The sequence below is a fragment of the Methylobacterium cerastii genome (assembly GCF_022179125.1).
Lineage (GTDB): Bacteria > Pseudomonadota > Alphaproteobacteria > Rhizobiales > Beijerinckiaceae > Methylobacterium > Methylobacterium cerastii.
On the sequence record NZ_BPQG01000042.1, the window covers coordinates 1 to 40,661 of the forward strand.

The 40,661-nt window shown below is 64.8% G+C and carries 37 protein-coding genes and 1 pseudogene; 24 read left to right on the forward strand and 14 right to left on the reverse strand.

The features are described 5' to 3' along the window. A pseudogene (locus MFF13_RS13740) lies at nt 1-350 on the forward strand (hypothetical protein); the annotation flags it as partial. Between the two features lie 392 nt (nt 351-742). Here MFF13_RS13740 and MFF13_RS13745 read toward each other — a convergent pair. Next, nucleotides 743-2,182 carry an aminotransferase-like domain-containing protein gene (locus MFF13_RS13745; protein WP_238272355.1) on the reverse strand — a complete coding sequence of 480 codons (1,440 nt, stop codon included), beginning with the start codon at nt 2,180-2,182 and terminating at the stop codon, nt 743-745. 361 nt (nt 2,183-2,543) lie between these two features. Between MFF13_RS13745 and MFF13_RS13750 the strand changes: the two genes are divergently transcribed. The 9 genes from MFF13_RS13750 to MFF13_RS13790 all read left to right on the forward strand — a co-directional run bounded on the left by MFF13_RS13750 (nt 2,544) and on the right by MFF13_RS13790 (nt 10,801). Further along, entirely contained in the window at nt 2,544-3,026 is a 483-nt protein-coding gene (locus MFF13_RS13750) for an MSMEG_0572/Sll0783 family nitrogen starvation response protein (RefSeq protein ID WP_056167628.1), read from the forward strand. An 82-nt stretch (nt 3,027-3,108) separates the two neighbouring features. Continuing rightward, nucleotides 3,109-4,185 carry a Nit6803 family nitrilase gene (locus MFF13_RS13755; protein ID WP_238272356.1) on the forward strand — a complete coding sequence of 359 codons (1,077 nt, stop codon included), beginning with the start codon at nt 3,109-3,111 and terminating at the stop codon, nt 4,183-4,185. Next, complete coding sequence (locus MFF13_RS13760) at nt 4,139-5,242, forward strand: MSMEG_0568 family radical SAM protein (RefSeq protein WP_238272380.1); 1,104 nt, start codon at nt 4,139-4,141, stop codon at nt 5,240-5,242. Before MFF13_RS13755 ends, MFF13_RS13760 begins: the two co-directional genes overlap by 47 nt. After that, a complete protein-coding gene (locus tag MFF13_RS13765) occupies nt 5,239-5,784 on the forward strand; it encodes an MSMEG_0567/Sll0786 family nitrogen starvation N-acetyltransferase (RefSeq protein ID WP_238272357.1) in 546 nt (181 codons plus the stop codon). Before MFF13_RS13760 ends, MFF13_RS13765 begins: the two co-directional genes overlap by 4 nt. After that, nucleotides 5,784-6,779, forward strand: a complete 996-nt coding sequence (locus tag MFF13_RS13770; RefSeq protein WP_238272358.1) for a sll0787 family AIR synthase-like protein — start codon at nt 5,784-5,786, stop codon at nt 6,777-6,779. Before MFF13_RS13765 ends, MFF13_RS13770 begins: the two co-directional genes overlap by 1 nt. Beyond that, the gene (locus MFF13_RS13775; protein ID WP_238272359.1) at nt 6,776-7,951 is read left to right on the forward strand and encodes an MSMEG_0565 family glycosyltransferase; all 1,176 of its coding nucleotides are present in this window, start codon (nt 6,776-6,778) and stop codon (nt 7,949-7,951) included. The genes MFF13_RS13770 and MFF13_RS13775 overlap by 4 nt, the downstream gene beginning before the upstream one ends. Continuing rightward, nucleotides 7,944-8,225, forward strand: a complete 282-nt coding sequence (locus tag MFF13_RS13780) for an MSMEG_0570 family nitrogen starvation response protein (RefSeq protein ID WP_238272360.1) — start codon at nt 7,944-7,946, stop codon at nt 8,223-8,225. Before MFF13_RS13775 ends, MFF13_RS13780 begins: the two co-directional genes overlap by 8 nt. A gap of 37 nt (nt 8,226-8,262) precedes the next feature. After that, the gene (locus MFF13_RS13785) at nt 8,263-9,531 is read left to right on the forward strand and encodes an MSMEG_0569 family flavin-dependent oxidoreductase (RefSeq protein ID WP_238272361.1); all 1,269 of its coding nucleotides are present in this window, start codon (nt 8,263-8,265) and stop codon (nt 9,529-9,531) included. Between the two features lie 337 nt (nt 9,532-9,868). Continuing rightward, complete coding sequence (locus tag MFF13_RS13790; protein WP_373322536.1) at nt 9,869-10,801, forward strand: transporter; 933 nt, start codon at nt 9,869-9,871, stop codon at nt 10,799-10,801. A 752-nt stretch (nt 10,802-11,553) separates the two neighbouring features. On the opposite strand, the gene MFF13_RS13795 is transcribed toward MFF13_RS13790, so the two are convergent. The 5 genes from MFF13_RS13795 to MFF13_RS13815 all read right to left on the reverse strand — a co-directional run bounded on the left by MFF13_RS13795 (nt 11,554) and on the right by MFF13_RS13815 (nt 14,668). Further along, nucleotides 11,554-12,210, reverse strand: coding sequence for an ankyrin repeat domain-containing protein (locus MFF13_RS13795; RefSeq protein ID WP_147829727.1), 657 nt, complete (start codon nt 12,208-12,210; stop codon nt 11,554-11,556). A gap of 507 nt (nt 12,211-12,717) precedes the next feature. Next, nucleotides 12,718-13,461, reverse strand: coding sequence for a Crp/Fnr family transcriptional regulator (locus tag MFF13_RS13800; protein ID WP_147829729.1), 744 nt, complete (start codon nt 13,459-13,461; stop codon nt 12,718-12,720). Nucleotides 13,462-13,621: 160 nt separating this feature from the next. Then, nucleotides 13,622-14,116, reverse strand: coding sequence for a response regulator (locus MFF13_RS13805; RefSeq protein ID WP_147829731.1), 495 nt, complete (start codon nt 14,114-14,116; stop codon nt 13,622-13,624). Nucleotides 14,117-14,178: 62 nt separating this feature from the next. Continuing rightward, the gene (locus MFF13_RS13810) at nt 14,179-14,421 is read right to left on the reverse strand and encodes a hypothetical protein (RefSeq protein ID WP_147829733.1); all 243 of its coding nucleotides are present in this window, start codon (nt 14,419-14,421) and stop codon (nt 14,179-14,181) included. 46 nt (nt 14,422-14,467) lie between these two features. After that, entirely contained in the window at nt 14,468-14,668 is a 201-nt protein-coding gene (locus MFF13_RS13815) for a hypothetical protein (protein ID WP_147829735.1), read from the reverse strand. Nucleotides 14,669-15,371: 703 nt separating this feature from the next. On the opposite strand from MFF13_RS13815, the gene MFF13_RS13820 reads away from it, so the two are divergent. From MFF13_RS13820 to MFF13_RS13830, 3 genes are all read left to right on the forward strand, one after another. Next, entirely contained in the window at nt 15,372-16,265 is an 894-nt protein-coding gene (locus MFF13_RS13820; protein WP_147829736.1) for a cobalamin B12-binding domain-containing protein, read from the forward strand. Between the two features lie 102 nt (nt 16,266-16,367). Next, the gene (locus MFF13_RS13825) at nt 16,368-16,778 is read left to right on the forward strand and encodes a BLUF domain-containing protein (protein WP_147829738.1); all 411 of its coding nucleotides are present in this window, start codon (nt 16,368-16,370) and stop codon (nt 16,776-16,778) included. Nucleotides 16,779-16,910: 132 nt separating this feature from the next. Beyond that, complete coding sequence (locus MFF13_RS13830; RefSeq protein ID WP_147829740.1) at nt 16,911-17,381, forward strand: BLUF domain-containing protein; 471 nt, start codon at nt 16,911-16,913, stop codon at nt 17,379-17,381. Between the two features lie 354 nt (nt 17,382-17,735). On the opposite strand, the gene MFF13_RS13835 is transcribed toward MFF13_RS13830, so the two are convergent. Further along, nucleotides 17,736-19,100: an amidohydrolase family protein gene (locus MFF13_RS13835; RefSeq protein ID WP_238272364.1), complete on the reverse strand. Its 1,365-nt coding sequence runs from the start codon at nt 19,098-19,100 to the stop codon at nt 17,736-17,738. A 181-nt stretch (nt 19,101-19,281) separates the two neighbouring features. Here MFF13_RS13835 and MFF13_RS13840 point away from each other — a divergent pair, with 181 nt between their 5' ends. The 3 genes from MFF13_RS13840 to MFF13_RS13850 all read left to right on the forward strand — a co-directional run bounded on the left by MFF13_RS13840 (nt 19,282) and on the right by MFF13_RS13850 (nt 22,989). Further along, nucleotides 19,282-20,241, forward strand: a complete 960-nt coding sequence (locus MFF13_RS13840) for a TAXI family TRAP transporter solute-binding subunit (RefSeq protein WP_283205822.1) — start codon at nt 19,282-19,284, stop codon at nt 20,239-20,241. A gap of 431 nt (nt 20,242-20,672) precedes the next feature. Beyond that, nucleotides 20,673-21,785 carry an NHL repeat-containing protein gene (locus tag MFF13_RS13845; protein ID WP_238272382.1) on the forward strand — a complete coding sequence of 371 codons (1,113 nt, stop codon included), beginning with the start codon at nt 20,673-20,675 and terminating at the stop codon, nt 21,783-21,785. 13 nt (nt 21,786-21,798) lie between these two features. Beyond that, nucleotides 21,799-22,989 (forward strand): amidohydrolase family protein, encoded by a 1,191-nt coding sequence (locus MFF13_RS13850; protein WP_283205823.1) that lies wholly within the window; start codon nt 21,799-21,801, stop codon nt 22,987-22,989. Nucleotides 22,990-23,125: 136 nt separating this feature from the next. Here the strand turns inward: MFF13_RS13850 and MFF13_RS13855 are convergent, their stop codons facing one another. Together MFF13_RS13855 and MFF13_RS13860 are read right to left on the reverse strand one after the other, a co-directional pair. Further along, on the reverse strand, nt 23,126-23,854 hold the full coding sequence (locus MFF13_RS13855) for an SDR family NAD(P)-dependent oxidoreductase (RefSeq protein WP_238272366.1): 729 nt from the start codon (nt 23,852-23,854) through the stop codon (nt 23,126-23,128). Further along, on the reverse strand, nt 23,851-24,486 hold the full coding sequence (locus tag MFF13_RS13860; protein ID WP_238272367.1) for a DUF938 domain-containing protein: 636 nt from the start codon (nt 24,484-24,486) through the stop codon (nt 23,851-23,853). The genes MFF13_RS13855 and MFF13_RS13860 overlap by 4 nt, the downstream gene beginning before the upstream one ends. Before the next feature lie 744 nt (nt 24,487-25,230). Here MFF13_RS13860 and MFF13_RS13865 point away from each other — a divergent pair. Further along, nucleotides 25,231-26,067, forward strand: coding sequence for a YfdX family protein (locus tag MFF13_RS13865; protein ID WP_238272368.1), 837 nt, complete (start codon nt 25,231-25,233; stop codon nt 26,065-26,067). 326 nt (nt 26,068-26,393) lie between these two features. On the opposite strand, the gene MFF13_RS13870 is transcribed toward MFF13_RS13865, so the two are convergent. After that, nucleotides 26,394-26,957: a Ros/MucR family transcriptional regulator gene (locus tag MFF13_RS13870; RefSeq protein WP_238272369.1), complete on the reverse strand. Its 564-nt coding sequence runs from the start codon at nt 26,955-26,957 to the stop codon at nt 26,394-26,396. Between the two features lie 440 nt (nt 26,958-27,397). Between MFF13_RS13870 and MFF13_RS13875 the strand changes: the two genes are divergently transcribed. Beyond that, a complete protein-coding gene (locus MFF13_RS13875) occupies nt 27,398-27,793 on the forward strand; it encodes a Ros/MucR family transcriptional regulator (protein ID WP_283205824.1) in 396 nt (131 codons plus the stop codon). Nucleotides 27,794-27,863: 70 nt separating this feature from the next. On the opposite strand, the gene MFF13_RS13880 is transcribed toward MFF13_RS13875, so the two are convergent. Continuing rightward, the gene (locus tag MFF13_RS13880) at nt 27,864-28,904 is read right to left on the reverse strand and encodes a methyl-accepting chemotaxis protein (protein WP_238272370.1); all 1,041 of its coding nucleotides are present in this window, start codon (nt 28,902-28,904) and stop codon (nt 27,864-27,866) included. Nucleotides 28,905-29,573: 669 nt separating this feature from the next. On the opposite strand from MFF13_RS13880, the gene MFF13_RS13885 reads away from it, so the two are divergent. The 3 genes from MFF13_RS13885 (at nt 29,574) to MFF13_RS13895 (ending at nt 34,291) form a co-directional block, all read left to right on the forward strand. Continuing rightward, nucleotides 29,574-31,049, forward strand: a complete 1,476-nt coding sequence (locus MFF13_RS13885; protein ID WP_238272371.1) for a protein adenylyltransferase SelO — start codon at nt 29,574-29,576, stop codon at nt 31,047-31,049. A gap of 564 nt (nt 31,050-31,613) precedes the next feature. Continuing rightward, the gene (locus MFF13_RS13890) at nt 31,614-33,242 is read left to right on the forward strand and encodes an inorganic phosphate transporter (RefSeq protein WP_238272372.1); all 1,629 of its coding nucleotides are present in this window, start codon (nt 31,614-31,616) and stop codon (nt 33,240-33,242) included. A gap of 5 nt (nt 33,243-33,247) precedes the next feature. Beyond that, on the forward strand, nt 33,248-34,291 hold the full coding sequence (locus MFF13_RS13895; protein ID WP_238272373.1) for a transporter: 1,044 nt from the start codon (nt 33,248-33,250) through the stop codon (nt 34,289-34,291). Between the two features lie 21 nt (nt 34,292-34,312). Here MFF13_RS13895 and MFF13_RS13900 read toward each other — a convergent pair whose 3' ends face one another. Beyond that, on the reverse strand, nt 34,313-35,803 hold the full coding sequence (locus MFF13_RS13900; RefSeq protein ID WP_238272374.1) for a carbohydrate porin: 1,491 nt from the start codon (nt 35,801-35,803) through the stop codon (nt 34,313-34,315). Nucleotides 35,804-36,184: 381 nt separating this feature from the next. Here MFF13_RS13900 and MFF13_RS13905 point away from each other — a divergent pair, with 381 nt between their 5' ends. Together MFF13_RS13905 and MFF13_RS13910 are read left to right on the forward strand one after the other, a co-directional pair. Further along, nucleotides 36,185-36,433, forward strand: coding sequence for a hypothetical protein (locus MFF13_RS13905; RefSeq protein ID WP_238272375.1), 249 nt, complete (start codon nt 36,185-36,187; stop codon nt 36,431-36,433). A gap of 213 nt (nt 36,434-36,646) precedes the next feature. Beyond that, nucleotides 36,647-36,901 carry a hypothetical protein gene (locus tag MFF13_RS13910; protein ID WP_238272376.1) on the forward strand — a complete coding sequence of 85 codons (255 nt, stop codon included), beginning with the start codon at nt 36,647-36,649 and terminating at the stop codon, nt 36,899-36,901. A 170-nt stretch (nt 36,902-37,071) separates the two neighbouring features. Here the strand turns inward: MFF13_RS13910 and MFF13_RS13915 are convergent, their stop codons facing one another. Continuing rightward, a complete protein-coding gene (locus MFF13_RS13915) occupies nt 37,072-38,616 on the reverse strand; it encodes a CYTH and CHAD domain-containing protein (protein WP_238272377.1) in 1,545 nt (514 codons plus the stop codon). Between the two features lie 193 nt (nt 38,617-38,809). Here MFF13_RS13915 and MFF13_RS13920 point away from each other — a divergent pair, with 193 nt between their 5' ends. Next, a complete protein-coding gene (locus MFF13_RS13920) occupies nt 38,810-39,868 on the forward strand; it encodes an alpha/beta hydrolase family protein (RefSeq protein WP_238272378.1) in 1,059 nt (352 codons plus the stop codon). Between the two features lie 203 nt (nt 39,869-40,071). Here MFF13_RS13920 and MFF13_RS13925 read toward each other — a convergent pair whose 3' ends face one another. Further along, nucleotides 40,072-40,578: a CYTH domain-containing protein gene (locus tag MFF13_RS13925; protein WP_238272379.1), complete on the reverse strand. Its 507-nt coding sequence runs from the start codon at nt 40,576-40,578 to the stop codon at nt 40,072-40,074. Nucleotides 40,579-40,661 lie beyond the last annotated feature (83 nt).

Sequence of the window (40,661 nt, forward strand, 5' to 3'; positions counted from 1 at the left end):
GTTTTGTCACCGCCCTACACATTGTGCTGCGGCGCAAGCCTGGCGTCACGGATGCCCCATACGCTTATCTTGTCCTCGGCTACGGCAACGATGTGTATCAGGTCGTGCTACCCGCTCCCTCCGAGGATGCGACCCTATTCGAAAAACCGTTCTCTATGACCGTATTTCCGACGCCGGGAGGGCCCGATCCCGCCACCTATGGAATGGCGCCTCCGAAAATGCTCGACATGACGGGAGATACCGTCGTGAGGGGTGAAAAGACCGAAGTCAGTTTTGGCTACGATTCAATGGTGCAGGGGCCCGTATTTACCGCGTCGGCTCAGGCTGATGATGGAGGCGATAGCTCCTAGTAGTAAAAATCTGACGCTTGGTACCCGCTCCGAACGTCTGAGTTGGGTGGAATGCTGTCTGTCCGCTTACTAGCGACAAATCGACAAACTGGTCATCCAGCTTTGACGTTCTGCGTTGGAAATAAGGAGGGCCGGTAGACTCCAGCGAAGCCAAGGCTTCTTTGGTGAGGCGCGACCGAGGAAGGATCGGACTATGTCGTCAGTTGCGATCCAAATTTGATCGATGCAACAAGACTCATATCGACTCCCGCCTCCAGGGCTACCGCTTCCCGCCGCCTCGAAGCGATGGAAGTGTCCGATGATTGAAGTGCGGACCTCATGTCTGACGACGCCGGTTGCATGCGAGTGGCGGATGTGGCCCATGCGGCCCGCCGGCGTGGCGGTCGAGCCGCTCAGATGTAGGACGACGCAAGCGCCGGCGAACCTTCTAGCGCGTGGGCGAGCACTTCCAGGCCCTGGGTGATCTGCTGCCGAGTAGAAGGGCCGCCTAGGCAGAGGCGTACGGCTTCGGGTGGTATTCCGGCGACGCAGAACGGGTCGCTGGCAACGACGCCGAGCCCAGCGGAACGTCCCTGGCTTGCAAAGGCTGAGCGGGTCCATCCCTCCGGTAGGGTGATCCAGACATGGAAGCCGTGCGGATCCGCAGTGTAGGTCCCGGCGGGAAGCAGCGCGACCGCGATCCGCTGGCGCGCAGCGGATTCCTCGCGCACGAACTGGACGACGGCATCCGCCGTGCCGTCCATGATCCAGCGCGTCGCAAGCGAGGTCGAGATCGGCGAGGCCATCACGGTTGCTGCCCTGAGGGCTCCGGCCAGCGGAAGAGCCGACCGGGCGCTCGGAGCCACCAGGAAGGCGAGGCGCAGGCCGGCGCCGAGGCACTTGGCGAGGCCGGCCACATAGTAGGTGATCTCGGGGGCGAGCTCGGCGAAGCTCGGGGGCGGTGCCGGGCAGATGCGGGCGTAGGCGTCATCCTCGATGATGGTAACGGCATACCGGCGCGCCACCGCGATGATGGCCTGCCGCCGCGTCCGGGACAGGGTCGTGGTGGTCGGGTTCTGCAGGAGCGGGTTCAGATAGATCGCCTTCGGCGCGACCTTGGTGCAGACGGCTGCGAACCCGTCGGGGTCGACGCCGTGCTGGTCCATGGGCAGGTCGACGAGGCGCAATCCCAGATGTGCCGCCAGCGACCGGATGCCCGGGTAGGTGATCCGCTCGGCGCAGATGGCGTCACCGGGGCGGGCGATTTGGCCCAACACGCTGAACAGGGCGCTATGGGCGCCGGGGCAGATGAGCAAGCGCTCCCGCGGAGCGTCGATACCCCGACCTTTCAGCCAGCGCAGGGCTGCTTCCTTGTCCTCGTCCGTCCCGCCGAAGCCCTGATAGCGCAGCAGGTTGGACAGGTCGCTGGACAACTCGGCGAACGAGGCCTGCATCCGCGCCTGCAAAGCCGGCGCGTCGGGCTCGGGAGGCAGGTTCATCGTAAAGTCGACCGGCCCGATCCGTGAGCCGTCCTTCGAAGGCGTGGCCCGGCCCGGGCGCACGGGATCGATCACGAAGGTGCCCTGGCCGACGCGTCCTTCGATCAGGCCGCGCTTGTGGGCCTCAACATAGCCGCGCGAGACGGTCGTGAAGTTCAGGTCGAGGACCTCGGCCAGGGCACGCTGGGTCGGGAGCCGCGTGCCGACCGTCAGGCGTCCGGTCCGGATGTCGTCCGCCAAGGCCTCGGCGATGGCGAGGTAGTGGGGCTTTCCCCAGCGCTTCAGGTCGGGCGTCCACATCCCACCCACGATATCCGAGGGCACCGGTCGCCCGCCTCGCGTTGCTGAAGTCATCCGTTCTCCAAACACACCATCAAGATGCGATCAATGTCTTATTGTATGGGTAGCAAGCCCCATACCGTATCGAAGCTTCTGACATGGACATCCCACAATACATACAATACCATCAATCCGTGCAGGCAAACTAGGCATACCGTGATCCCTAGCTAAGCACATGCCGCCCTGAGCAACAGCTCTGTAAGAAGCACTCGGATACGACTTAGACGGCATATTGAATGCACAATTGATCGCATTCAACCTGCGCGCATTGATGGATTTGTTGATGGGCCTCCATTGGCACGTCGCTTGCCATTGGGGGGATGTGGCCACCCGAGGCTTCGGCCGACGCGGTCCAACCCATCACGGAGTGAGATCCATGCCCGCAGTGAATCGCGAACCCCACAAGAAGGGCGACTTCCTGGTCGATTATGAGGAGAAGGTCTTCGAGGACGTGAAGGCCGAGCCGGGCCAGAAGGCACTAGTCACCTTCCACACGGTCGCCTTCGAGGGCTCCATCGGCCTCGTGAACCTGCTCCAGGCCACCCGCCTGCAACGCAAGGGCTTCGAGACCTCGATCCTACTCTACGGTCCCGGCATCACCCTCGGTGTCCAGCGCGGCTTCCCGCGGCTCGGCGACGAGGCCTTCCCGGGCCACCTCAACTTCAACAACCAGCTTGAGAAGTTCATGGCCGAGGGCGGCAAGGTCTACGCTTGCCGCTTCTCGACCCAGGCCCTCTACGGCCACGGCGAGGCCGCCTTCATCGAGGGCATCCGCATGATCAACCCCCTCGACGTCCTCGACTGCATGCTCCTGCACAAGCGCGACAACGCGGTGATCATCGACACCTGGACCGTCTGAACGGGCCCTCGGCCCATCGACCGGGACGTCGCATCCGGCGGCCGCGCGCGACGCGGCCGCCGTCACCGCGGGAGGATTATCCATGTCAGAGAACCGGATCGTGCGGGCCGCCGCCGTCCAGATCGCGCCCGATCTCGACCGGCCGGAGGGCACCCTGGAACGGGTTCTGAACGCCATCGACGAGGCGGCTGCCAAGGGCGCGCGGTTCATGGTCTTCCCCGAGACCTTCGTGCCGTACTACCCGTACTTCTCTTTCGTGCTGCCGCCGGCCTTGCAGGGCGCGGAGCACCTTCGCCTCTACGAGCGCGCCGTGGCGGTGCCGGGCCCCGTCACCCAAGCGGTCTCGGCCGCCGCGCGCCGGCACGGCGTCGTCATCGTGCTCGGCGTCAACGAGCGCGACCACGGCTCGCTCTACAACGCGCAGCTCATCTTCGACGCCGACGGCACCCTGAAGCTCAAGCGCCGCAAGATCACCCCGACCTACCATGAGCGCATGATCTGGGGTCAAGGCGACGGCGCCGGCCTCACCGTGGTCGACACGGCGGTCGGCCGCGTCGGGGCGCTGGCCTGCTGGGAGCACTACAACCCGCTCGCCCGCTACGCGCTGATGGCCCGGCACGAAGAGATCCACGCGGCCCAATTCCCGGGCTCGCTGGTCGGTCAGATCTTCGCCGACCAGATGGAGGTGACGATCCGTCACCACGCCCTGGAGGCGGCCTGCTTCGTCGTCAACGCCACGGGCTGGCTCACCGACGAGCAGGTGGCCCAGGTCTGCCCGGATGAGCGCCTGCGCGGCGCCTGCCGCGGCGGCAACTGCACCGCCATCGTCTCGCCCGAGGGCAAGCACCTCGCCGACCCGCTCGGCACCGGCGAGGGTATCCTCGTCGCCGACATGGACCTCGCGCTGGTGACCAAGCGCAAGCGGATGATGGACTCGGTCGGACACTACGCCCGTCCGGAACTTCTCAGCCTTCTCCACGACGACCGCCCGGCCTCGTTCGTGCACCAGCCGATCCGTTCGCAACAGCAATCCCGGAGCCTCGACCATGAGCAGTTCCCCGCTTCCGACGAGCCTTCCCACGCTTCCGCCGGTCATGGCGGGCCTGGTCGGGATGCCGACGGAACGCCTGATCAACGCGTTGCAGTCCTACGGCGTTAGGCTCGCAGACAGCCGCGCCGGTGCCCCGAGCCGGCGCGGCGGCGCCGGTCCCTCCGACCACAAGGCGATGACCATCGCGGGCCGCACCGTGATGGTGCCGGTCCACACCGAGACGGCCTTCGACTCGCCCTTCCTGGTACGCCGCCCGGACCTCGACGGGGTCTCGGTGATCGAGCACGACGGCGTGGTGATCGGCCGGGTGACCTTCCCGGGCAAACCGCGCTTCTACGCGCTCTCGACCTTCGACGGTGTCCCCTACTCGAAGATCGCCGTGCTGCATGGGCGCGACGTCCTCGCCACCACCGTGCTGCAGACCTGCATCCGCTTCGCCAGCCGCACGAAGACCTGCCAGTTCTGCTCCATCGGCCAGTCCCTCGCCGCCGGCCGCACCGTAGCCCGTAAGACCCCGGAGCAGCTTGCTGAGGTCGCCCGCGCCGCCGTCCTGCTGGACGGCGTCAAGCACATGGTGATGACCACGGGCACCCCGAACGCCACCGACCGCGGCGCCGCCATCCTCTGCGAGAGCGCCTTCGCGGTGAAGGCGGCGGTCGACCTTCCGATCCAGGCCCAGTGCGAGCCGCCGGACGACGACCGCTGGTTCGAACGCATGAAGGCGTCGGGCGTCGACGCGCTCGGCATGCACTTGGAAGCAGTAACGTCTGAGGTCCGTGACCGGATCATGCCCGGCAAGGCGAGCGTGCCGCTGGAGCGCTACTACGACGCCTTCGCGGCGGCCGTGCCGGTCTTCGGGCGGGGCCAAGTCTCGACCTACATCCTCGCCGGTCTCGGCGATGCGCCGGAGGCGATCCTCGCCATGGCCGAGCGCATGATCGAGATGGGCGTTTACCCCTTCGTCGTGCCCTTCGTGCCGATCTCCGGCACGCCGCTTGAAAGCCACCCGGCACCGTCGCCGGACTTCATGCACGCGATCCTGCAGCCCCTGTCCGAGATGCTGGGTCGGGCGAGCCTGCGCTCCACCGACATCAAGGCCGGCTGCGGTCGCTGTGGCGCCTGTTCGGCCCTCTCCACCTACGAGCGCACGGGGGTGGCGGCATGATCCTCGAACCCGTCGCTCCCTATCGCCCGAGCCATTTCCGGGTGAAGTTCGCCACCTCTTCCTGGGAGCGGCGCGCCTGCGCCGCCCTGCGCCGACAGGTGTTCTGCACGGAGCAAAGCATCTTCACGGATGACGACCGTGATGCCATCGACGGGCACGCGATCCCTATCTGCGCCCTCTCCACTCTCGTCGGGGACGCCGATGCCGTCGTCGGCACCGTGCGCATCCATGAGGTGGCGGAACGTCCTGGTGAGTGGTGGGGCTCGCGACTGGCCGTTGCCAAAGCCTTCCGCGGCACGGCGGCGCTCGGAGCCGGGCTGATTCAGGTCGCGGTCTCTTCGGCCCATGCACGAGGATGCACGCGCTTCCTGGCGCACGTGCAGGACCGGAACGTGCCACTATTTGAGGCCCTGCACTGGGCGAGCCTCGATGCGGTGGAACTCCATGGTCGCCTCCACCACCTGATGCAGGCCGATCTCGCCTCCTACCCGCCGATGCACGACCCCGAGCACGGGCTCGTCACGTTCCGCAGGGCGGCGTGATGACCGCGGCCGTCGACCTCCAGGCCCTGGCCGGGCAGATCCGGGATGCACGGGGCGTCTCGCACAAGCGCGACATCGATGCCGTCGTCACGCGCCTCGGACTGGGCGCACGGCATGATGCGGTGCCGGTCGGAGACGATTGCGCCGCCATCCCCGATGGGGATGGACACCTGCTCTTCGCCATCGAGGGCTTCATCGAGAGCTTCGTCACCGCCGACCCGTACTTCGCCGGCTATTGCGGGATCATGGTGAACCTCAGCGACGTGGCGGCCATGGGCGGGCGCCCGCTCGCGGTCGTCGACGCCCTGTGGAGCCGGGACGCCGCGGCGGCGGACCCGATCCTGGCCGGCCTGTCGGACGCGGCCGCCCTCTACGGCGTGCCTGTCGTCGGCGGCCACACGAACACGCGTTCGGAGACCGGGAACCTGGCAGTCGCCGTGCTCGGCCGCGCCGGTGCCCGCCTGCTCACGAGCTTCGATGCGGCACCGGGCGACGACCTCGTCGCCGTCATCGACCTGCGCGGGCGTTTCCGCGATCCGCATCCCTACTGGGACGCCTCAACCGGGTCGCCGGGCGACCGCCTGCGCGCCGACCTCGCCCTGCTGCCGGGGCTCGCCGAGGACGGTCTCTGCCGCGCCGCCAAGGACATCAGCATGGCGGGCGTCGTCGGCACGGCGCTGATGCTGCTCGAATGCTCGAAGGTCGGCGCCGTCATCGACCTCGCCGCGATCCCGCGGCCCGACAACGTTCCCATGGCGCGCTGGCTCACCGCCTTCCCAAGCTACGGCTACCTCCTCAGCATCCGCCCCGCCGACACCCCGGCCGTGCTCGACCGTTTCGCCGCGCGGGGCATCACGGCCGCGATCATCGGAACCGTCGATGCGAGCCGGGTCGCGCGCATCCGCGATGCCGGAGGCGAGGAGGCCGTGGTCTGGGATTTCGTCGCCAGCCCGCTCATCGGCTGCGGCCGGGATGAAGCGGAGGCCTCGGCATGACCGGTCTGCGCATCGCCCTGCTTACCCACTCCACCAACCCGCGGGGCGGCGTCGCCCATTGCCTCGCCCTGGCCGAAGCTCTGTGCGCCCTCGGGCACGAGGCGGTGGTCCACGCGCCTGACCCGTCCGGCCGTGGTTTCTTCCGGGCTGCCGCTTGCCCCACGGTTTCCGTCTCCGCCCGCACGGTTGCCGGTGACACGGTCGAGCTCGTGCAGACGCGCATCAACGACTACCTCGTTCATTTCGGGTCGCCGGCGGCCTGTGGCTTTGATGTCTTCCACGCCCATGACGGCATCGGCGGCAACGCGCTCGCCACCCTGAAGCAACGGCGTCTGATTCCGGGTTTCGTTCGGACGGTCCACCACTTGGATACATTCGCCGACCCGCAGCTTGCCGATTGGCAGGATCGCTCGATCCAGGAGGCTCGGCGCATCCTCTGCGTCAGTCAGGGCTGGACCGACCAGGTCCGTTCGGACTTCGGTGCGATGCCTGAGGTCGTCGGCAACGGCGTCGACATGGCGGCCTATCAACCCGCGCCTGACCTGCAGGATGCCGCCGTAAGGCAGCGCTGGGGGTTGGGCGACGGTCCCATCGTCCTCGCCATCGGCGGCTTCGAGGCACGCAAGAACACCCTTGGCATCATCGAGGCGTTCGCGCGCTTGCGTGAGCGCCGCCCCGGGACCCAGCTCGTCATCGCCGGGGGAGCCTCGCTCCTCGACCACGCCTCCTACCGCGCGCGATGCCATGCGGCCCTGACCGTCCACGGCCTCGCGGCTGGGGCGAACGGTCCCGTGATCGAGACCGGTCCGGTTCCACAGGCCGATATGCCGGCCCTCTACCGTATCGCCGACATGCTGGCGTTTCCTTCGCTGAAGGAAGGGTTCGGCCTGTGCGTGCTGGAGGCGATGGCCTGCGGCACCCCGGTCATCGTTTCGCACCGACCGCCCTTCACCGAATACCTCGCGGAGGGCGACGCACTGTTCGTCGATCCGGCCGCCCCCGACGACATCGCCCGAGCCATGGCAATCGCACTCGTGCCGGAGACGCACGACCGCCTGAGGCTCGCGGGCTTCGCACGGGCCGCCGCCCATTCCTGGCGGGCCTGCGCCGAGCGCCACCTCGATGCCTACGCGGGCTGCGCCCGCATCCGACAGGAGCCGACCCATGCCTGAGATGCACTTCCACGTCCGCTGGCCCGACGGTCGGCGCGAGGCCTGCTACTCGCCCTCCCTCGTCGTGAAGGACTTCCTCGTGCCGGGCGAGAGCTACGCCGTAGACGAGTTTGTCAAGAAGACCCGCACCGCCCTCAACATCGCGAGCGAGCGCGTACGCGAGAAGTACGGCTTCGCCTGCTCGTCCGCCCTGGACCAACTCGCCCGGATCGAGGCCGCCGCGAAGCTCCAACCTTCCGATGGTCGGGTCACCGTCGAGACCTTCGAGCCCTGAACCGCCACCCTTTCTGCGAACTCGCGGAGTGAGAGCCATGACGTCCACCCCCCGTCACGTTCCCGTTGCCGTCGTCGGCGGCGGCCAGGCCGGCCTCTCGGTCAGCTACCACCTCAAGCAGCGCGGAATCGAGCACCTCGTCTTCGAGAAGAACACGGCGGCCCACACCTGGTCGACGCAGCGCTGGGACACGTTCTGCCTCGTCACCCCGAACTGGCAGTGCGACCTGCCAGGCCATCCCTACGATGGGCCGGAGCCGGACGGATTCATGCGAAAGGACGAGATCGTCGCGTATCTCAAGGCCTTCGTCGCCAAGGTGAACCCGCCGATCCGCGAGGGCGTCTCAGTTACCCGTGTCGAGCGGCGGGAGGACGGGATCTTCTCGGTCCAGACCTCGGAGGGCGACTACACCGCCGACGAGATCGTGGTGGCTTCGGGCGGCTACCACACGCCGATCATCCCGCGCATGGCCGAGAAGCTGCCGGGCCCCGTCACGCAGATCCACTCGAACCAGTACCGCAACGCAGCCCAATTGCCCGAGGGCGAAGTCCTGGTCGTCGGCTCCGGACAGTCCGGCGCGCAGATCGCCGAGGATCTGCATCTGGCCGGTCGCAAGGTGCACCTCGCGGTCGGCGACGCACCCCGCTGCGCCCGGTTCTACCGCGGCCGCGACGTCGTCACCTGGCTTGCCGACATGGGCTACTACGAGATGACCGTCGACAACCATCCGCTGCGAGACGGCGTCCGCGACAACACCAACCACTACGTCACCGGCCGTGACGGCGGCCGCGACATCGACCTGCGCCGCTTCGCCACCGAGGGCATGAAGCTCTACGGTCTGATGGAGGACTACCGGGACGGCAGCCTGCGCTTCCGCGACGACCTCAAGCGCTCGCTCGATGGCGCCGACAGGACCTACAACGGCATCAACGCGGCTATCGACAAGTACATTGCCGAGAAGGGCATCGAGGCCCCGGAGCAGGAACACTACGCGCCGGTCTGGGAGCCGGGCGAGCCGGTCACAAGCCTCGCCCTCGACGGCTCCGGCATCACATCGGTTGTGTGGTGCATCGGCTTCTCGCCGGACTTCCGCTGGCTCGACGCCTCCGTGTTCAACGGTTCGGGCAGCCCGAAGCACAGGCGCGGCGTCACGAACGAGGAGGGGATCTACTTCATCGGGCTGCCGTGGCTGAACACCTGGGGGTCCGGGCGTTTCGGCGCGGTCGGCCGCGATGCCGAACATGTCGTCCAGGCGATCCAGCAGCGCCTCGGCACCGAGCGGTTCGCCCTGAAGTTCGCAGTGTGAGGCTGTACTATACGGTAACCTGGATGGCACTGGGGGGCATCTTCGGTGCAACCGCTCACGTCTCGTTCCCTCGAAGCCCAAGGGATCAATCGGACGATGTAGTGCCTGTGCCATCCATGCAACAAGACATCATTCCAAGCATCGGCAAAGCAAAATCTCGTAGACTCTAAATACTGATCACGTAAAATATAATCATTGTTGGATTTGCATACAAATTGAGTGCAGATCCAATCAATCAAAGTCAAGATCTAATGAGATTATCGATACGCCGCCAACGCCGATGCTTCTCGGCGGACGGGTGCGGCTGCCCGATGCAGATCCGAGAAGGGGATTGATGATGTTGAAGAAATTCGCGGCCGCGGCAGGGGCGTTCGCCGCAATCACCCTCAGCGCGACCGCTTCGTTCGCGCAGTCCACCACCATCCCGGGCGAGCAGGTTGGTCTCGCAGTCGGCGCCCCGCTCCCCGAGGGCATCTACGCCATCGATACCTTCATCTACCGCCGGAACGACACCCGGTTCTCGACCGATACCGCGATCAACGTGCCGGTCCTGGTCTGGTCGACAGGCTTCAAGTTGTTCGGCGCCAACGTCGAGCCATTGCTCGCACAGCCTACGGTGTTCGGCTTCCCCAATAATCCGGCTGGCGTGCCGAACCGAGACTTCTCGGTCAATGTAGGAACCCTTGTTGGATCGATCTTCGCATGGGACCTTGGAAATAACTTTGGCGTCAGCTACCTGGCGGCGGTTCACCTGAACGATCTCGATGGCGGTCGTGGCCTGACGCAATTTTCATCGAACACCTACCGCCAAGGCTTCGCGGCAAGCTACACGGGCGATGGCTGGAACCTCACGGCCAACCTGACCCATAACTTCTACGACTCGCCCGGTCGGTTCGAGGGGCCGGTCGGTCGTGCCGTCGGTCCCCTATACCTTGCCGACGCCCTCCTGCTCGACCTCACGGCTACCAAGAAGTTCGGCAAGTTCGAAGTCGGCGCGGTCGCCTACGGGGTGACGGACCTGCCTCTCGGCGGTCGCGACTTCGCGCGGGCCACCGCGCAGGGCTACACCCGGGCCGGGCGCTTCGCGGTCGGCGGCCTGGTCGGCTATGATTTCGGGCCCTTCACGGCGCAATTGATGGTCGCCCGCGACGTCGCGGTCCGGACCCGCGGCACCGAATCCACCGACGGCTTCATCCGTCTTATTGCCCCGCTATACAGTGCGCCGAAGGCTGCCGAACCGATGCCCGTCAGTCTCGTCCGCAAGTATTGATTCCGGCATTCGCGCCCCCAATCATTCCTACCTGAGGTAGGGGGGACGTGACCGTAATCGAAGTGAAAATCCTTCCCAAGGACCCCGCTTCGATAGGGGCCGGGTGGCCCAGTCTCAACAGCTTCCGCCACCCGGTCCCGCCCTTCACACCGGAGAAGATCGATGAGCTTGCATATGCGGTTGGCGGGTGCCGGCCCGCCCCTCTACGGCGTATCCAGCTGCGCCTCGGGGATGCCCATCTCTGCCCCACCGGCCTTTCGGAAAACTGGCTCTGGAAGGAGTGGGGGCATCGCCATTGAAATTTGATCGCCCAGGCCCGAGGCAGCGCGGCTGCCGGGTTCGGTTCCCTGGACCGCCAGCCCATCTATAGCTTACAGTTGCAGTATTATCGGTCCCACCAGGCGGTCCTACGAGAATTATCCCTACCCACCCCATTTTTCGTTCACCCCTGAAGCGAAGTTGCCGTAAGGCCGACGAATGGCTGCTTAAGGGAAGCGCCGGCGGCGGTCCGGGCGGCTGGGTTGGGTCGGGACCCGTCCGTCCGCTCTACGACTGGGATGGGTGGATTTCCGCCGGTCCGCTTTCGGGCAGCAACGCAAGAAAGCGGACGCTATCGCCGCGCCCGCTTCCGACCCTTTGCAAAAGCCCGGAACGTCCGCTAGCCGGCACCTTGATGATGAGCCTTCGCGACCGGGTTGGGTAAAAGGCGGTCTGGCGGCTTGTTCGAATAGAGTGGCGATTAGGGACCGCGTTCACCGCTTGCCTAGGAGTGCGCGGACGCCATCCAATGCGTGAGCTTCGGTCGGGTTTCGAGGAGGTGCGGGAGGTGTAGCTACAAGCGTCCTCACTGACCTGCCGTGATCGTCTTTTCGATCCGGATCGGCTCCGCGACCGAGCAGGAACAGGACTAGGGACCAATCTCCGAAGGCGGCCGACATCGAGGCGGGCGTGCTGCCAAGTGACATGGGGTGATCGACGTGAGCCCCCTCCTTGAGGATGCGGTCCATCCACGCAGTATCCTGTCGAAGGATCGCGTTCGCGTAGGAGTTGGTGAACCCTTCTTCTCGGGTCAGCATCGGGCGAGCCTGTTCGTGGGCATAGAAGGCACCTGCAAGGGTCGCGAGGATTGCCATGACCCCTACAAAAGCTCCCCAGATTGCAGTGTGGGTTACCGCAAGTAACGTAGAATTGGATTTGCGACCAGCCCACGCTTTCAGAACCGCCAACACCGGTAGAAGAATGGGATAGCTGACGACTGCACAAAGGACCGCGAGCCAAAGAGCGATTTCTCCTGGGGTGGCCTGACCAGGAACATTCAGGAGCACCGGGAGGATCAGGAGGATGCAGAGCACCCACAGCGACCAAAGCACGACGGCTGCAAAGACTGCGATCAGGCGTCGCATCAACATGGTGTTAGCGCATCCTTCCAAACTTCCGCGTCGAGAAAGGTGCGGGATCAGCCGGAATTAAGTAGAAGGCGATCTTTCGTATCATATGCGGCAGACAAAAATTATCTGTGATTAGAATTATAATCGATTGTGTTTATACTGCAAGATAGTAAAATTATTGTGATATTTTCCGGCCTGCTTTAACGCGAAGTTGGGAGTTTTTTTGCACGTCCGCTTCTGTTCGTGTAAAGTATCAGAGCTGACATAGCGGCCGCACGTGCTCACCTCCTGTAACAGTCCGTCTCGTGGCTTCACCTTAACCCTGGAAATATCAAGGCCACAGTCGCTCGCGCGTCCAGCCTCCTTGGTTCTGTTGCCGATAGCGCAAACGCGTGTCCCTGCATGTTATCCGCCAGCCTTTCCTGGTCGTCAGGATGGACTGCGGCGGCGGCGAGCGCCTGGCTGATCTCACAATCTGCAAATCCGGGGTCTCCGGTTCTAAGCCGCCGCGTTCGAGGTCCCGTTCAATCAGTGCTGGCGCAAAGGCGCATCGTCGACGCCTCCCGGTGAGCGGTGAAGGTACTTCGGGTCGAACTGCGCGAATGCCTGCAGCGCCTCGACGTCCGGGAAGGAGTAGTACCTCCCCTCCCGTCTGACGAGGCCCGTTCCCCTGAGCTTCTGGAGCGTTCGGTTGACGTGCACGCTCGACATCCCCGTCGCGTCACCCAGGTCCGATTGTCTGAGCGGAAGCTCGTAGCCGTCCCGACCCGCAAGTCCGACCGCCTGGAGTCGCCAAAGGAATTCGCAGAGGAGATGGGCGACCTGCCTCTCGGCCGTGTGACGGCCCATGTTCACGAGCCATTCGCGCTGGATCGCCTCGTCCACCAAGCTGGCCCAACGCAGGGCGCGGTTCAGGGTCGGGTGGTTGCCCGTGAGGTCGTCAAGGACCTGGCGTGGAATGGAGACCACCTCACAGGCGTCGATGGTGCCGATGCTGTGGTCCACGGCACCCAGGATCGCGACGTTGAGGTCGCAGATGTCCCCCGGGATGACATAGGCAACGATGGACCGGGTGCCCGCCGCGAGAACTTTGTAGCGGCACGCGAAGCCGCTCCTGATCATCTGCACGTGATCCGAAAGGTCTCCTTCCCAGGCCAGGTCCGTGCGGGGTCGAACCCGGCGCCCGCGGCAACTCGCAGACCTCAGCGCCGACCTGTCGGACTCGGAAAGCGTAAACCTGCCCTCAAGCTTCTGGATGAGTGGACTGAGCATGTGCCCTCCGTGGGCGTGCTCAATATCCAGCACGAGGGATCAGTACCCGATATTCGACATCGGTGCGTGAATACCGGGCCAAGCTCGGTGGACCGTCTGGTCCGGGCCTTCCCAACCCGGCGGGCCTGCACCGTCGGCACGTGGGCGGTACCCGTCGGCTTCAGGCGACGATCCCATCGGCGGAATAGGGGACCGTTCCAACACTGGTCATGAGGCTCACGAGCGGGTCGTGGGTCTGCGCGCAGGCCGATGCCCATTCCCTGACCGATGCCAGTCCGGACTCCACCTCGCGGACGATGTCCGAAAACATGTACGGTTTCCCGAGCAGGCGTGTGCCCGGCGGCAGGTCGTACCGATGGTGCCGTCCGATTGCCGAGGTCACGATGATGCCGATGGACGGCCAACCGTGGTGAACCAGGTGGGCGAGGGCGACTCCACCGCCGACGATGCTGCGTCCGGTGATCAGCATGCCTACCGGTGCCGGACCTTCGAGGACAGCCAGCGCTTCCGCGGCCGTGCAGACCTCCGTCGTCGCGTAGCCGGCATGCTTCAGGGTTTCGGCGATGGCCCACCGAACGATGCGGTCGGTTTCCGCGATGAGGATGGTGACAGGTCCGCTACAGGACCCCACCACCGCTTCCTCCGGTCCCGACATCGCGGTCGTCGCGATGAGACCCTCCGGTGAACATCGACAAGGCGATGCAATCGCCTTCGGCGTCACTCCCAATCCCCGCTGTCAAGGGTGCACGCGCCGTTGGTCGCCCCGGCGATGGCCGACATGGCGGCATCGAGGGAGGCGTGTCCCCGTTTCACGTTCTTGAGCAGGCCCCACGCTTCGGGCAAGATCCGGAAATCATCACCGGTTCCTGTCTCGCCAATGCTTCCGAGGTTCCGTCCAAGACGGTCCTTCAACGTCCAAGCCTTACCCGTTGGGCCCGTAGGTGTGAGAACGACATCCATCAGGTTGATCCTCGATGACTCGGCAAGCCGCTACCGTATCAAGCCGTCAGGCAGCGATCCTCGCAGCGATGACGCTCGTCTCGTCGAGCGCAGCCCGGATGATCTCGGCCTGCACGAGTATCTTGTCGGCATCCAACTTGGCGGCAGGGTCCGTCGCCCACCACAGGCCGTTATCGATGCCGCGAAGCATTCCCGTCAGGCGTTGGTTTTGAAGCGTCAAGGCTTCGATGGCGTTTCGGCTGTTCACGGCGTTTCCTGCTGAGTTCCAGCAAGTGATACACGTTAATTTCAGAATATGCGAGAAATATCGCCCGACGCATATTTTCTAGAAAATTTTAATGGGCACAGATATTAAGCTGTCGGTATTGCAATTACAAAATATATTAAACTATATAGCAAATAACACAGCTGGCGCTCAATTTAAAGACGCACATCGTGCAGACTACGACCTTATCTCATAGATCGGAGTGGAACTCGATCACAGTAAAACAAATATCAGGGTCGCCTCTCAAGCGGTCTTGTCGTCGTCAAGGAAGCCAAAAATCGATAACACATGTCGACCATATTTTTGTGAATTCTGTGTTTGGCCATCTTTCACAACGTGGGCATCGAGGCTCCACTCCGCACCCGCGGAATGATCCGGCAGGCACCTCAAACCAGGATTGAGTACGTGCCATCGGCGACCACGGGCAGCATGATTGGCTGACAGCCTGATCGTAGCTTGTCGCGCTAATTGGCCACGGCATGATGCAGCGATGGCCGATTGAGCCACCCGTCGGAATGTCTCCGCGAAGAGTCACAACGCCCAACGTCCTTGGCTTGCCGGGCGCGCGGTAGGAAGGTCGTCTTCTTTACAACGCGCACATTTGCAGCTCTTTTGCGCCTCGTACTCGCCGGACAACGGTCAGGAACAAACGGGGATCTGAACCCCCGACCATGGGGATGAGGTAATGCTGGATCTGGGATCACCCCACCGAGAGTGGGCCGGTCTGATCACGGCGGGAATCGCTGAAGCGGCGTATGTCCGAGAGGACTATGCACGACGACGGTCTGCCGAAGAGGCACGACAGCGGACGCTGGCACTCGGCCGCATCGTTCAGACGGACATCATCCCCCGGCTGATGTTGCTCGATCGCGGCGAGAGGCAGGTCCGGTCGGACATCCTGCCGAAGCTCGATACGGAAGCGGTCGCCGGCTTCACGGACCTGATCCTCGGGCACGACGTCAGAGCACTCATGGATGCCTTTTCCGAATTGATGAGGAAGGGCTATTGCGTCGACGACCTGTTCCTCGATCTTCTGGCACCGTCTGCGGCCTTGCTCGGTCGCATGTGGGATGACGACCTGTGCGACTTCATCGAGGTCACGGCCGGCCTCGCCCAACTCCAGTTCCTTCTGGCCACGTTCCGGTCGGACGGAGGCATCGCTCCCTATGATGATGGGCGTCGTATCCTCCTGATGGGGGCACCCGGTGAACGCCACACCTTCGGCTTGGCGATCGTCGAGCAGTTCATGCGCAAGGCCGGCTGGCATGTGGCGAGCGGCCTGGCCTCCAGTCCGGAGGAAATCGCCGATCTCGTCGGCTCGGAGTTGTTCGGCGTGGTGGGTCTGACGCTGAGCCGGGAGAGCCACCTCGATCAACTCGCTATCTCGATCCAGGCGGTACGGCGGGCGTCGCTCAACCCGTCGATCGGCGTCATCGTCGGGGGACCCGTCTTTCTTGAGCATCCGGAATATGTCGAACGGGTCGGCGCCGACGCCTCGGCGGTCGACGCTCCTACCGCGGTGCTGCTCGCACAAAGACTGCTCTCGTCTTCTCAATCCAAACGCTCGACATCGCCCTGAGGCAAATCCATCCTCGCCGAGGCGATTTCTCATCGCTCGGCCTTCGCGTGAGCGAGTGTGGATTCATCGACCGATCCAAGTGACTGATGGGATCTCGCAGCAATGTCTCTCGTTCAGCTCATCTATGCCTCACGGCCTTTCGGATTCGATCAAGCGATGCTCAACGGCATCCTCTCGCAATCGCGGCGATGCAACACGCGCGATGGGATCACGGGCGCCCTCATTTGCCGGGCGGATGTCTACATGCAGTTGCTGGAGGGCACGGCCGATGCGCTGGATGCGACCTATGCCCGGATCTTGAGGGACGACCGACATCTGGAGATCCGGCGCATATCCTATCAGACCGTGACGGATCGATTATTTCCCACCTGGGCTATGCGTGACGATCCCGCCCGTTCATGGATGTGGTCGCAGGCCGAGGTTGCCGACGGAGCCATAGATCGGGCCACTCCTCCACAAGCGATCAAGATATTCGAGCGGCTTGCTGCTCAATCCGAGCACGATGTATCATAGGCTTCCGTGAATAATGGCCTGATGGATGAACTTGGGATGCCTTCTGACTGACTTGACCCGCACCTTTTCTCGAATATCGGTACAGACAGGGTTCGAGCAGCGTCTAGCTGATCCAGGTAGGAGTGCCCATCCATGTTCGACGAATACGGCATTCCGCGCGGCGCGGAATTTGACGAAGCGGCGCTGCCCAAACTTTACCATTTCGTCTACTGCAGTCGGGCCGCGGGGGGCGTTGACGACGCCGAAGTCGCTCGCATCGTCGAGACGGCCCAACGCAACAATCTCGCCCATGGTATCACCGGGGTGCTCGTGTTCGGCAGCGGTGTCTTCTTCCAGTGGATCGAGGGGCCAGCCGCCGAGATACGGAAACTGATCGCAACCCTGCATCGCGACAAGCGCCACTATGACATCGTTTCGCTCAGCCAGAGCGAGGAAGAACGAGAGCGTCTCTATCCGAACTGGGACATGGAGAAGGTCGAGGCCGGAGACATCCGCCTTGTCCTTCAGGATGCGCTTGAGAGCACGGACGATAAAAACAACCGCGTGGCACTCAAGCGAATTCTCAAACACCTCGATTCCGACTCGCTCAATTCGCTTGGGTGAGGTGGCAGGGGTCGGTGTATCCCTGATGGCAGATCTTGATGCAGCTTGTACCACTCAGTTGCGTCCGACGCAGAACGTCTGCTTAGGGGCAAAGGGCTAAAGTCCGCTTCCCGCCCCGAACCGAAGCTGCCTCACGCCCGACGAATGGCTGCTTTCGGGAAGCGTCGACGCAGGCCTGTACGGCGAGGTTGGGTCGGCAGCAGAATGTCTGCTTCGGGCAGGCGTCAGAATTCCGATCATGGTGCATCTCAGGTGTTGGAAAAACCTGAGCACGATTGCCGAGGTAACCAATCAAAATTCCGGCGCTTCGCACAATTAGCTAACAATACGAAGCTGCTTTACAGCAGAGCCGGATCATGGCGAAGCCGATGAGACTGGCTCTTGCATTCGTCCGCGCTGCCAGATCTCGATGATCCGAGTGCTATTCGCAATGTCCTCGGACGGGTCCGCGGAAAGGATGATGAAGTCGGCACGACGTCCGGCTTCCAGCTGGCCGCGATCGCGGAGGCCGAGAAGATCGGCGGCCCGCGCCGTTGCGGTGGTCAAAGCTTCCATGGGTGTGAACCCGGCCTGCACCATCAACGCCAACTCTCGGTGCTCCGCCACGCCCGGGACCCGCTCAGGCGCCGCGCCGCTGTCGGTCCCGAATCCGATCCGGACACCAGCGTCCTTCAGGACCTTCAGATTGGTGAGGTTCATGGCCAGGGAGTCGCGGGCGCCCTGCGCCTTGGTGCTCGAACGCGTGTCACGTTGCCAAACGGGGTCGTCGAACCGAGCCTTGAGGTCGTGCGAGAGTGCCGTTCTGACAAAGGGCGTCTGTGCCCAGGCCGGCGCATCAGCGTAGGCGAACGTTGCTTCGTCGAGGGCGAGTGTCGCGATGTACCAGGTGTGGCGAGCCTCAAGCAGCGTGACGAAGTCCGGATCGACCGGCTTGTCACGGACGCCGTGCGCCAACACGTCGGCCCCGGCCCGGACGACGGCACGCGCGTCTTCGAGGTCGTGGACATGCGCGGCGACCAGCAAGCCTAGGCGATGGGCCTCGTCGATCACAGCCGCGTAGACGGCCGGCTGCATCTTGGCCGGCACGGAGCCGCCGAAGTCGTCAAGCCAGAGCTTTACCATGTCGGTGCCACGCTCCTTCATCGCGCGGACCGCGTCGCGGCCCTCTTCGGCGCTCGCTGGGCGAAAGAGCTGGTCCGAGCTCACACGGATCATCGCTTGCGGCGGTCCCCCATCCGGAACGCCGATGCCCCGATCGACGCCGAACAGGTCGGCGCCGGGAATGCGTCCGGCATGCGCCTCAGCACGGATCTCAGGCATGATCGCCCCATTGAGCCCAAGGGCCATAACCGTGGTGACGCCCCGAGCTGTGTAGGCTTTGAGTTGAGCGAGGATGTTCTCACTCGTGTAGTTCTGGGCGCCCACGTCGATGCCGTTCACGATGCCGACATGCGAGTGGTCGGAGATCAACCCCGGCATGATCGTGCGCCCATGCAGGTCCCGGATTTCGGCATCGGACGGCACAACAACGGTCGTGCGTGAACCCGCAGCGACAATGCGCTCGCCGTCGACAATCAGCACAGCGTCTTCGATCGGTTTAGACGATTGACCGTCGATCAGGCGGACCCCGGTAAAGGCGAGCGGTCTTGCGGCTGCATCGCCAACAAAGGACAAGCTCGTGGCAACGGCCAAGGCCGGCAGCAACGCATTCCATCGCATCGCATTATCCTCCCGGATCGATCACGGGACATTGCAGGTCGCTTTTGCTGGCGTACGACCTTGGATCCCGCGATAGGCTTTGTTCGTCGATCTGACGGGATGTCATCGGGTTTGTCGAGGCGTGCCGCTCGGTCCGCGCGCCTGGTCCATCACGACGAGCCCATGTGCGGGGGGGGCCATGATGCAGCGGCGCGCAGTGCTATTCGGCATGGCAAGCCTCGCCACGATCCCACGCGCGCTGGCGCAGCAGACCGAGTCCGGGCTCCGTCTTACTTTGGGGACGGCAACGCCGGGTGGTTCATTTCCGGCCTTTGGCCGAGCGCTGATTGCCGCCGTCCACGCTGTCGATCCGGGTTTGATGGTCGATACAAAGATCACGAAGGGCTCGACGGAAAACCTCACCCTGCTCAACGCGGGCAAGCTCGACCTCGCCCTCGTGCAAGGTGAGTACGCCTACGAAGCACTGGCTGCCCAAAGCGACGACGGCGATCGTTTATCGGTCGTGGCCCCCATCGACGCCTCGCCCGGCATGTTCGTCGTTCCAGCCGCCAGTCCAGTCCGAAGTGTCCAGGATCTGCGCGGTCGTGCGGTGGCCCTCGGTACGCGCGGCTCGGGGTTCACGATCATGGGGCGGATCGTGCTTCAGGGTTCCGGCATTGATCCTGCGCGCGACATCACGCCGATCCTCCTCGACGATGCCGCCGACGGCGCCACTCAGGTTCTCGATGGTCGCGCCGCTGCGCTCTGGGGGGCGAGCCTTGGCTGGCCGGCCTTCAAAACTTTGGCGGAGGCACCCGGAGGCGCCCGCTTCTTCGGCCCGGCGCCTGAGACGATCCCGCAGATCCTGGCCCTTCGCGCCTCGATGCGTCCCCTGACGGTCCCGGCTGGTTCATTCCGCGGGCAGGATGCCGAGATCGAGACCGTCGGCTCCTGGAGCTTCATCATTGCCCGACCAGGCCTGGATGACATTGCCGTTGCCAGGCTCGTGCGGGCGATCGACCGCGGGCGGGAGACCTTGGCTCAAAACTATCCGCAGGGCCGCGAGAGCGATCCGCGCAACCTGGTCTCGAACGTGCCGGCAGGGTGGCTTCACCCAGCGACCGCCGCATATCTCCGAGAGGTCGGCGCGGCTTCGAAGTGATCACCGTAGGACCGTTGCCGAGTTGCTGCATCCAGGGCCAAGCCGAAGCGGCGAGACCCGTCTATCGAACCGGTCGGTCCGCATGGCAGCGCGAGATCAGCTGCGATCCGTGCACCGCCGTCGCGGCGCTTCCACCGATGCTCTCGATATCACAGGCCGCACCGCGATCGACCCGCACAAATCGCTGGAGACGATTTCTCGGCCGAGCCGGACGGGCACCCCCGCCAGGATCCCGCAGGTTCTCTAAGCTCCGACGCGAGCCGTGCGGCCACCGACATCGAGACGGCTGCGAAGAGGCTGGCGGGATCGTGCCGCGAAAAACAATGCGGCCCGAAGTTAAAGTCTGGTCGCTGGACGAACGCAGTCCGATGGCCCTCAATGGCACCAGACAAAGCGATCACGCCAGATTTAAGATCGCTGGAGGAACCTGCATGCTGCGACGCCTTGCGGCCGTGGTCGCGATCGTTTTCGCCCTACCGGTCCATGCAGAGGAGCCACTACGCTTCGAGGTCGATCCGGCTTGGCCCAAACGCCTGCCGAACGACTGGATCATGGGGCAGGCCGCCGGCGTCGCCGTCGACGCGCAGGACAACGTCTGGGTCGTGCAGCGGCCACGGACGCTCACTGACGATGAGAAGGCCGCAAGCCTCGATCCGCCGCGGACCCGGTGCTGCAAGCCGGCACCGCCCGTCCTTGTCTTCGACCAGGCCGGCACGCTGCTGAAGTCCTGGGGCGGCCCAGGCCAGGGCTACGAATGGCCCACGAATGAGCATGGCATCCACATCGACCACAAGGGCTTCGTCTGGCTGGCGGGGAATGGCGACACTGACGGCCAGATCCTGAAGTTCACCCAGGACGGCCGGTTCGTCCTGCAGATCGGCAAATCGGGCGCGCAGACGGACAGCCAGGACGTCTCGCGCCTCGGCAAGCCTGCCGCGATGCAGGTCGATCCCGAGACCAACGAGCTTTACGTCGCGGACGGCTACTACAACCATCGGGTCATCGTGTTCGACGCCGAGACGGGCGCGTTCAAGCGGATGTGGGGTGCCTACGGTAAGCCGCCGACCGACGAGAAGCTCGGTCCCTACGATCCCGCGGCTGCGCCGGCAGCGCAGTTCCGCAATCCAGTCCACTGCGTTCAGATCGCCCGTGACGGGCTGGTCTATGTCTGTGACCGGACCAACAACCGCATCCAGGTCTTCCACAAGGACGGCAGCTTCGTGAAGGAGATGTTCGTCGAGCGCGGCACGCGGGCCAACGGTGCGGTGTGGGAGCTCGCCCTCTGGCCCGACGAGCGCGAGACCTACCTTATCAACGCCGACGGGGCGAACAACGAGGTCCGCACGCTCAGTCGCGACACCGGTGAAATCCTCGGTCGCTTCGGACGCAACGGCCGGCAGGCGGGCGATTTCCACTGGGTCCACAACCTTGCCGTGGACTCCAAGGGCAACGTGTTCACCACCGAGGTCGACACCGGCAAGCGCGCCCAGAAGTTCCTGTTCCAAGGCGACATGGTTCTGCGCAAACGCACCGCCGCACCGTGAGGACCCCGCCATGATGATCGCCGACTCGGATCCGAACCCGCCGAACACGTGTACCTGCTGTCTCCCGCGCCGGGGCTTCCTGCGCGGGCTCGCTGGTGGCGGCGTTGCTGCCTTGGCGGCGCAGAGCGCCTCTGCACAGGCTCAACCCGTCGCCGAACGGGCGTCGTATACCGGTCTCGTGATCGACTGCCATGGGCACTACACGACCGAGCCGCCTACGATGCTGACCTGGCGCAAGCGCCAGATCGACGCCATCAACGACCCTGCGCAATCGCCTGCACCCTCATCCCTGACCGTGAGCGACGACGAGGTGCGAGCGAGCGTGGCCGACCGGCAGGTCAAGCTCCAGACCGCGCGCGGCATCTCGCTAGCGCTGTTCTCGCCGCGGGCCGGCGGCATGGGCCATCACATCGGCAACGCCCGCACCAGCCGCGACTGGTCGATTGTGTCCAACGACATGATCCACCGCGTGGCGACGCTGATGCCGCGCAACTTCGTTGGCGTGTGCCAGCTGCCTCAGTCGCCGGGCGTCTCACCGAAGAATTGCACGGCCGAACTCGAGCGCTGCGTGCGTGAACTCGGCTTCGTCGGCTGCAACGTCAACCCGGACCCGTCGGGAGGCTATTGGACGGATCCGCCGCTGTCCGACCGGTTCTGGTATCCGCTTTGGGAGAAAATGGTCGAGCTCGACGTGCCGGGTATGGTCCATGTCAGCGCCTCGGCCAACCCCAACTTCCATGCGACCGGCGCCCACTACATGAACGGCGATACCACCGCCTTCATGCAGTTCGTGACATCGGACCTGTTCAAGGACTTTCCGACCCTGCGGCTGATCATTCCCCATGGCGGCGGCGCGGTGCCGTATCACTGGGGCCGCTACCGTGGACTCGCGCAGGACCTGAAGCGGCCTCCGATCTCGGAGCTGATGCGCAACGTCTTCTTCGACACCTGCGTCTACCATCAGCCCGGGATCGACCTGCTTCTGAAGGTCGTCCCGACCGACAACGTGCTGTTCGCCTCCGAGATGGTCGGCGCCGTCAACGGGATCGATCCCGAGACCGGCTACGCCTTCGACGACACCAAGCGTTACGTTGAGGCCGCCGCGATCCCAGACGCCGACCGCGCTAAGATCTTCGCGCGCAACGCGCTGCGGATCTATCCAAGGCTGGCAGGCCGACTGACCGCTGCAGGGGTAATGCCGTAGCAGGCATGCAAGGGTGAACCCTCGCGTAACGCCGCCAGTACTCCGGTTGAAGAGAACGCGACCCGGAGCGCCTCGATGCTACTGCCGCCGACGTCGGATTCGCCAAACTGTCCATCCATTTGAGCCGGGGCCGCGCTTAGGCGGGGATCAGCGAGCCGTCCCAAGCGAAGACGCCGCCAGTGTCGTCCGCGTTTAGGCCATCCAGCACGCGCAGGAGATGCGCCGCACTCTCCTCGGGTGAGAAGACGCCGTCCGCCGTCGGGTCCGGCCGGAAGGGCCGTGACAGGCCGGAGGCGACCGTGCCCGGATGCAGGCCCACGACGATCGCTTCCGGTCGGCTCCGGGCGACCTCGATCGCGAGCGTTCGCAGAATCTGGTTCAGCGCCGACTTCGAGGCGCGGTAGGCGTACCAGCCGCCAAGTCGGTTGTCGCCGATCGATCCGACCCGCGCCGACAAGGCGGCGAACACGCATCGCTCCCCTCGCGCCAGAAGGGGCACAAAATGCTTGGCGACGAGCGCAGGGCCGATCGTGTTGACTGAGAAGACGGTGGCCATTGCGGTGGGATCGAGCGCCCCGACCGTCTTCTCGGGCGAGATGCCTGTCCGGTGGAGAAGGCCGGTGGCGACGATGACCAGGCCGACCGGTCCGGCTTCGCCGACCCTGGCCGCCGCCGCCGCAACTGTCGCCTCGTCTGTCAGGTCGACCGGGAGAGTTCGGACGCCCTGCGGGACTGACGATTCCGAGCGGGAGAGCGCGAAGATCGGCGCGTAGGCTGCAGCCTCGGCGAGCGCGCGGATCAAGGCCCCGCCTATGCTGCCAGACGCACCGACGATGACCGCGCTGGTTGGGCACGAGGTGGTCAAAGCGTGACCTCCCTGTCGACGGCAGAGCCTCGGCGCCCTCGGTGAAAGATCAGACTAAGGTTGTTGGCCGGCATCGCGACGCGCTCGGTCAGATGCAAATCGTGCGCTCGGGCGGCTGCTACGACCGCCTCGATATCGCGGATCCCCCAGGAGGCATTCCTGGCGCGCAGGCTGTCGTCGAACGCGGCGTTGCTCGGAGCGGTGTGCGCGCCACCCTCCCGAAAAGGACCGTACAGGTAGAGCACACCACCCTCCGCGAGCGTCGCTTCCGCACCAGCCATCAGTCCGATGGTCGCGCCCCAGGGTGCAATGTGGATCATGTTGATCGCGACGACCGCGTCCACCCGCGTCACCGGCCACCGCTGACGGATCGCGTCGATCGCCAGCGGCGACCGGATGTTCGCCAGCTCTGCGGCGCGAGCATGGGCGACGATGCTGCGACGGGCCGCTTCATCGGGATCGCTGGGCTGCCAAACGAGCGCGGGCAGCGCACGAGCGAAATGTACGGCGTGCTCGCCCGACCCGCTCGCGATCTCAAGGACGAGGCCGCTGGGCGGGAGAACGCGCATGAGGACTTCAGCGATAAAGGCGGCGTTGCGGGCCGCGGCCGGCGAGAACAAGGCATCGAGCATAGAGCTCTTCTAAGGGCAGCCGATGCCAACCGCATGCCCTTTCGTGGCGGCAGGCCTGCTCGGAGACGATAACAGAAGTCAGAGCGTTTCAGGGTGGGTTGACGCAGTCACGGCGCCGGGTCAGACACAGGAATTAAGGTCAGTGGTCTCAATCTGACGAAGGATGACGTTGGTGATGCTTGAGTAGGGATCGGCCATGAGCCTGCCTGAGACAAAGCTGCGGTGCGGCGGTCAGGCAAATCTCCGTTCATTCATGAGCGATCTTACTGGCGGTGTCGACGGCCGGCTTCGGGAACGGCCGACATGGGTGGATTTCTGCCGGTCCGCCTTCGGGCAGAGCAGGCGGTATAGATGACCTTGGAAGCGCCTACCGATCCGCTAGATTTACGTAGGTTACGCAACGACCTATCCCAACGATGCGCAGACGTCTGGTAACATCGCAGGCGTGATCGGGGCGACGATGCAGGAAGCCAGTGTCCTGCTCACCCGATTTCAGAACACGCGAGGGTGCCAGGGCAGGCGTGACCCGGTGGGACGGTCCATGTCGACCGGGCGACATGGTTAAGGCAACGTCGGCTTTCCTGCATTACGCGAACCGCTCACCAAACCCTTACCGCAAAATGACAGATGTTTCATGCAGCATCGTCGTCAAATCTGCCATTGTCAGGAGACTTTCAGGACCGCATGGAAGACGTCCATAGTTGGTCGCCGCCGAGTCTTAGAAAGTTCTAAGGAGATCCGATCATGGCCAGGCTAAAATCACTCGCCGCTGCGCTGGCAGCTTCGACCCTGCTCGCCGGTGCGGCTGTAGCGGCAGACCAGGCGTCTCAAGCGGCACCTGTGATAAGTGCTCAGCAGAAGCAGACTGATGCCGACGTTGGGAAGCTTTCTACCGACGGGGTAGACGCCTACCGCGATGTCCACCTTGCGCGCCTGGCGATCTACGAGGCCAAACCTGACCAGGCACGGATGTTCGTGAGCCACGCGCAGTCCGCCCTAGAGAAGGCCAAGACCGACTCTACAGCTTTCATCAAGGCTGAGGCGGATTTGAAGCCGCCCGCCGGCATAGATACGGCTGCAACGATGGCTGGCAAGGACGGCACGGCCAAGGGTCAGACCGAGCCCGGCAAGCAGGCGGATGCGAGTAAGCCCGCCGCCAGCGCCTCTGCCAACTCGAAGGAGGCTGTGACGTGGCTCCCGGTCGACGCGCAGCTTGTGCTCGCGGACGATTTTGTCGCCCGCAACAAAGATCAGTCGAAAGCAGTCGATGAAGCTAACCAGCACCTAAAGCAGGGTGACAAAAAAGGCGCGGTCGACCGGCTGAAGCTTGCTGGCGTCGACGTCGATTTTACGATGGCGGTGGTGCCGCTGGGCAAGACCACGCAGGGCGTCGACAACGCCGCCAAGCTCATCGCCGACGGCAAGTACTACGAGGCCAACGCGACTCTGAAGCAGGTCGAGGATGGGGTCCGTTTCGACGTGATCGAAGCGACGGCAGTGCCAAAGGCCGACAATACGGCGGCCACCGGCAAGCCGGAGACGGGCGCGTCAACGGGCAGCGTGGCTAAGCCCGCACACTGATCTCTGTTGCCTCACGCCGCCATTTAAACGTGGGGCAACTCAGCGATAGTGTTCAGCCTCAACGATGAGACTGGCGAGCTAGAAAGCACGACGATCTTGGGTCAATTCGGCGAGGTGCCCGACGACTTCGCGGAGAGCCTACAGGGCGGGTGAGGCACCTTACGGTTCGGCCCCGCCGCGATCTGCTCACGCGGCGGGGGAACCCCGGATCTCACCAGCTAGGCCGATACGCAGTACATGGCCCCCATGCAGGATGGCGGCGCTTGGTTAGAAGCCCGTAACCGCGACGGGTGCCGCGGTGTGCCGGAACGGGGCGCTGAACGGCCTCAGGCCGTCTTGGCGACCTTCTTCCGGCCGCGAGCCTTCGGGGCTGCCTCGGGCGCTTCTACAGCCTTGGGCTTCCGACCGCGGGTCTTGGGCGCCTCAGAGACCGTCTCGTCGGCTGCGGCGGCCTTGGGGGCTGCCTTGCGCAGTTGGCCGAGGCCGAGCGAGCGAGCCAACTCGGAGCGCTTGGCGGAATAGCTCGCCGCAGTCGAAGGGTAATCCGAAGGCAAACCGTAGCGCGTCCGGTAGCTCTCCATAGTCAGGCCGCTCTTAGTCAGGTGGCGCTTGAGCGTCTTGTATGGCTTACCGTCGATGAAGCTAATTAGCGCGTCCGGTGTGATCGACTTCTTGACCTGCGCCGGCGTCGGCTTCTCGGGGCCAGCGGGCTCGGCAGGCGTCGGGTTAGCAAGACCCGCAACGGCAGCATGCACGCTGGCGATCACGCCAGGCAGCTCCGACACCGGCACGTTGTTGTTCGACACGTAAGCCGAAACGAGGTCGGCAGCGAGTTCCATGAAATTGGGGGATTGAGCTTCAGCTTGTTCGTCCACGACGGTTCCTTCCATCAAGAGGATCTATCGCTCTACGGCTTGATGCCGTTGGTCAAGCTACCTCTATGGAAAACACACCGGCGAATGCTGCAACACGGATGGAAATCTGTTGCTTCGCTTCGACATGATGCTCGATGGGGCAAAGAAAGCCCCCGACCGCTCGGGCGGCCGGGGCTCATCATGCAGCACCTGTGCGATGCTATGCGCTCGGGAGCAGTCGTCGCTGACTCCCGATGCGATGTAGAGCCAGGGCCCGTCGATGGGACGCCCCAGCTCACTCTTCCCCGAAACCAAATCCTCATAGCATGCGTACAGTTCACGGCAGGCTCGCGCGATCTTGAGCGAGTTGTGCCTTGATCTGGATCTGCGATAGGTAGATCTCACGCCGGTAGCGTACACACAGGGCGAATGAAGTGACCAAAGATAACCTGGGGTTGAACCCTGATATGCTCGCAATGGCGAGCGAACTGGTAGCGGCTTACGTTTCGAACAACCGCGTGTCGGTGACTGAGCTTCCGGGCCTGATCGGAAGCGTCCACGCGGCGCTTAATGGCATCACGAGCGGGACGGGTGTGGCAGGTACCAAAGCCCCAGCCGAGGAGATCGAGAAGCCGACCGCGGCACAGATCCGCAAGTCGATCCGGCCCGACGGTCTGGTCAGCTTCATCGACGGCAAGGCCTACAAGACGCTGAAGCGTCACCTCACGAAGCACGGGCTTGACCCGCACAGCTACCGGGCGAAGTTCGGCCTGCCAGACGATTATCCGACGACGGCAGCCTCGTACTCAGCGGCTCGCTCCGCCCTTGCCAAGAACATCGGCTTGGGTCGTCCGGGTCGTATGGCTGCCTGAGCACGCCGTAGGAACCCGCCGCGATTCAGCAGCGGGCTTCGAGGGGGTAGCTTTCGGCTCTGTCGTTGCCTTATCCCTCTGCTTGTTGCTCGATCACACCACGCCAACCAAGGCCGCGATAGGTTTCGTAGCCCGGAGTTTCATGGAAGGCGACGAGCCGTCCACGATCGTTCAGATAATGACCATGTTGTTGGCCTTCGGTGCGAAGCCGATACACCTCACTCAGAACCCCTTGGCCCTTTGAGCAGGCGATCACGCGGTCTTTGGCATCGAGTAGCATCACCCGGGTGCGATCTCGCTCGCTTTGTCCTAGCCGCACGCCCTCAACGATGGCACGGGCCTGCGGCTGCCAATCGAAGTGGATCGCTAAAATGCCCTGTGGCCGCCCCTCTTCACCGTGCGCGGACCGCACGCAGGCGCAATAGGTTGCGACCTGAGCCCCGTCGAGCTGACGTTCGATACGGACATCGGCCGCTCTGAAATCATCACCGCTGCGCAGGGTGAGAGCGTCACGGAACCAGGGCTCGTTGCCGACATGCGATCCCACCACCTTGGGATACGTGTCGGGACGGCCATTGGCGAGAACACGCCCCTCGGTGTCGCAGAGCCAAAGGTCGAGATAGACCGTGTAGGCGGACAGGATGACGCCAAGGCGCTCGCTCGCGTAGGCGACGGCGGCAGCACTTGGCTCGTTCGCACATGCGATGACGGCCGCGTCGGTCGCCCACCATCGTACGTCGCAGGTCCGCTCGTAGAGATTGCGGTCGATCAGCTCGACTGCGTTCAGGGCAAGATCCACACAACGGGTGGCCCGCGCTTCGTTCGCAAGACGATCGACAGCCTGCGTGAGATGCTCAATGCCGGTACTGAGGCTAAGCCCAAGAGACGATGCCAGTTGCTCTATTTCGGAAGATACAGCACGCACCTCCTGTGCGACGACTGAAAATCCTGCACCTTTCTCACCGGCGTGAGCAGCTTCGATGAGCGCATTGAGCGCAAGAAGCTTCATGCGCCCGGTTATAGATTGGATCGATGTGAGGTCGGATGAAGCACTGTTCTTAAGATTCCGAGCAGAGGTACCAACGACCGCGGACAGGGATAGATTGCTCATCAATCAATTCCAGCACAACTTACTTACAGACGGCCCTTTATCGAGCCATCTATCAATCTACTAATGCATGGATCTACATTGCTAATAAATCGTATAGATCGTTATTCGACTTAGAAATCGCTCAAAATTGGTGCAAGATCTGGCCATATACGCTCAACATTTCATCTCCTTTAAGCTCAGATCCCTTCCCATCCGTCTGATGGAACGAGCGTGTCGCGCGCCGCTTTGAGATCGTCGAGACCCTGCACAGGACCGAGATGTCCAGTATCGAGACCGATCAGGTCAACGTGAGATACTTCGCCGCCTGATCGAACGCCGTTTTCCAAGAGTGAGGAAAGGCTTGCCATCATAGCGCGCCCTAACTGCATCTGTGAGCGGCAATCAGCGCTGAACGGAAAACGACTGTATTTTGTACGCCTGACTTTGTCTGACGATATCCGAGAAGGGTGGCTCGCTACCTGTTAGGTCTGGGCAAGGGAAACAGAAGAAGCAGACATTTGCCAGGAAGCAAGAATTGGGCGATTCGCGTCTATATTTGTCGCTCGAACTACGCCAGCATCGTTCTGGCAGCAGACACCGCGGCGCGAACACGCGCCTTCTCGAGAACCGTAACCCAGTGGTCCCCGGGATACACTTGTCCGCCAGCGCGATCGCTCATAGCTCCTGATCATGACTGCGATCCCTTTCGACAACAGCTACGTCCGCTTGCCGGACCGCTTTTTCGCCCGCCGCGCCCCGACACCCGTCGCGGCCCCGCGCCTGATCCGCCTGAATGGCGACCTGGCGGCGATTCTTGGCATCGACGGGGTTTGGGTCGCTGGCCCCGCCGGGGTGGAGATGCTCGCCGGAAACACCGTCCCGGAAGGCGCCGATCCGATCGCAACGGCTTACGCCGGGCATCAGTTTGGCAACTTCGTGCCGCAGCTCGGCGACGGGCGCGCCGTCCTGCTCGGCGAGGTCGTCGACCGTGACGGCCACCGCCACGACATCCAGCTTAAGGGCGCGGGCCCGACCCCGTTCTCCCGCCGCGGCGACGGCCGGGCGGCGCTCGGACCAGTACTGCGCGAGTACCTCGTCAGTGAGGCCATGGCCGCGCTCGGCATCCCCACCACTCGGGCGCTGGCTGCGGTGGTTACCGGCGAGCCCGTCCTGCGCGAGACCCGGTTGCCCGGCGCGGTGCTTGCCCGGGTTGCGGCCAGCCACATCCGGGTCGGCAGCTTCCAGTACTTCGCCGCCCGGGGTGACACCGAGGCGGTGCGGGCGCTCGCCGACCACGTCCTCGCCCGGCACTATCCCGAGAAATCATCCGCGGAGCATCCCTACCGGGCGCTGCTCGCAGGTGTCGTCGCCCGCCAGGCCGACCTCGTAGCGTCCTGGCTCCTCGTGGGCTTCGTCCACGGGGTGATGAACACCGACAACATGTCGGTGGCCGGCGAGACGATCGACTACGGCCCCTGCGCCTTCCTCGACGCCTACGACCCGCGCACACGCTTCAGCTCGATCGACGCGCACGGGCGCTACGCCTACGGCCAGCAGCCGGGCATCGCCCTGTGGAACCTGACCCGCCTGGCCGAGACCTTGCTGCCGCTGCTGGCCGAGGACGAGGCGGCGTCGGTCGAGGCCGCCGAGACGACGCTCGCCGGCTTCAGTCCGCGCTTCGAGGCAGCCTATCGCGGCGGTCTCGCGAAGAAGCTCGGGCTGTCCGGAGAAAGAGCCGGTGATGCCGCGCTCGCGGACGACCTTCTGGCGCGGATGGCGGAAAACCAAGCGGACTTCACTCTGACCTTCCGCCGCCTGTGCGACGCGGCCGAGCGACCGGATGCGGACGTCGGTGTGCGCGACCTGTTCGTCGACCCCACTGAGTTCGACGCCTGGGTCGTGCGCTGGCGGGAGCGACTGGCCAACGAGGGACGGAACCCCGCAGCGACGGCGGCGGCGATGCGCGCGGTCAACCCGGCGTTCATCCCGCGCAACCACCACGTCGAGGCGATGATCGCGGCGGCGGTCGAGCAAGGCGATTTCGGCCCGTTCGAGGACATGTTGGCGGTGCTGGCGCGTCCCTACGATGACCAGCCCACCAACGCCCGCTACGCCGAGGCACCGGTGGGTGGCGGGGTGGGCTACCGCACGTTCTGCGGCACCTGAACGTCCGCCGGCCTCTGAATTATCCCACGATCATCACCCGGGCCTGTGATTCGGAAACCACCTCCGGTTGAAGCCCGGCGGGCGCTATTGCCCAAGGTAAACCGTGGCGAGCTGCGGCGCCGCTACCCACGCGCCATGTGTCCGCTTGATCGAGCTTGAATGTCCGCTTCAGGGATTCGGGGTTGAAAGCCTGAACGACCGTGTCGGGTCGGAACCTGCGCGTCCGCTATACGACCGAACAGGGTGGATTTGCGACGGTCTGCTTTCGACGATCAAAGTCGAGAAACCGGACGTTCGCATGGATAGTGATCCATATTGGCTTCGCGCCCAGATAAGTCATCCAGCGTTGCGCTGAGCATGATCGAATCATTCACGCCATTTTTGGTCGGGGGTGTTCGATTTTGGGCCCGACGGCTTTTCTGGAGGACTGCTCTCGAGCGATAAATGCACGGCGCCATGATAATATATAGATAAACAATTTTATTTGGCTGTCCCCCTAGAGTGTCACCCAACCGTCATCAACCGAATTTAATCCCGGAGATACCAAATAAATTAAGGGTGTCTATGTCTGACGCGATTATGGCACCGGCCGCTAGATCCGGACTCGTGGCGACAGGCAAGCCCAGCCTGGACCATGGCATCCATCCAGGCGGCGTCATCGCCTTCCTGCTCGTGCTCGTCGCCGGTCTCGGCTACGCGGTCTTCAGCCTGATCGCCGATATGAACGCGGTCCACCAGGAGCCCCTCGCGGTCGGCGCCTTCGTCCTCCTCGGCCTCGCACTGCTGATCGCGCTCGCCTTCGAGTTCGTGAACGGCTTCCACGACACCGCCAACGCGGTGGCCACCGTGATCTATACCCACTCGATGCCGCCGCTCGTGGCGGTGATCTGGTCGGGCACCTTCAACTTCCTTGGTGTGCTGCTGTCTTCGGGCGCCGTCGCCTACGCCATCGTCACCCTGCTGCCGGTCGAGTTGATCCTGCAGGTCGGCTCGGGCGCCGGCTACGCGATGATCTTCTCGCTTCTCATCGCGGCCATCATCTGGAACCTCGGCACCTGGGCGATGGGCCTGCCGAACTCGTCCTCGCACGCCCTGATCGGGTCCGTGCTCGGCGTCGGCCTCGCCAACCAGCTGATGGGCGGCCAGGACGGCACCTCCGGCGTCGACTGGAACCAAGCGCTCGGCGTGTTCAAGGCACTAGCCTTCAGCCCGATCTGCGGCTTCGTCGCGGCCGCCCTCCTACTTCTCGCCCTCAAGTTCACGGTCCGTCGCAAGGACCTGTACGAGGCCCCGAAGGGCGATGCCCCGCCCCCGCTGTGGATCCGCGGCGTCCTGATCCTAACCTGCACGCTGGTGTCGTTCTTCCACGGCGGCAACGACGGCCAGAAGGGCATGGGCCTGATCATGCTGATCCTGATCGGCGCGGCACCGACCGCCTATGCCTTGAATCGGACCATGAACGCCGATGCGACGCCGGCCTTCGTCCAGACCTCGGATGCCGCCAGCAAAGTGTTCTCGACCTATTCAGGTGGTGGGGCACGGCCCGACGCCGCCCAGGCCCGCAAGACGGTCGCCGATGCGCTGAAGGCGAAGGAGCTTAACAAGCCGGAGGTGTTCGGTGCCCTGTCCGCGCTCTCGACCGACATCGCGGCGTCGGTGAAGGGTTACGGCTCGCTCCAGCAGGTCCCGGCGGGGGCGACCTCGAACGTGCGCAACGACATGTACCTCGCCTCCGACGCGATCCGGCTGCTGCCGAAGTCGGGCGCGACCCTGTCCGAAGCCGATACCAAGACGCTGAAGGGCTACACCGAGCTCCTTAACGAGGGCACCCGCTACATCCCGGGCTGGGTGAAGGTCTGCGTCGCCTTGGCGCTCGGCCTCGGCACCATGGTCGGCTGGAAGCGCATCGTCGTCACCGTCGGCGAGAAGATCGGCAAGACCCACCTGACCTATGCCCAGGGCGCCTCGGCCGAGATCGTCGCCGCCGGCACCATCGGCCTGGCCGAACTCTATGGCCTGCCGGTCTCGACCACCCACATCCTGTCGTCGGGCGTCGCCGGCACCATGGCCGCCAACGGCTCCGGACTGCAGGTGTCGACCGTACGCAACATGGCGCTGGCCTGGATCATGACGCTGCCGGCCGCCATCCTGATCGCCGGGACGCTGTTCTTCATCCTGCGCCACGTGTTCTAAGCTGTATGGAGGTCACGACCGAGACACCCGCTCGCCGCCTGTGCGACGAGCCGGCGCTTCCGGGCCTGCTCTGGGCGATGCGCTTCGACGAGACCGGCTGCGGTCACCTCGTCGACCACGGGGAGGCGCTGTCCGTCCCGGGGAGCTTCGGCGAGGCGTTCACCTGGCTGCACTTCAACCTGAACGACGCGCGCCTGCCGGCCGTGATCAACGAAGGACGACTAGGTCCGCCTCGCCTCGCCACAGCGGCTTTCGCAAGCGATCCGCACCAGCGCCTCATCGTCGAGGCGGGCCATATCGGCGGCGTCGTAGCCGATCTCGTCCGGGAGACTGGCGAAAGCCCGAGGATCGACGCCGGCGGTCGCCTGCATTTCGTCATAGGCCCACGCCTGCTTGCGAGCGGTCGACGGCATCCCGTCCTCGGACCGGACCTCGCCCGAGACGCCGCCGTGGAAGGTCGCGGCATCCTCGCCCCGATCCAGTTGCTCGACGTCATCGTCGAGCGGGTCGTGACCTCGATGGCCGAGACCGGCGCGCGCCTGGCCGACGAGCTCGACGAGATCGAGGACCACATCCTCGACGAGCGTGTCCGCGGCGAGCGTCGTCGGCTCGGGCCGATCCGCCGGGACGCAGTCCGGCTGCACCGCCAGCTCCTCGGCCTGCGCGCGGTCTTCCACCGGTTGGAGACCTCCGGAGCCGACGAGGAGGTCCCGGATGCGGCCATCACCGCGGCCACCCGGATCGCGCAGAGGCTCGATGCGCTCGACCGCGACATGGTTCTGCTCGCGGACAGAAGCCGGCTGATGCAGGAGGAGCTGTCATCCTATCTCGCGCAGGCCTCGAACCGGCAGCTTTACATGCTGTCGGTGCTCACCGCGCTGTTCCTGCCGCCGACGCTTGTGACGGGGCTGTTCGGCATGAACACCAAGGGCCTGCCGCTCACCGAGAACGAAGCCGGTTCCACCGTGGCCATCGCCATCGCCTGCCTCTCGGCGGTCGTCGCCTATGCGCTGATCCGTGTCCTAGGCATCCGGCCGCCGCGGGATTGAGTCTGGCGGATCGCGACCGGCTCAGTAGCGGGTGATGGCCCGTAGGCCGAACACCAAGGCGTTGCGCACCCGTGTGCCGTCGGGATCGCGGGGGTTGGCGATCCCGCCCCCGGCGTGGACGACGTACTGCAAGGTCGGCTGCAGGGCGATGCCGGGGGCGAGCACGGCCTGATAGGTCGCCTCCAGCACGATCTCTGCGCTGCGGCGAGGGACTGGTGTCGGGCTCTGGAGGGCGGCCATCGCATCGAGCCGCCGCGCCACGGGGGAGATGTGCGTGACGCCGACGCCGAACCCGAGGGTGTCGTCCGAGCGACCGGGGAAAAGGCCGCGATAGGCGATCCCGCCGTCGAAGTAAAAATCCACGAGATTGCGGTCGCCGGGGGAGGCCGAGGCCCGCAGGAACACGCTGGCGCCGTCGTTGGGATCGTTCGGCTCCTGGTAGATCGTCTGGTCGATCACCCCGTAGATTCCAGAATCTCCCGAAACCCGTCGGCCGAGTCCGCTCACGGGGTCGGGCGTGAAGGCATCGACGCGGCCGAACCGGTGCCAGCCCCCGAACGTCACGGTGCCGGGCAAGCCCGTGTCGCCCGGGTGGGCGTTGTAGGCGTAGGAGACCTCGGCGATGGCGAGCGGCGGATCGGAAAGCGGGAAGCGAGTGCCATTCGGATTGCGCCGCTGCGGGTCGATCCCGGAGCGCGGCTTGCCTCCGCCGGGCGTGCCGTCGATCAGGCTCGCCTGGAACGAGAGCTCCCGGGTCGGCACGTACTTCAGGCGGACGGTCGGCGCCGAAAGCGGGTAGGCCGGTCCCCCGTCGGTCATGTTCGCGGCGAAGATCGCCGGCCAGCCGAAGGTGCCGTTGGTGAACAGGATGCTGGTCTGGCTCACCATGTACTCGGTGTCGGCCGAGAGCTGGCCGACGCGCAGGAACAACCGGTCGTCGAACAGGCTCTGCTCCAGCCAAAGTTCGGAGAGGCGCGAGGCTGGCAGGGCCTCGATCTCGCTGATGGTCATGAGGTTACCGACGCGGGAGCGGGAGGTGCCGCTCCCCTGGATCTGGTAGACCGTGGCGTGGACCGTGGCCCCTTTCCACCCGGCCAGGGTGCCGAGATCGACGTCGACGTCGAGGTCGAGCAACGTCAGGCCCGTGGAACCGCGCCGCAGGCCGCCGCGAACATTGCGGTAGGTCTCGGCCACCGAGATCAGTCCGAAGGTGATCCCGTGTCGCTCCAGGAAGGCGCGGTATCCGCCGGGGTCGCCCAAGGGTCCGAGCAGGGGTTGGAACGAGGTCGTCACCTCCGCCGCCCGGCCCGCCGAGAAGACGGGTTGGGCCACCGAGGTCTGCGGATCGCCACCCGCGCCGGACGGTGAGCCGATGGCCATGCCTTCGGCCGCGACCCGTTCGGCCGTGGCTTGCGCCTCGCGTCCCTCGGCTTGGGCCGCGACCAGGCTTGGCTGCGGCCAGAGCGCAAGCGCAACGAGCGCGACGAGGATGGTGCGGGAGGGGGAACGCACCTCGGTCTCCGATCCGGATGGAAGACCGAAGGTTAGGTCAGGACACCATCACGCACCACGACCTCGGCACCCAGCCGGGCCCTAACTCCGCCAGCAGCCTTCAGGCCGGCTTCCAGCGCTTCGGCCCGATCCCGGTACTCGGGACGGGAGCGGACGATGAGGCATCGGTTGGCCCCGCGATGGATGGACCAGGCCCAGGGCTTCGTACCCTTCCCGGGCGCTTCGGTCCGTACCTCCAACGGCGCGGCTTGATCGAATGGCATGATGCGTTCGTTTCCCATGGGCCCATCGCCCAAGTCGTTGGGCCGCGACCCGGCTGGCAGAGCAGACCGACTTACCAGCGTCGCCGAGCCGTCCTAAGGCGATGCAATGCCCGGACCGATGACGCTCGACCTGCTGGCGACCCTAAGGATCGTGGATGACGATGTGACGGCGGTGGTCGATGCCTACCTGGCCGATCCGTCGTGCGGCACCGTCCGGTTCGGCGAGGGGTATCGGATCGATCCGGCGTCGGCAGTCGCCGAGCACCCTTTCGCCGCCACTCTGATGCGCCGGTTCTGGACCGGTGATGAACTCCGGCGGGCCGCCGTACGGGCGGCGGTCATGCTGGCCGTACCCGAACGAGACTGACCGCCACTCCCATCTCCGCCCATCCGTCGCAAACCGTGACGTGCGCGTTTCCGGCCCCGTCATGGCCCGAAACGTTGCCGGCCTCACCCCGACGCGTCTCGCCGGCCACGTTTCCTGGCCTCGCAACGGCATCGGATGGCGTTCATGCCACCGTCACGGCCCGGGCCTAGGAGGCCCGCATCGCCGCCCCGTCGGCGCGAGTCAGCCTAGACCATGCCGAAGCACCTCTGCATCAACCCCCACGACCCCTATGCCCAGCATGAGGTTCTGGTCGAGTTCGAGCGGGATGGTTCAGGTCTCCGCCTCGTCGCCGTCATCGATGGCTACGACGATGATATCCTTGGGGATCTGGTCGAGGCGCAACGCGAAGACCTGCGGCGAGAGATCGCCGATGCCGATTGCCCCCTGGCCGATCCCATCCCGATGCCACTGAACCACGGCACCACCTCGTCGCTGGCGCCACGCTGATGTTCCGGGATCACCACGATGACGAGGGGATGAACCGGATCCTTGCGCGGATGGACGACCGCCGGAGCCGGATGCCACTTTATCTCACCGGCTTCCTCGTCTCCGTGGCAGTCATCGAGCTAGTCGGGCAGCACCTCCTAACCTGAGGGCTGCCCCCGAACCGGTTATCCTCAGCGCCAGAACGGGCGTACGTCGACCAGCGCCTCGTGAGCCTCCGCGGCCGAGGCCACGAGCTTGCGCGTCCGTGCCTCGATGTCCGCGGTGGTCATGCCCGCCGCGAATAGAGCCGATCCGGCCCCGGCCTCGGTCCCGGAAAGCTCACTGAGGATCTCGTGGCCGGTGGCGATGTCGTTGAGGTCGCCCAGGCCGTCCTGCAGGTCTTCGAGCGCCGACAGGAACGCCTTGTGGCGCTTGGCGGCCTTCTTGCCGGTGTAGAGCCCGGCGAAGAACTCGGCTCCGTATCGAAGCTTCTTCGCCGCGATGCGGACCTCGTGCCGCTCCTCGGTGCTCAGGCTCGCAAGGTCGCGCCCGCGCTTCTTCACCTGGCGCCTGCGTTTTTCCAACACCTTGAACGCGAATGCGCTTGCCGGCTGCTCCCGGCGACGGGCTTCCTTCTCGCCGCCGTTCGTGAGCCAGGGACCGGCGTTGATCCAGGCGACCAGGTCGAGGACGAACCGCCGCCACTCGTCCGAGCCCAGCGCGGTCCGGACGGCCTCGTAGGCTTCGGTTCGCTGCGCTTCGAGGTGGCTTTCCAAGTTGAGCAGGCCGCCCTCGTCCGGGTGGCGATCCCGCTCGGCGGGCAGGGTCCGCGTCAGGAAGACGTCGAGGTTGCGCGCTCGTCCGAGCGGCGCCGACAGGCGCTTGAGGTTCGAGCGCATGGCCTCGGTCCGCTCGTCCGAGACGAGGTCGCCGAACAGCGAGAAGGCCGACCGAAGCCGACGGATCGCGACGCGCGTTTGATGCAGGGCGGCGGGGTCGCGATGGTCGAGGATGATATCCTCGTTGATCCGCATGTGACGTAGGCAGGCATGGGCGACGGCACGGAAGGCGTCGGCCGCATTCATATCCTCGGACAGCGGCACGGGCTCGGCCTTGCGGACGCGGTCCGGCTCGCCGTCGATCAGCGCGAAGCCACGCTCCGGCTTGGTCCGGACGCCCAGACGGAACGGGACGTCCGCGCCGATCTCGTGCGCGAGGGCGAACAGGTCGGCGACCGTGCCTTCCTTCAGTTCGAGCTCGACCTCGCCGACGGACACGACGTCCGAGGCGCGCTTGCCGCCGGGGCGGGTGATCCGGCCCTCGTCCAGTGCGACCTCGATCCGGGAGGAGCCCTGCTCGACCTGGTACGAACGGCGCTCGACGGCGACGGTGAACAACGGCGACAGCTTCGACTTCCTACCGAGGACCTCGGCCAAGGGCGTCTCCTTCAGGGCACGCAAGTCGGGCTCGGGACCTTCTACCGAGCGCTCCCATTCCAGGCGTTCGAGCAGGCCGTCGCCCGATGCCTTCGCGGTCTGCACGTACCCGTCTTTCGTATCTCGTACCCGCAGAACGTACCCGGCCTTCCGCAATTGTCCGTCGGACGTATCGTAATAGACGGAGGCTAGACTGGCCTTGGTGCGGGAGGAGCCTTTGAGGCGTGGATGCTTCCTCAAAACCGTCAGGTCAGGCCCGTCGACGATGAGTTTCAATTCTATCTCTTTGGGTACGGTCATCCTCGCGTTCTATCGTCCGAAGCGCGAGCGGGGAACCCGGCGGGGGCGCAATATGGGGTTGCCACATCCGGCGCAGGTGGAGGTGGCCCATCCGGACCTGCGGTGCCAGGTGGGATCCTCATCATTCGATGGTCGCCCAACCAGGGCCATAAGGATCCGGCCTTATGCCGTCCTCCCCGGCCCGTGAGACGCCATGACCATCATCGTCGATGCCCCATCCAACCAGGTAGCGACGCAAGGAAAGGCCACGAACGGACCCGACCGTCGCCGCTTCGGCGCGATGGTCATGGCCGCGGGTGCAGCGGGCTGGCTTAAGTCCCTGCCGGCGTCCGCCGAGGCACGGTTCATCGACTTCGAGTGGGTCGACCCGTCTCGTGACCGCGCGGTGCCGGCGCGGCTCTACTGGCCGGCCGCCTCGGATCGGAAGGGACCGCTCCCGCTGATCGTCTTCTCCCACGGGCTCGGCGGCTCGCGGAAGGGCTACAGCTACCTCGGCGAGGGATGGTCGACACGTGGAACAGCCAGCCTGCACATCCAGCACGTCGGCAGCGACCAGACGCTTTGGGAGGGCAATCCGCTCCTGCTCCTCGACCGCCTCGACGGGGCCGCGGACGAACGCGAGGCCATCGAGCGGACGCGGGACGTGAGCTTCGGCCTCGACCGCCTTCTCGAACGCGAAAATCCCTTTCATGCCGCCATCGACCGGAAACGCATCGTCGCGGCCGGTCATTCCTACGGGGCGAACACCACCCTGATCCTCACCGGCGCCCAGGTGATCCGCGACGGGAAGCCCATCGGATACCGGGACCCGCGCTTCACGGCGAGCATCGTCATCTCGGCGCCGCCCTTCTACGGCGAGACCGACCTCGCGGCGGTTCTGGCGATGGTCGACGTTCCCACCCTTCACGTGACCACGACGGAGGACACGATCCGCATTCCCGGCCGCTTCTCGCCGGTCCAGGACCGCATCGACGTCTACAGTGCGATTCCGACGCCGCAGAAGGCGCTCGTCGTGTTCCAAGGCGGTTCGCACAGCGTCTTCACCGACCGCTCCCTCAGGAACGGCGGGCCGCTAAACCCCCTGGTCAAGCGTGCGACGATGGAAGCCGGCTTGGCGTTCCTCGACCTCGTCCACCACTCCGATCCCGCTCCCATGGAGGAGTGGAGCTCGACCTGGAAGCCGATCCTGGCCGCGGCACCGGTGGCTTTCCTGGTCCCGTCGAGGCAGGCTGATCGTAGACGTCGCGTATGATACCCGCTTCGCACCTCCGCTCGACGTAGTGGCCTGGGCACATCTCCCGCGGCCTGCGAACGCCACGGCATCGACGAATGCGAGCCCAGGCGCGGCCTCACCCAGCCGTCCGGCCCTCCGATATCCCGCACCGGGCGACCGGGAGGTGGCGGCAGGCTTGAGGTGGATACGGGAAGCTGCTGGGTTCGTGCCGCCGGGACCCTTCAGAACCGTGCCGCAAGGACCTCGGCGAGGGTGATGTTGCGTCCCGCTTCCCGGGACAGACGCAGCATCGTGGACTGACGGAAGCGAGGATCGTGGGTTACCTCGGTCCCGAGCCAGTCGGGTCGTTCCACCGCCTGCCCCTCGTCCCGCAACTCGATCTCCGCCAGCACCATGCCCGAGAGGGCGCCGCCATAGACGTCCACCTCCCAGTTCACTCCGGCATGGGGGACGCAGTGGCGCGTCTTCTCGATGAGGCACGGCTCGCAGACCTCGGTCAGCATGGCTTCGGCATCGGCCCCCGGGATCTCGTATTCGAATTCCGCCCGGGCGAGCCCTTTGCGCTCGCCCTTGACCGTCAGCCAGCCGCGTCCTTCGGCGATCCGCACCCGGACCTTCCCACCGGCGAAGTGCCCGACCAGGCCGTCCCTCAGAAGCCGCTGGCCGACGACGTCCGCGCGCCAGCCCTCATGGGCGACCAGGAACTTCCGCTCGATCTCGAAACGCATCTTACCCCGCCGGCCTGCCCCGGGAAGCCGATGCCCCGGACCTTCGACGCGGCCGGGCCTATCTGTGTAGGGCGGTGACAAAA

Coding starts and splice junctions, on each gene's coding strand:
- MFF13_RS13745 (WP_238272355.1), bottom strand. CDS start 2,182: ATGACTTCAGCAACGCGAGGCGGGCGACCGGTGCCCTCGGATATCGTG.
- MFF13_RS13750 (WP_056167628.1), top strand. CDS start 2,544: ATGCCCGCAGTGAATCGCGAACCCCACAAGAAGGGCGACTTCCTGGTC.
- MFF13_RS13755 (WP_238272356.1), top strand. CDS start 3,109: ATGTCAGAGAACCGGATCGTGCGGGCCGCCGCCGTCCAGATCGCGCCC.
- MFF13_RS13760 (WP_238272380.1), top strand. CDS start 4,139: ATGCCGACGGAACGCCTGATCAACGCGTTGCAGTCCTACGGCGTTAGG.
- MFF13_RS13765 (WP_238272357.1), top strand. CDS start 5,239: ATGATCCTCGAACCCGTCGCTCCCTATCGCCCGAGCCATTTCCGGGTG.
- MFF13_RS13770 (WP_238272358.1), top strand. CDS start 5,784: ATGACCGCGGCCGTCGACCTCCAGGCCCTGGCCGGGCAGATCCGGGAT.
- MFF13_RS13775 (WP_238272359.1), top strand. CDS start 6,776: ATGACCGGTCTGCGCATCGCCCTGCTTACCCACTCCACCAACCCGCGG.
- MFF13_RS13780 (WP_238272360.1), top strand. CDS start 7,944: ATGCCTGAGATGCACTTCCACGTCCGCTGGCCCGACGGTCGGCGCGAG.
- MFF13_RS13785 (WP_238272361.1), top strand. CDS start 8,263: ATGACGTCCACCCCCCGTCACGTTCCCGTTGCCGTCGTCGGCGGCGGC.
- MFF13_RS13790 (WP_373322536.1), top strand. CDS start 9,869: ATGTTGAAGAAATTCGCGGCCGCGGCAGGGGCGTTCGCCGCAATCACC.
- MFF13_RS13795 (WP_147829727.1), bottom strand. CDS start 12,210: ATGTTGATGCGACGCCTGATCGCAGTCTTTGCAGCCGTCGTGCTTTGG.
- MFF13_RS13800 (WP_147829729.1), bottom strand. CDS start 13,461: ATGCTCAGTCCACTCATCCAGAAGCTTGAGGGCAGGTTTACGCTTTCC.
- MFF13_RS13805 (WP_147829731.1), bottom strand. CDS start 14,116: ATGTCGGGACCGGAGGAAGCGGTGGTGGGGTCCTGTAGCGGACCTGTC.
- MFF13_RS13810 (WP_147829733.1), bottom strand. CDS start 14,421: ATGGATGTCGTTCTCACACCTACGGGCCCAACGGGTAAGGCTTGGACG.
- MFF13_RS13820 (WP_147829736.1), top strand. CDS start 15,372: ATGCTGGATCTGGGATCACCCCACCGAGAGTGGGCCGGTCTGATCACG.
- MFF13_RS13825 (WP_147829738.1), top strand. CDS start 16,368: ATGTCTCTCGTTCAGCTCATCTATGCCTCACGGCCTTTCGGATTCGAT.
- MFF13_RS13830 (WP_147829740.1), top strand. CDS start 16,911: ATGTTCGACGAATACGGCATTCCGCGCGGCGCGGAATTTGACGAAGCG.
- MFF13_RS13835 (WP_238272364.1), bottom strand. CDS start 19,100: ATGCGATGGAATGCGTTGCTGCCGGCCTTGGCCGTTGCCACGAGCTTG.
- MFF13_RS13840 (WP_283205822.1), top strand. CDS start 19,282: ATGCAGCGGCGCGCAGTGCTATTCGGCATGGCAAGCCTCGCCACGATC.
- MFF13_RS13845 (WP_238272382.1), top strand. CDS start 20,673: ATGCTGCGACGCCTTGCGGCCGTGGTCGCGATCGTTTTCGCCCTACCG.
- MFF13_RS13850 (WP_283205823.1), top strand. CDS start 21,799: ATGATCGCCGACTCGGATCCGAACCCGCCGAACACGTGTACCTGCTGT.
- MFF13_RS13860 (WP_238272367.1), bottom strand. CDS start 24,486: ATGCTCGATGCCTTGTTCTCGCCGGCCGCGGCCCGCAACGCCGCCTTT.
- MFF13_RS13865 (WP_238272368.1), top strand. CDS start 25,231: ATGGCCAGGCTAAAATCACTCGCCGCTGCGCTGGCAGCTTCGACCCTG.
- MFF13_RS13870 (WP_238272369.1), bottom strand. CDS start 26,957: ATGGAAGGAACCGTCGTGGACGAACAAGCTGAAGCTCAATCCCCCAAT.
- MFF13_RS13875 (WP_283205824.1), top strand. CDS start 27,398: ATGGCGAGCGAACTGGTAGCGGCTTACGTTTCGAACAACCGCGTGTCG.
- MFF13_RS13880 (WP_238272370.1), bottom strand. CDS start 28,904: ATGAGCAATCTATCCCTGTCCGCGGTCGTTGGTACCTCTGCTCGGAAT.
- MFF13_RS13885 (WP_238272371.1), top strand. CDS start 29,574: ATGACTGCGATCCCTTTCGACAACAGCTACGTCCGCTTGCCGGACCGC.
- MFF13_RS13890 (WP_238272372.1), top strand. CDS start 31,614: ATGTCTGACGCGATTATGGCACCGGCCGCTAGATCCGGACTCGTGGCG.
- MFF13_RS13895 (WP_238272373.1), top strand. CDS start 33,248: ATGGAGGTCACGACCGAGACACCCGCTCGCCGCCTGTGCGACGAGCCG.
- MFF13_RS13905 (WP_238272375.1), top strand. CDS start 36,185: ATGACGCTCGACCTGCTGGCGACCCTAAGGATCGTGGATGACGATGTG.
- MFF13_RS13910 (WP_238272376.1), top strand. CDS start 36,647: ATGCCGAAGCACCTCTGCATCAACCCCCACGACCCCTATGCCCAGCAT.
- MFF13_RS13915 (WP_238272377.1), bottom strand. CDS start 38,616: ATGACCGTACCCAAAGAGATAGAATTGAAACTCATCGTCGACGGGCCT.
- MFF13_RS13920 (WP_238272378.1), top strand. CDS start 38,810: ATGACCATCATCGTCGATGCCCCATCCAACCAGGTAGCGACGCAAGGA.
- MFF13_RS13925 (WP_238272379.1), bottom strand. CDS start 40,578: ATGCGTTTCGAGATCGAGCGGAAGTTCCTGGTCGCCCATGAGGGCTGG.